General features: G+C 42.2%; 55 protein-coding genes and 2 tRNA genes (1 of these 57 running past the window's edge). 26 read left to right on the plus strand and 31 right to left on the minus strand.

What is annotated here, in order from left to right:
* The first annotated feature begins 361 nt into the window (after positions 1 to 361).
* Positions 362 to 1,081 carry a transposase gene (locus F9817_RS12595; RefSeq protein WP_237476243.1) on the plus strand — a complete coding sequence of 240 codons (720 nt, stop codon included), beginning with the start codon at positions 362 to 364 and terminating at the stop codon, positions 1,079 to 1,081.
* Between the two features lie 270 nt (positions 1,082 to 1,351).
* Here the strand turns inward: F9817_RS12595 and F9817_RS12600 are convergent, their stop codons facing one another.
* From F9817_RS12600 to F9817_RS12640, 9 genes are all read right to left on the minus strand, one after another.
* Entirely contained in the window at positions 1,352 to 1,984 is a 633-nt protein-coding gene (locus F9817_RS12600; protein WP_161156048.1) for a flavin reductase family protein, read from the minus strand.
* A gap of 251 nt (positions 1,985 to 2,235) precedes the next feature.
* A complete protein-coding gene (locus F9817_RS12605; protein ID WP_161156050.1) occupies positions 2,236 to 3,117 on the minus strand; it encodes an arginase family protein in 882 nt (293 codons plus the stop codon).
* Positions 3,118 to 3,264: 147 nt separating this feature from the next.
* Positions 3,265 to 4,188 (minus strand): helix-turn-helix domain-containing protein, encoded by a 924-nt coding sequence (locus tag F9817_RS12610; protein WP_161156052.1) that lies wholly within the window; start codon positions 4,186 to 4,188, stop codon positions 3,265 to 3,267.
* A gap of 193 nt (positions 4,189 to 4,381) precedes the next feature.
* On the minus strand, positions 4,382 to 6,001 hold the full coding sequence (locus F9817_RS12615) for a gamma-glutamyltransferase family protein (protein ID WP_161156054.1): 1,620 nt from the start codon (positions 5,999 to 6,001) through the stop codon (positions 4,382 to 4,384).
* Positions 6,002 to 6,016: 15 nt separating this feature from the next.
* Entirely contained in the window at positions 6,017 to 6,895 is an 879-nt protein-coding gene (locus F9817_RS12620; RefSeq protein ID WP_161156056.1) for an ABC transporter permease, read from the minus strand.
* Positions 6,895 to 7,848, minus strand: coding sequence for an ABC transporter permease (locus F9817_RS12625; RefSeq protein WP_161156058.1), 954 nt, complete (start codon positions 7,846 to 7,848; stop codon positions 6,895 to 6,897). Before F9817_RS12625 ends, F9817_RS12620 begins: the two co-directional genes overlap by 1 nt.
* 71 nt (positions 7,849 to 7,919) lie before the next feature.
* Positions 7,920 to 9,425 carry an ABC transporter substrate-binding protein gene (locus F9817_RS12630; protein ID WP_202436448.1) on the minus strand — a complete coding sequence of 502 codons (1,506 nt, stop codon included), beginning with the start codon at positions 9,423 to 9,425 and terminating at the stop codon, positions 7,920 to 7,922.
* Positions 9,426 to 9,461: 36 nt separating this feature from the next.
* Complete coding sequence (locus F9817_RS12635) at positions 9,462 to 10,526, minus strand: ABC transporter ATP-binding protein (RefSeq protein ID WP_161156060.1); 1,065 nt, start codon at positions 10,524 to 10,526, stop codon at positions 9,462 to 9,464.
* A complete protein-coding gene (locus F9817_RS12640; protein WP_161156062.1) occupies positions 10,516 to 11,562 on the minus strand; it encodes an ABC transporter ATP-binding protein in 1,047 nt (348 codons plus the stop codon). The genes F9817_RS12635 and F9817_RS12640 overlap by 11 nt, the downstream gene beginning before the upstream one ends.
* Before the next feature lie 154 nt (positions 11,563 to 11,716).
* On the opposite strand from F9817_RS12640, the gene F9817_RS12645 reads away from it, so the two are divergent.
* The 7 genes from F9817_RS12645 (at position 11,717) to F9817_RS12675 (ending at position 18,029) form a co-directional block, all read left to right on the plus strand.
* Positions 11,717 to 12,385, plus strand: a complete 669-nt coding sequence (locus F9817_RS12645) for a GntR family transcriptional regulator (RefSeq protein ID WP_161156064.1) — start codon at positions 11,717 to 11,719, stop codon at positions 12,383 to 12,385.
* Positions 12,386 to 12,425: 40 nt separating this feature from the next.
* Positions 12,426 to 12,986 carry a chromate transporter gene (locus tag F9817_RS12650; RefSeq protein WP_161156066.1) on the plus strand — a complete coding sequence of 187 codons (561 nt, stop codon included), beginning with the start codon at positions 12,426 to 12,428 and terminating at the stop codon, positions 12,984 to 12,986.
* A gap of 3 nt (positions 12,987 to 12,989) precedes the next feature.
* On the plus strand, positions 12,990 to 13,514 hold the full coding sequence (locus F9817_RS12655) for a chromate transporter (RefSeq protein ID WP_161156068.1): 525 nt from the start codon (positions 12,990 to 12,992) through the stop codon (positions 13,512 to 13,514).
* A 229-nt stretch (positions 13,515 to 13,743) separates the two neighbouring features.
* Entirely contained in the window at positions 13,744 to 14,940 is a 1,197-nt protein-coding gene (locus F9817_RS12660) for an MFS transporter (protein ID WP_237476244.1), read from the plus strand.
* 183 nt (positions 14,941 to 15,123) lie between these two features.
* The gene (locus tag F9817_RS12665; RefSeq protein WP_161156070.1) at positions 15,124 to 15,993 is read left to right on the plus strand and encodes an aldo/keto reductase; all 870 of its coding nucleotides are present in this window, start codon (positions 15,124 to 15,126) and stop codon (positions 15,991 to 15,993) included.
* Between the two features lie 309 nt (positions 15,994 to 16,302).
* Positions 16,303 to 17,214 carry an AraC family transcriptional regulator gene (locus tag F9817_RS12670; protein WP_161156072.1) on the plus strand — a complete coding sequence of 304 codons (912 nt, stop codon included), beginning with the start codon at positions 16,303 to 16,305 and terminating at the stop codon, positions 17,212 to 17,214.
* Between the two features lie 278 nt (positions 17,215 to 17,492).
* Entirely contained in the window at positions 17,493 to 18,029 is a 537-nt protein-coding gene (locus tag F9817_RS12675; protein WP_161156074.1) for a cupin domain-containing protein, read from the plus strand.
* A 62-nt stretch (positions 18,030 to 18,091) separates the two neighbouring features.
* Here the strand turns inward: F9817_RS12675 and F9817_RS12680 are convergent, their stop codons facing one another.
* Entirely contained in the window at positions 18,092 to 19,069 is a 978-nt protein-coding gene (locus tag F9817_RS12680; protein ID WP_161156075.1) for a Gfo/Idh/MocA family protein, read from the minus strand.
* Between the two features lie 167 nt (positions 19,070 to 19,236).
* Between F9817_RS12680 and F9817_RS12685 the strand changes: the two genes are divergently transcribed.
* On the plus strand, positions 19,237 to 19,995 hold the full coding sequence (locus F9817_RS12685) for a DeoR/GlpR family DNA-binding transcription regulator (protein WP_161156077.1): 759 nt from the start codon (positions 19,237 to 19,239) through the stop codon (positions 19,993 to 19,995).
* A 168-nt stretch (positions 19,996 to 20,163) separates the two neighbouring features.
* Here the strand turns inward: F9817_RS12685 and F9817_RS12690 are convergent.
* Positions 20,164 to 20,240: transfer RNA gene (locus F9817_RS12690), tRNA-Val, on the minus strand.
* 22 nt (positions 20,241 to 20,262) lie between these two features.
* Positions 20,263 to 20,339, minus strand: a tRNA-Val gene (locus F9817_RS12695).
* A gap of 294 nt (positions 20,340 to 20,633) precedes the next feature.
* Between F9817_RS12695 and F9817_RS24400 the strand changes: the two genes are divergently transcribed.
* Positions 20,634 to 21,710 carry a GGDEF domain-containing protein gene (locus F9817_RS24400; RefSeq protein ID WP_345789733.1) on the plus strand — a complete coding sequence of 359 codons (1,077 nt, stop codon included), beginning with the start codon at positions 20,634 to 20,636 and terminating at the stop codon, positions 21,708 to 21,710.
* Between the two features lie 23 nt (positions 21,711 to 21,733).
* Here the strand turns inward: F9817_RS24400 and F9817_RS12705 are convergent, their stop codons facing one another.
* A complete protein-coding gene (locus F9817_RS12705; RefSeq protein ID WP_161156082.1) occupies positions 21,734 to 22,414 on the minus strand; it encodes a DUF2726 domain-containing protein in 681 nt (226 codons plus the stop codon).
* A gap of 240 nt (positions 22,415 to 22,654) precedes the next feature.
* On the minus strand, positions 22,655 to 23,626 hold the full coding sequence (locus tag F9817_RS12710) for a chemotaxis protein CheV (protein ID WP_202436449.1): 972 nt from the start codon (positions 23,624 to 23,626) through the stop codon (positions 22,655 to 22,657).
* A gap of 614 nt (positions 23,627 to 24,240) precedes the next feature.
* On the opposite strand from F9817_RS12710, the gene F9817_RS12715 reads away from it, so the two are divergent.
* The 5 genes from F9817_RS12715 (at position 24,241) to F9817_RS12735 (ending at position 29,417) form a co-directional block, all read left to right on the plus strand.
* Positions 24,241 to 24,474 (plus strand): hypothetical protein, encoded by a 234-nt coding sequence (locus tag F9817_RS12715; protein ID WP_161156154.1) that lies wholly within the window; start codon positions 24,241 to 24,243, stop codon positions 24,472 to 24,474.
* A 292-nt stretch (positions 24,475 to 24,766) separates the two neighbouring features.
* On the plus strand, positions 24,767 to 26,161 hold the full coding sequence (locus tag F9817_RS12720; protein ID WP_161156156.1) for a TolC family protein: 1,395 nt from the start codon (positions 24,767 to 24,769) through the stop codon (positions 26,159 to 26,161).
* Positions 26,162 to 26,171: 10 nt separating this feature from the next.
* On the plus strand, positions 26,172 to 27,152 hold the full coding sequence (locus tag F9817_RS12725) for an HlyD family secretion protein (RefSeq protein WP_161156086.1): 981 nt from the start codon (positions 26,172 to 26,174) through the stop codon (positions 27,150 to 27,152).
* Entirely contained in the window at positions 27,152 to 28,303 is a 1,152-nt protein-coding gene (locus F9817_RS12730) for an ABC transporter permease (protein WP_161156088.1), read from the plus strand. The genes F9817_RS12725 and F9817_RS12730 overlap by 1 nt, the downstream gene beginning before the upstream one ends.
* A complete protein-coding gene (locus tag F9817_RS12735; protein WP_237476245.1) occupies positions 28,296 to 29,417 on the plus strand; it encodes an ABC transporter permease in 1,122 nt (373 codons plus the stop codon). Before F9817_RS12730 ends, F9817_RS12735 begins: the two co-directional genes overlap by 8 nt.
* A gap of 20 nt (positions 29,418 to 29,437) precedes the next feature.
* On the opposite strand, the gene F9817_RS12740 is transcribed toward F9817_RS12735, so the two are convergent.
* Positions 29,438 to 29,812 (minus strand): ATP-binding protein, encoded by a 375-nt coding sequence (locus F9817_RS12740; protein WP_161156092.1) that lies wholly within the window; start codon positions 29,810 to 29,812, stop codon positions 29,438 to 29,440.
* A 258-nt stretch (positions 29,813 to 30,070) separates the two neighbouring features.
* On the opposite strand from F9817_RS12740, the gene metA reads away from it, so the two are divergent.
* On the plus strand, positions 30,071 to 31,015 hold the full coding sequence (metA, locus tag F9817_RS12745; protein WP_161156094.1) for a homoserine O-acetyltransferase MetA: 945 nt from the start codon (positions 30,071 to 30,073) through the stop codon (positions 31,013 to 31,015).
* 169 nt (positions 31,016 to 31,184) lie between these two features.
* Positions 31,185 to 31,796, plus strand: coding sequence for a tetratricopeptide repeat protein (locus tag F9817_RS12750; protein ID WP_161156096.1), 612 nt, complete (start codon positions 31,185 to 31,187; stop codon positions 31,794 to 31,796).
* Here the strand turns inward: F9817_RS12750 and F9817_RS12755 are convergent.
* From F9817_RS12755 to F9817_RS12765, 3 genes are all read right to left on the minus strand, one after another.
* Complete coding sequence (locus F9817_RS12755) at positions 31,793 to 32,014, minus strand: hypothetical protein (RefSeq protein WP_161156098.1); 222 nt, start codon at positions 32,012 to 32,014, stop codon at positions 31,793 to 31,795. The two genes, F9817_RS12750 and F9817_RS12755, sit on opposite strands and share 4 nt — an antisense overlap.
* An 89-nt stretch (positions 32,015 to 32,103) precedes the next feature.
* Positions 32,104 to 33,216: a 23S rRNA (adenine(1618)-N(6))-methyltransferase RlmF gene (gene rlmF, locus F9817_RS12760; protein ID WP_427916709.1), complete on the minus strand. Its 1,113-nt coding sequence runs from the start codon at positions 33,214 to 33,216 to the stop codon at positions 32,104 to 32,106.
* A 2-nt stretch (positions 33,217 to 33,218) separates the two neighbouring features.
* Positions 33,219 to 33,725 carry a M48 metallopeptidase family protein gene (locus F9817_RS12765; RefSeq protein WP_161156100.1) on the minus strand — a complete coding sequence of 169 codons (507 nt, stop codon included), beginning with the start codon at positions 33,723 to 33,725 and terminating at the stop codon, positions 33,219 to 33,221.
* 128 nt (positions 33,726 to 33,853) lie between these two features.
* On the opposite strand from F9817_RS12765, the gene F9817_RS12770 reads away from it, so the two are divergent.
* On the plus strand, positions 33,854 to 34,081 hold the full coding sequence (locus tag F9817_RS12770) for a glutaredoxin family protein (protein ID WP_161156102.1): 228 nt from the start codon (positions 33,854 to 33,856) through the stop codon (positions 34,079 to 34,081).
* Between the two features lie 41 nt (positions 34,082 to 34,122).
* Here the strand turns inward: F9817_RS12770 and F9817_RS12775 are convergent, their stop codons facing one another.
* Positions 34,123 to 34,992 carry a LysR family transcriptional regulator gene (locus tag F9817_RS12775; RefSeq protein ID WP_161156104.1) on the minus strand — a complete coding sequence of 290 codons (870 nt, stop codon included), beginning with the start codon at positions 34,990 to 34,992 and terminating at the stop codon, positions 34,123 to 34,125.
* 101 nt (positions 34,993 to 35,093) lie between these two features.
* Between F9817_RS12775 and F9817_RS12780 the strand changes: the two genes are divergently transcribed.
* The 4 genes from F9817_RS12780 (at position 35,094) to F9817_RS12795 (ending at position 38,107) form a co-directional block, all read left to right on the plus strand.
* Entirely contained in the window at positions 35,094 to 36,308 is a 1,215-nt protein-coding gene (locus F9817_RS12780; protein WP_161156106.1) for an MFS transporter, read from the plus strand.
* A gap of 81 nt (positions 36,309 to 36,389) precedes the next feature.
* On the plus strand, positions 36,390 to 36,962 hold the full coding sequence (locus F9817_RS12785) for a DUF1415 domain-containing protein (protein ID WP_161156108.1): 573 nt from the start codon (positions 36,390 to 36,392) through the stop codon (positions 36,960 to 36,962).
* A gap of 80 nt (positions 36,963 to 37,042) precedes the next feature.
* Positions 37,043 to 37,393: a DUF2750 domain-containing protein gene (locus F9817_RS12790; RefSeq protein WP_161156110.1), complete on the plus strand. Its 351-nt coding sequence runs from the start codon at positions 37,043 to 37,045 to the stop codon at positions 37,391 to 37,393.
* A 138-nt stretch (positions 37,394 to 37,531) separates the two neighbouring features.
* The gene (locus F9817_RS12795) at positions 37,532 to 38,107 is read left to right on the plus strand and encodes a nucleoside triphosphate pyrophosphohydrolase family protein (protein ID WP_161156112.1); all 576 of its coding nucleotides are present in this window, start codon (positions 37,532 to 37,534) and stop codon (positions 38,105 to 38,107) included.
* A gap of 517 nt (positions 38,108 to 38,624) precedes the next feature.
* Here the strand turns inward: F9817_RS12795 and F9817_RS12800 are convergent.
* The 7 genes from F9817_RS12800 to F9817_RS12830 form a co-directional block, all read right to left on the minus strand.
* Positions 38,625 to 39,188 (minus strand): hypothetical protein, encoded by a 564-nt coding sequence (locus F9817_RS12800; protein WP_161156113.1) that lies wholly within the window; start codon positions 39,186 to 39,188, stop codon positions 38,625 to 38,627.
* Between the two features lie 30 nt (positions 39,189 to 39,218).
* Positions 39,219 to 39,701 carry a hypothetical protein gene (locus F9817_RS12805; protein WP_161156115.1) on the minus strand — a complete coding sequence of 161 codons (483 nt, stop codon included), beginning with the start codon at positions 39,699 to 39,701 and terminating at the stop codon, positions 39,219 to 39,221.
* The gene (locus F9817_RS12810) at positions 39,694 to 39,882 is read right to left on the minus strand and encodes a hypothetical protein (RefSeq protein ID WP_161156117.1); all 189 of its coding nucleotides are present in this window, start codon (positions 39,880 to 39,882) and stop codon (positions 39,694 to 39,696) included. The genes F9817_RS12805 and F9817_RS12810 overlap by 8 nt, the downstream gene beginning before the upstream one ends.
* Positions 39,883 to 39,970: 88 nt before the next feature.
* A complete protein-coding gene (locus F9817_RS12815; protein WP_161156119.1) occupies positions 39,971 to 40,300 on the minus strand; it encodes a short-chain dehydrogenase in 330 nt (109 codons plus the stop codon).
* A gap of 90 nt (positions 40,301 to 40,390) precedes the next feature.
* The gene (locus F9817_RS12820; RefSeq protein WP_161156121.1) at positions 40,391 to 41,053 is read right to left on the minus strand and encodes a Cap15 family cyclic dinucleotide receptor domain-containing protein; all 663 of its coding nucleotides are present in this window, start codon (positions 41,051 to 41,053) and stop codon (positions 40,391 to 40,393) included.
* Positions 41,053 to 41,928: a nucleotidyltransferase domain-containing protein gene (locus F9817_RS12825; protein WP_161156123.1), complete on the minus strand. Its 876-nt coding sequence runs from the start codon at positions 41,926 to 41,928 to the stop codon at positions 41,053 to 41,055. Before F9817_RS12825 ends, F9817_RS12820 begins: the two co-directional genes overlap by 1 nt.
* Before the next feature lie 299 nt (positions 41,929 to 42,227).
* Entirely contained in the window at positions 42,228 to 43,373 is a 1,146-nt protein-coding gene (locus F9817_RS12830) for a hypothetical protein (protein ID WP_161156125.1), read from the minus strand.
* Between the two features lie 378 nt (positions 43,374 to 43,751).
* On the opposite strand from F9817_RS12830, the gene F9817_RS12835 reads away from it, so the two are divergent.
* From F9817_RS12835 to F9817_RS12850, 4 genes are all read left to right on the plus strand, one after another.
* Positions 43,752 to 44,672, plus strand: a complete 921-nt coding sequence (locus tag F9817_RS12835; protein WP_161156127.1) for an FRG domain-containing protein — start codon at positions 43,752 to 43,754, stop codon at positions 44,670 to 44,672.
* Between the two features lie 1,006 nt (positions 44,673 to 45,678).
* Positions 45,679 to 46,632 (plus strand): type IV toxin-antitoxin system AbiEi family antitoxin, encoded by a 954-nt coding sequence (locus tag F9817_RS12840; RefSeq protein ID WP_237476246.1) that lies wholly within the window; start codon positions 45,679 to 45,681, stop codon positions 46,630 to 46,632.
* 94 nt (positions 46,633 to 46,726) lie between these two features.
* The gene (locus F9817_RS12845; RefSeq protein WP_161156131.1) at positions 46,727 to 46,879 is read left to right on the plus strand and encodes a hypothetical protein; all 153 of its coding nucleotides are present in this window, start codon (positions 46,727 to 46,729) and stop codon (positions 46,877 to 46,879) included.
* 57 nt (positions 46,880 to 46,936) lie between these two features.
* Complete coding sequence (locus F9817_RS12850; RefSeq protein ID WP_013868469.1) at positions 46,937 to 47,158, plus strand: hypothetical protein; 222 nt, start codon at positions 46,937 to 46,939, stop codon at positions 47,156 to 47,158.
* A 285-nt stretch (positions 47,159 to 47,443) separates the two neighbouring features.
* On the opposite strand, the gene F9817_RS12855 is transcribed toward F9817_RS12850, so the two are convergent.
* The 5 genes from F9817_RS12855 to F9817_RS12875 form a co-directional block, all read right to left on the minus strand.
* A complete protein-coding gene (locus F9817_RS12855; protein WP_161156133.1) occupies positions 47,444 to 53,212 on the minus strand; it encodes an ATP-binding protein in 5,769 nt (1,922 codons plus the stop codon).
* Positions 53,213 to 53,589: 377 nt separating this feature from the next.
* Positions 53,590 to 53,988, minus strand: coding sequence for a hypothetical protein (locus F9817_RS12860; RefSeq protein WP_161156135.1), 399 nt, complete (start codon positions 53,986 to 53,988; stop codon positions 53,590 to 53,592).
* Positions 53,988 to 55,892 carry a site-specific integrase gene (locus F9817_RS12865; protein ID WP_161156137.1) on the minus strand — a complete coding sequence of 635 codons (1,905 nt, stop codon included), beginning with the start codon at positions 55,890 to 55,892 and terminating at the stop codon, positions 53,988 to 53,990. The genes F9817_RS12860 and F9817_RS12865 overlap by 1 nt, the downstream gene beginning before the upstream one ends.
* A gap of 3 nt (positions 55,893 to 55,895) precedes the next feature.
* The gene (locus F9817_RS12870) at positions 55,896 to 57,638 is read right to left on the minus strand and encodes a hypothetical protein (protein WP_161156138.1); all 1,743 of its coding nucleotides are present in this window, start codon (positions 57,636 to 57,638) and stop codon (positions 55,896 to 55,898) included.
* Positions 57,635 to 57,671: the 3' end of a tyrosine-type recombinase/integrase gene (locus F9817_RS12875; RefSeq protein ID WP_161156140.1), read on the minus strand. It continues 1,217 nt past the right edge of the window; only the last 37 of its 1,254 coding nucleotides appear in the window; its start codon lies beyond the right edge, outside the window — the gene reads right to left on this strand; its stop codon occupies positions 57,635 to 57,637. The genes F9817_RS12870 and F9817_RS12875 overlap by 4 nt, the downstream gene beginning before the upstream one ends.

Here is a 57,671-nt window from a genome sequence, read left to right on the forward strand (position 1 = left end):
GTTATAAAACGCATCATCACAATCAATTTATATTTCAACTTCATAAAGCATCACTTAGCTTCCAATAAGAAAAAATTAAGACCATTAAATTGGAAAATGAAATTGCCATTTAGTCGCATTTCAATTTTTTATTTTCTGTAACCTTGTATTCATTTGCTTATTCATCTCATGGCTCCCCCCATGATGGGTGACGTTGCTGCGTTTTCTAGAACGGGAGTTTATCTCATGTCCCCTAAAGAAGGACAGGCACTTTAATTGAACTCTTTTTGTTGAAGTGCGTCTCAACTTTTTATAGTGAGAATGTTCAATTGGGGTCAGCATCATCAAGATACAAATACTGTTTATCCATACATGATTTATTATGACTATTGCTCGCAAACAACAAATAGATCTGACGATCACGCCCTACTACCATTGTGTCTCGCGTTGCGTTCGTCGCTCTTTTCTCTGTGGTAAAGATCCCGTTACAAATCAAAGTTATGAGCACCGTCGTCACTGGATTGAGCAACGTATTCATCAATTAGCACATATTTACTGCATCGATATTTGTTCATATTCCGTTATGAGTAATCACTATCATCTAGTCGTGCACATAAATAAAGAAAAGGCCGAAAAGCTATCAGATCTAGAGGTTGTTGAACGTTGGTCCGCAGAGCACAAGATTGATCCATTAATCACTCAGTTCAAACATGGTTTACCCATGGATAAACATGCTCTTAGGGCTTGTATGAAAGTTGTCGAGCTTTGGCGAGAGAGATTATCTTCTCTAAGTTGGATGATGAAAGAATTAAATATGTCCATAGCATTGATGGCAAACCGAGAAGATAAATGCACCGGACATTTTTGGGAAGGTCGATTTAGATCTCATGCGCTCTTAGATGAAACCGCTTTACTCGCAGCAATGGCATATGTGGATTTAAACCCTGTCCGAGCTGGCATAGAAGTAACACCAGAGCAATCAAAGTACACATCTATAAAACTGCGTGTAACGTCGCTAAAAGAGCAAGTACAGACACCTACCGCCTTATGCCCTTTTAAAACATCGCAAAAAGGGAGAGCTAACTCATGCTATTCCATATAACTTACGAGATTACCTTGAGTTAGTTAATTGGATTGCTAAATACCAGACAAAAACAGACTCAGTCACATTAGATAGCAATCTGCCTGATATCTTTTCCCGACTCGATGCCCAAGTGATGGATTTTTTAAACACATCAACTCAGCTTGAGCAAAAAGGCTATTTGTGTATCGGCAGCCAAGAGAAACTATCAAATGCCAAACGATCCATGAATAAAAAGCGCCTACTAGGGCTCGCCGTATAACTCACCTTGCCATCAAAATAGTTTTCTTACTATTTGCTCGGATATTGAGGGCGTACCAGAACAAATTCCGTGGCTTCACTAATACCAAAGTAACTCGTTGGACCACCAGCGCGAGTCACAGGTTGAGCTTTAATCGTTTGGAATACACCATCTTCAATAAAATCAGAATTGATATGAACACCGATAACCTCTCCTAAGACTAACCAATATGGAATCGCTTGTTGCTCAGCATTATTGAGCTGGATGAGCTGAGTCAACTTGCATTCAAATGAAACTGGAGATTCTTCTACTCGAGGGACATTGACCAATTTTGATTCAACTGGAGTCAACCCACTGAATTCAAACTCAGACATTTCTGAAGGAATAGCCGCGCAGCTTTGATTCATTTTTTCCGCCAAATCACGCGTTGTCATATTCCAACAAAACTCGCCTGTTTGTTTAATATTTTCTACCGAATCTTTCCAACCAGCCGAAGAGAACCCAATGATGGGTGGTGTATCGCTAAATGCATTAAAAAAACTGTATGGCGCTAGGTTATCAATACCTTGAGATGAACGAGTAGAAATCCAACCAATCGGGCGCGGTGCAATGATTGATTTGAATGGGTCATGCGCTAAGCCATGGCCCTGTTGTGGTTCATAATAATAGTTAGATGATGGCATAACCGTTCTCCTACGTCGCAATAGTTCAATGTATTTCATAGCGTTTCAACTAATGCAGCAAAAATATCGATAACTCGACTCAAGTTCCCTTTCACTGCTTAGTGATAACAGGATAACAACGAAACAAAAAAGGCAGCAACTTTATCCGTATACTGCCTTTTCTATTTTTAGAACACCTTAAAGTGTCTGTCCCTTTAATGTTTTATGATTTCAACCAACATAAAGGTGCCTGTCCTTAATAAAAAGGAGGTTTATGCGCCGATAAGGGGCAATTTGGCTAACATATTTTTCATTGCGATCGCATCCCAAGGTAGGTGTTCAGCCACGCCAATACCGACGACTTGAGCTTCTTGGCTCACGGCTTGGAGCGCGCTGATCACTTGAGCAATGGTCAATTTACCCGTTGCGATACCTTCGAATGCATCCGGTTCTGCATCAGGCTGAGCGAACAATAGTGCTTTGAATGTCGCAGGATCGATAACGTCTAAATCGAGGTGAATCGCAAGATGTTTAGCCCCCGTTGATTTAAACCAATCAATGACTGCTTGATTACCTTTTTGGGCATATTCCTCTGGAGAAATATTTTTCAAACCAAGACGATCCATTTCACCAGCTTCCCACTCAGTCGGTTCATTTACGCCAAGGTAGCAGACGTTACTGCTTTTGATAGGTTGCTTAACGACTTCAGTAAAGCCTTCATCCCCATTACCGAGTAATTGGCCTAAGACATGTGCGTGTGCATGTTCGAACTGTTCTTTACTCATGATATCTGGGTGAGCGTCTACCCAAAGAACGGCCAATTCACCATCATAGCGTTCGTTCAAATACGCAAATGGGGCAAGATCGACCAAGCAGTCACCGCCGATAATCACAATGCTATCTGGTTGGTGTTTTTCAATTTTAGCGCGTGCATCATGAAGTTGTTCAAGTAACACAGAGCGGCCGACAATACCTTGCTCAATTTGCAGCGCTTCGGAAGTTGGTTCACGAACAGCAATTTCTTCAACTGGGCCATTCGGTGTTGGTGCTAACCAGTTTAATAATTGAGCACCAAAATAGTACGGAGGATTATCACCACCTTGCCATTGAGGAAAAACCAAACGTAATGGTTTTTTTTGTGCTGTATCAGCCATAAAACTTCACTCCTCAATGTTCAGCATCTACTGAACATCCATATTATTAGTTGATTAACGGTTTTAATCCGGAAACCATTATGAGAGCGAGCTATCTATATCCGTTAGTCTGAAACAGACAATCTCTTTGCTTATCGCGCCATGGGTTTAACGTCGCTGTTCAACCAGCTGTTTTGCCGTCACTCCATAGGTTTCTTTAAATAAGCGACTAAAATGAGTCATATTGGAAAAACCATAGCTAAAGGCCGTTTCTGTAATGGTTGAATAACGAGCATTCATTAATGCTTTATAACAGGCGTTAAGTCGTTGTTGCCATAACCAACGCATTGCCGTGGTTCCCTCTTTAGCAAACAAGCGATTCAGCGTACGCGAGGACATGTTATTGTCGTTGGCTATCGTTTCAAGAGAGAGCGAAGCATCGTCCATATTATCAAGAAGATATTTTTGCACTTTATAGAGCTTTTGGTTTGCTCTCTGAGATAACACGGGCTCATTAATGGCTTCGTAGGCTGAATCAAGCATTGTTAGCATCGATGAAATCATCTTATCGCCGATGCCCGTCTCTTGTTCACTCACTTGACAGATGCTATCCATCAACGACACTGACACATTGCCCAATGGCGATTGACGACTCAGCACTTGGTTAATCACCCGATCCGGCTGACTGATATGAGACAAAAAAAGAGTTCGAGGAATCGACATTACAATTTGATCGTCCCCAGTTGGGAAATGGCAGGAGAACGGTAGCGCACTATCGTACACCAAAATATCCCCCGCTCCTTGCTCAAGCGTCTGGCCATTTTGGTTCAAAATTGCGTGCTCGCAAAAAGAAAGAGTAACAAGAATGTTGTCGTTTTCATCAGGTTTGTAATCACAGTATTCTATCGGTGTCGATTTAATACGAGTAATCAGAGAACCACCAAATCGCTTGATTTCTAACGATCCATCAAAGCCATCACTGCTTAAGCGTCGATTATAAGTCGGCGTATAATAGGTTGAATTAATTAAACCTTGCCAATAATCAAAGCGTTCTGAATCAACGATATCATGTGTGGAAAAACGCTTAACCATACACTTCGATCCTCCCAATAGTCGATGTAGCAAATCAATCTAGCCCGTTAATCGTTGCTCCAGTATATACGTTCCAAGAACTAAAGGTACAGTAGTGATAAAGCCCACCTCTCCCTCCGGTGGAGAACAGATATAAAAAATGCCCCAGTAACACTGGAGCATTGAATCAAGCAAAATACGCGTGAGCCACACTTTAAAACGCGATGACTGCGCCATCCGTTCTGGCTTCTGTGCCACCAACAAGAACTGCACTACCAGGGTCTCGTAAAATGGCTTGCCCACGACCGAACCCACCACTATCCGGACTTACTGTCACTTCATGGCCTCGTTCCAACAGCCCATGAATGATATGGGATGGCATTGCCTGTTCCACTTCAACATGATTGCCCTTCATCCACTGCCAGCGAGGGGCATCTAATGCAGATTGAGGATTCAATTTAAAATCAATCAGGTTCATCGCGACTTGCAAATGCCCCTGAGGCTGCATAAAGCCGCCCATGACACCAAATGGACCAATCGCTTGCCCTTGATAGCTAATAAAACCCGGAATGATCGTGTGATAAGTGCGTTTTTTAGGTGCTAAAAAGTTGGCGTGTGATGGATCGAAAGAGAAAGTATGACCACGATTTTGCAATCCGATTCCAGTGCCAGGAACCACAATACCTGAGCCAAAGCCCATGTAGTTACTTTGAATGAAGGAGACCATGTTGCCTTCATTATCGGCTGTTGCCAAATACACCGTACCACTTGATTTAGGGTCGCCATGGCAGTGAGTTTGCGCTTGTTCCGTAATCAATTGGGCACGCTGCTGCGAATATGCGTCACTCAATAGATCTTGCGGATCCACTTGCATCGCATTGATATCGGTAATGTAATGGAGACCATCCGCGAACGCGAGTTTTGTTGCTTCAATCTGCTTGTGCATCATGTCTGCATCATTATGCTTTTGTGCATTAAACTGTTTGAGAATATTTAATCCCATTAAGGCAATCATACCTTGGCCATTAGGTGGAATTTCCCAAATATCATAACCACGGTAATTGGCTTTGACCGGCTCAACCCACTCTACTTTGTGCTCCTGTAAATCCTGTTCACAGATGAACCCGCCTTCCGCTTTGCTTGCCTTCGCAATGGCTTTTGCTATCTCACCGCGATAGAAATCTTCCCCATTGCTTTCACCAATAGCCCGCAATGTATTGGCATGGCCTTGTGAGCGCCAAATCTCACCCAGTTTAGGAGCTCGCCCTTCTGGCGCAAACGTATTAAGCCACTGTTGATAAACGTCGCCGTTTTCTTCATTTCTCAATTGGCTAAATTTTACAAATGCTTTATGCCAATATTTCGCAAGTGTCGGACTTACTGGGTAGCCCTTCTCGGCATATTCAATCGCTGGGGTTAAACACTCAAGCAAAGTTAACTTTCCCCAACGCTCATTTAATGCGACCCAAGCAGAGGGCGTTCCTGGCACAGTCACTGGAGTCCAACCGTAAGTTGGCATTTCCGTTAAGCCTTGCTCCTTTAGTACATCAACATTTATTGATGCTGGAGATAAACCACTGGCATTCAAGCCGTGTAATTTATCTTTGATCCAAACCAACGCATACGCATCCCCACCGATGCCATTCGCTGTGGGCTCGACCACGGTTAATGCCGCAGCAGTGGCAATGGCCGCATCAATTGCATTACCGCCATTTTGCAACATCCGAATCCCAGCTTGGGCTGCAAGTGGCTGCGATGTCGCTACCATGCCATTGGTGCCGTATATCGCATTGCGTTGCGATGCATAAGGGTAATCTGTTGAGTGAATTTTCATAAATAATCCTTTTTACTACTTTGGATCGAGCGCATCACGCAATGCGTCACCAAATAAATTGAATGCCAGTACAACGACAAAGATTGCCATTCCCGGCCAAATAGCCATCCATGGAGCTTGAGTAAGAAAACCCTTTGCAGCATTTAACATACTGCCCCAGCTAGCCGCTGGCGGCTGCTGACCTAATCCAAGAAACGATAGGCTCGACTCTGCAATAATGGCGCTTGCCAAAGACAAAGTGACCTGAATAAAGAGTGGTGCGAGTATGTTAGGCAAAATGTATTTCACTAAGATACCTAAGTGAGACGTGCCCACAGAGAAAGCGGCTTCTACATATTCCAAGTATTTGACCGTCATGACTTGGCCGCGAGTTAAACGGATAAATAACGGCACGTTCGCAATACCGATCGCCAACATAGCATTAGTTAAACTAGCGCCTAACGCTGCTGCTAATGCGATAGCCAGAATTAACGATGGCATCGCCATGATGGCTTCGGTGCAGCGAGAAATTACGCTGTCGACTTTACCGCCACAATAACCGGCAATCATACCCAGTGGCACACCAATAATTAACGCAATAAAGACCGAGAAAAATCCAGCCATTAACGAAGCTCTGGCACCAAAGAGTAAGCGACTATAAATATCACGCCCTATCTCATCAGTGCCTAACCAATAGGTTGCCGATGGGGCTTGGCGAACCGCCATCCAGTTGGTTTTCGTTGGCTCAAAATGCGCAAGCCATGGCGCACAAATCGCCATCACCACAAAGGCCACAATCACAATGAGCCCTATCCAGCCCACGGGGTTCGCACGAAACTTCATCCATGAACGATTGGTAGCCAGTTTTGACCAAAATGTTGGGGTTGGTCTGGTTGTCACTACAGCCGTAGTCATTAGTGAACCTCCCGAATTCGTAACTTAGGATCTAATAAGTAATACGCCGCATCGGCCAAAATATTACTTAAGATAAACATGAGAGCGGAAAACATCACCACACCTTGGACGACAGGGAAATCGCGGTTGTAGACCGAATCAACAATCAATTTACCCAAGCCAGGAATGGTAAATACCTGTTCGGTGAGCACTGCGCCGCCCAAAAGTTCACCAAACTGAATCGTTGCGAGTGTCACAACCGGAATTAGTGCGTTACGTAATGCATGCTTTAAGTAAATCGTTTTACGCTTTACGCCTTTTGCTCGTGCAGTACGAATATAATCAGCTGAAAGCACTTCTAACATCGCCCCTCTCGAATGGCGAAAGAGCGTTGCCGCTAACGCGGTTCCTAACACAAAGGCTGGCATGACCATGGTTTCAAGGTTCTGTGACAAGCTCTCAAGCGGACTCACATAACCAGAAGCGGGTAATAATCCCCAACTGACTGACACCAAAAGAATCATCATAAACCCTAGCCAGAAGTTAGGGATGGACTGTCCCGCTAACGCAAAAATACTCGCACCAATATCCCATTTGGAATTGCGTTTGACCGCCGCAATGACACTCATCGGAATACTGATAACCAGAGCAAACGCCATGGCCAAAAGGCTCAGTTCAATGGTGACAGGCAATTTGGACAACAATAAATCAACCACGGGCTGGCTGGTTTTCATTGAAGTGCCCAAATCCCCAGTCAGTGCGTTACTGATCCAGTAAAAATACTGAGTAATGAAAGGTTCATTCAGATGATACATATCGCGTATGTATGCGAGAGCTTCAGGACTGCGGTCTTCACCAGCCAAAATCAGTGCAGGATCCCCCGGAATTAATTTTTGTAGACCAAAAATAAACAACGAAATCAGCAACAAGGTTGGAATTGCGGTATAGAGGCGCTTGAGTATGAACGAAAGCATAGACATTCCTTGTCTAAGAGGAAAGGAAGTACCTTTCCTCTTAATTTCAAACTAAAACTTACAGATTGAGGTTATTGCACATCACGTAAACGTGGCATGCCATCACCGAATGGAGCAAAGTGTTTAATATCTGACGATACCGCCCACTGCCATTTTGGATGGTATAGGTATAACCAAGGGCGTAACTCAGCAACACGTTTCATTGCTTTGGCATAGTCCGCTTTGCGTTTTTCGACATCTTGTTCCGTGCGAGCAGCATCCAATAATCCCTGAACTTCTTTGTCGTGGAACCCATTTTCATTCAATGGCGCACCTTCGCCGTAAAACGAGTAAATGTTGCCATCTGGATCAACTCGTCCACTCCAGCCTAAAATGTAAGCTTCATAATCGCCTTTGTTCTCAACTTGCAAAGACGTTGCAAACTCCATGGTTTTAAGTTTGACGTTAATGCCCGCTTCTCCAGCCATCGCTTGAATGACCTGACCAATTTGCGTAGCTTCTGAGGTGTTAGCGATCATTAATTCAATGCTCACGCCTTTGTCATAACCCGCTTGTTTAAGCAGTGCTTTGGCCTTAGCCACATCACGGGTCGGCACAGGTAATCCATCCGCATGATAGTCACTTTCGGTACTCACCCATTGGTTATCAACAATATATTGGTTAGCAAACACCACTTGATTAATGACATTACGATCAATGGCATATTCAAACGCTTCACGAACCAGCGGATTTTTAACCGCCATATCTTTATCTTTGTTGACACCGTATCCAAGGTTAAAAATAATGCCGTTGTAACCGATACTGGTTGCTTCAACTAATTTCAGTTTGCTGTTGCTTTTTACTTTGGCAATATCTGTTGGCGCAATACGTTCCGCGATGTCTAACTGTCCAGATTCGAGGTTGGCTAAACGAATAGTAGAATCGGGTAATGGACGAAATGTCACTTTGTCGAAGTGGTAATGTGATGCATCCCAGTAGCCGTCAAATTTGTCTAAGACAATACGGTCTTGAGCAACGCGAGATTCAAATTTATAAGGCCCAGTTCCCACCGGATGTTGAGCAAAATTTTTACCCTCTTTTTTCACAGCTGTTGGTGAAACCATCATACCAGCACGATCGGCTAGTGCTGCAAGCAATGGGATAAACGGTTTTTTCAGATTGATTTTGACCGTGTATTCATCCACCACTTCCACATTTTTAACCACACTCAATTCGCCTTTACGACGTGAGCCTTTCAGGTTCATAGATCGATCAATGTTGAATTTAACCGCTTCGGCATTAAATGGCGTGCCATCCTGAAATTTTACGTTTTGACGCAGTTTCATCACTAGTGCTTTGTTGTGATCCACCCAGCCCCAACTGGTCGCGAGCATTGGAATAATGTTGAGTTGCTGGTCGATATCAACCAACTTATCAAATAGAGAGGTATACACTTCACGGCCCACCATGGTGCTGCTGGTATCTGGGTCAAGCGCATCGGGATCAGAGTTAATACCTATAGTCAGATCCTTTGCGTAGGCACTACTTAGTGGAGCCATCACTGCTAAGAGCAATAGGCTCAAGTTCTTCATTTTCATGCTATATCCTTATATCGATGAGTTGATGTGACTTGCTTACAATTCGGCCGCAAGTTTGGCTTCGGAAAATTGCCGATAAATTTTCTGTCTTAGTTGATAATCATGAGATTCATGTTCTTCGAGCTTCACTGGGATAAACTCCGGTACCTGCTGATATTGAAAACAGGCGACATGATGGTCTGCATTGATCTCGATATCACAACGCGGATGCTCCTGCTCACAGCGAATACCAGTAAATTTGCAGCGAGAACGGAAATAACACCCTTGAGGAAGATTCTTTGGATTAGGCAGTTCACCTTCTAAGGTTTTTAGCTGCTTAAACCCAGGCACAGGATGAGGAATCGATGATAACAACGCTTGCGTATAAGGATGCTTCGGACGATTAAACACCTGTTCTGTTGTACCAATTTCTACGATTTGTCCCAAATACATCACAATGACACGATCGGCCATATGTTCAATGACGGATAAATCGTGCGAAATCAAAATCATAGTGAGACCAAACTTGGCCTTCAGCTCATTCATTAAATTAATGACCTGAGCTTGAACAGACACATCCAATGCTGAAACAGGCTCATCCCCCACAATTAACGTTGGCTTGGTGGCTAAGGCGCGTGCAATTGCGATCCGCTGGCGCTGACCTCCACTGAATTCTTGCGGATAACTATTGGCGTGAAACGTTGATAATCCGACCAATTCGAGCAAATCAAATACCGCTTGCTCTAATGCTTTACCATGCAATGATTGATGTAACTTAAGTGGCTCAGACAGCGTTTTGTACACCGTCATACGCGGGTTTAATGACGCAAACGGGTCTTGGAAAATCATTTGCAGCTCTTTGCGCAAACTCCGCATCTCTTTGCTTTTAAGTGCCAGCAGGCTTTCACCTTTATACAGAACATCGCCAGCACTTGGTTCATGTAACCTGAGTAGCATTCGCCCCAGCGTCGATTTACCACACCCAGATTCACCGACAATCGCTAAGGTTTCCCCTTCATACACGTCGAAACTCACGCCATTCACTGCATGAACAGTCGTACCATCAGAACTAGGAAAGTGTTTCTCTAACTTTTTGGCCGTTAAAATAGATTTAGCAGGCATGAGTTGCCTCCAATGAGCGAGCGTGTTCATCTTCAACAGAAAAATGGCTTTCTAGTGGGGTAAACCAACAGTGGCTTTGATGACCATTTTGATGATCATGCTGGGGTGGCTTTTTCTGGCACTGCTCGTTAGCAAACGGGCAACGCGTATTGAACCGACAACCTTGCGGCATGTTCGTGACAGGAGGTACCATGCCAGATATCGTTTCCAACTCGGCTTTCTTTTCACCAATACGAGGAATGGAATTGAGTAAACCGATAAGATAAGGATGCTGCGGATCGCGAAAAACCTCTTCTACCGGGCCACTTTCGACCACATGGCCGCCATACATCACGACAACATCATCGGCCACTTCGGCCACAACGCCTAAGTCATGCGTAATAAAGAGAATCGACGCATCATGCTCTTGCTGCAACTCTTTGACGAGTTTAAGAATTTGCGCTTGAACGGTCACATCTAGTGCGGTGGTAGGCTCATCGGCAATCAACAATTTAGGGTCATTAATGAGTGCCATCGCGATCATAACGCGTTGACGCATCCCCCCCGATAACTGAAACGGGTATTCATCCAGACGTCCAGCTCCAGAAATTTGTACTTTTTCTAGCGTACTGAGCACCTTTGCTTCGATCTCTTGCTCAGAAAGTTCGGCATGATGAGTGCGAACCGCTTCGGATAATTGCTCACCGATCGTATGAACAGGGTTAAGGGATGTCATTGGTTCTTGAAACACCATCGCAATTTGATTGCCACGTAATGTTTCCATCTGCTCATCACTGTATTCCAGCAGGTTTTGCTGCTGAAACATAATTCGGCCTTGTGCCGACAACCCTTTATTTTTGGCTTTCACTAAAGGATGTTGTAGCCCCATGATCGTCAGTGATGTCACGCTTTTACCGCATCCACTTTCACCAACGAGGCACGTCACCTTCCCTTTTCGTAAGGAAAAGCTCACTCCATCTAAAATATGTGCCTGTCCCTGATGTGTTTGCACACTCAAGTACAGGTCTTGAACATCAAGTAGCGGCTCCTGATCCATGTCGCCTCCTGTAACAATTCCATTGTTATGTGTTAACAAAACAAAAATATCGATATTTTTTAAAATGGTCAACATTTAAATTAATATGTATAAAATTATATTTTTGCGATACTATCCGCTACTTACAATAAGAAAAAGCTATAGGTGACCGATAATGAGTGAGGAAAATACAACACTAACTACCTCAGAAATGATCTATCAAGCCCTCAAAAAAGACATCATTAATGGGATATATCCCAGCGGGGAAAAAATTAAGCTTGAGTCGATCAAAGAACGTTATAACGTGAGCTATAGCCCTTTGCGTGAAGCCTTATCACGCTTAGCAGAAAGCCAATTATTGATTAACTCAGGCCAGCGAGGATTTCGTGTTCCTGAAATGTCTCAAGCTGACTTTGAAGACATCACAAACACGCGAATTAAACTCGAATGCATGGCGTTAGAGATGGCAATTGAGAAAGGTGATTTAAAGTGGGAAAGTGAGATCGTTGCTGCTTATCATTTGCTCTCACAACAAGAAAAAAGAGTCCATGAACAAGGCGATATTTCACCACAAAGCCGCGATGATCTGGATAAAGCCCATGAAGATTTTCATCAAGCCCTGCTCTCTGGTTCGCAATCTAACTGGTTGTTATTTTTTGTGAAAAGCCTTAATGCACAATTTGACCGATATCGCCGCTACAGTGCGACCTTTCAATTTAGTGCCAATACCAGCGTAGAGTATCACCGCCGTCTAAAAGAACTGGTTATCGAACGTAACAAAGAAGAAGCAATGACCGTATTGGCAGAACATATTCGTCATTCCGCCAAAGCGATTGTCGCTTAACCATCATCATGAAAAGAACGTTTAAGGAAAAACACTGACAATGAAAAACTGGATCGATCTGTTCCTCGCCTTTTTCCGGATTGGCATATTCGGATTTGGTGGAGGCCCTACTATGATTCCATTAGTACACGCCGAAGTCGTGAATCGCTATAAGTGGATGGACGACGATGAATTTTCGAACGTGCTGGCAATTGGTAACACCTTACCCGGCCCAATCGCGACTAAAATGGCCGGCTACATCGGTTATAAGGTGGGTGGATATGTGGGCATGTTATTGGCGGTGATCGCCATTATGGTTCCTCTCGTGATTGTGATGATTGCTGGCCTATCATTACTGAATCAATACCGCGATAAACCTTGGGTGGCAGGCATGGCTCATGGCGTCGTCCCTGTTGTAACGTGGATGCTAACCAAACTGACCTGGGATTTTTTCAAAAAAGGCTACAAAGCGATCGGTATCGCTACCTGCATTATGTGTGTAGTAGCCTTTGTCCTCATTGATTTACTTCATATCCACCCAGGACTCGTGATTGCAGCCATCCTATTGGCGGCATTATGCAAACCATCCCCGAGATTAAAACCTTCAGAAACGGAATCATAACCCATGCTTTATCTTGATATTTTTCTCGCCTTTTTTATTCCCAATATTGTGGGTTATGGCGGCGGACCGGCGATAATTCCACTCATTGAAGATCAAGTGGTGGGCCATTATCACTGGATGACAACCGGACAATTTTCTGAAGTGTTAGCATTGGGCAATGCCCTACCAAGCCCAATAGCGACGAAGATGTCTGGTTACATCGGCTACCAAATTGCCGGTGCTCCGGGCGCTGCCATCGCGCTGATTGCAACGGTCGCCCCAACGTTGATCATTATGATTGTCGCTCTCAGTGTCCTGTACAAATTTCGTAATTCACCCAAAGTGAAAGCCATGAGCCAATGGGTACTGCCAGTTGTCACGGTTCTGATGGCCGCCCTTACCTATAAACTGTTTGCCCAAGCCTTCACTGAATTTCCGATCCACTTTGTGATTCTATTTGTTGCATCAGCATTTGCGCTTAACCGCTTTAAAATACACCCAACATTGGTTATTGCTTTTAGCCTAGCCTATGGCGCTATCTTGATGTAACGATAAAAGCCGCAATGTAGCAATGGATTGCGGCTATTTACCTATCTCCTTATTTAACGCCAAATTAAGCCCGCCACTAACCTCTCACATTTTCAATAAAAGCAGGTATGTAGCAACAAGCAATATTTCCGGAATATTGGGCAATCTCCTGTTTGGGTTGACTCTTATAATTGCATTCTCATTGGCACAATCAGCTTCACTCTCGTCACTGCTCGATAAGGATGCCCTTTTGAACAATCAAACAACCCCTTTTTCTTTTATCAGTGCTGCATTGTCGTTAATGGCAACGTACTTTACGGCAGCCACTGCTATTCCGTTATATGGTGTGTATCAAACCGAAGACCACATTAGTTACTTAGGTTTATCCCTTAGTTCTGTGGTGTATTTTCTAGGGGCAGTGATTGCGCTGGTATTACTTGGACGTTTGTCCAATTTTTTAGGGAGAAAAGTTGTATCGATCACCGCACTGCTACTCGCTGCTTTATCGCTTCTTTTCTTCATTAACTTACATTCAACTTACCAACTTATTGGCGGTCGTTTACTACAAGGGCTATCTTGTGGCCTAGCAACAACTGCATTAGCAGCATGGGTCGCCGACCATGCTAAATCAGTACCTAGCTGGGTTGCACCAGCGGTAATCAGTTGTGGGCCAATGACTGGGCTCACCTTCGGTGGATTAGGATCGGGGGTGATATTTGATGCTGGTGTCCTCCCACGTCAATTACCTTTTCTTATCGCGTTTATCATTCTAGTCGTGTGTTTATTAATGAGCATTCGAGCCCAAGAAACAATACACAAACGGCCAGGTGCGATTTCCTCTCTTAAACCAAACTTTAGATTACCCCAAACAGCACGACAGGCATTTCCTATTGCAGCGTGTACCTTTATTTGCACTTGGGCGCTTGGCGGTTTCTTTCAAGCTTTCGGTCCTGCTATGGCGCGAGAGCAACTGCATTCCAATAGCGCAATTGCCGCTGCATGTGTGTTTGCAGCTATCATGGCACCCAGCTCAATTGGGGCCTCTATTGCCAGTAAGATGTCTGCCTCTAAAGCGCAACGGTATGGCATGTTGCTATTTACGCTTTGCGTTATTGCCATTTTGTTTTCACTACACCAAGGGTCGTTACTACCATTTTTAATTGCCAGTGTGCTGGCAGGTATTACACAAGGGTTAGTCTTATCTGGCAGTATCCAGACCATGATTCAAGGATTATTAGCGGAAGAACGGGCAAATGTACTCTCGGTAATTTACACCACTTCATACATAGGTGCTGCTGTTCCTACTTACATCGCGGGACGCTTCTCGCAACACTATCATTTATTACAAGTAGCATGTGGATATGGGGTTCTTGCTTTATTTGGTTCAATCACCGTACTGATCACATGGTACCGTACCAAAAAACCAAAGACGCAAGTAATGACCTAATATAATAATGCCTTTGCTCTTTTGAATTTTTAAAATATGGAATTTTAGGCAAACAATGCCGAGTATCAGGCAAACTAAATAATAAGCTACCGTGGCATAATTTCTCTCTCGTTGAGATCATGAACATGATGATGTTCACTCAGTGAGTACATTTAAATAATCAGCAGAGTGGAGATATTCTCGATGGAATATACAACATTAAATAACAACCTTAAAATGCCGATGGCTGGATTTGGCGTTTTTCAAGTCACCGATAAAGAAGAGTGCAAACAATCGGTTCTGAGTGCGATTCGTGCTGGATACCGTCTTATCGATACTGCTGCTGTTTATGGAAATGAAGACGCGGTTGGCGATGCCGTACGCGAAGCGATTGCCGAAGGAGTTTGCACCCGTGACGAGTTATTTATCACCTCAAAACTGTGGGTGCAAGATATGGCCAATTACGATATGGCCAAAGCAGGGATTGAATCATCCCTTCAAAAAGCAGGCTTGGACTACTTTGATTTATATCTACTTCACCAAGCAATGGGCGATTACTTTAGTGCATGGCGTGCACTTGAAGACGCGTATGAGGAAGGCAAATTAAAGTCTATTGGCGTCTCAAATTTCTACGCTCATGTACTCGCTAATTTCTGTGAAACCGTAAAAGTCACACCTATGGTCAATCAGGTGGAATTACACCCATATTTTGCTCAACCTGAAGCAGTTGAAACGATGAAATATTATAACGTTCAACCTGAAGCATGGGCACCGTTGGGGGGCGGACGTCATCAGCCATTTGAAGATAAAATGTTGCTCAGCATTGCTGCACAACATGGTAAGAGTGTTGCTCAAGTTATCTTACGCTGGAATATGCAACGAGGCGTAACAGTGATTCCGAAATCTACGCACAATGAACGCATCAAACAGAATTTTGATATTTGGGATTTCGAATTATCAAGCGCCGAAATGGAACAAATTAATACGTTAGATTTGGGTTATGTGGGAGAAGCCGTAAAACACTTTAATCCGCAATTTGTTCGTGGTTGTTTAGGCGTAAAAATTCACGATTAGAGAAATAAATTAACAAGGACAGGCACCAACTCTTATCGTGCCTGTCCCCGTAACTACCTTCCCGAAAATAATTGCAACCAAAGGCCACTATATTGCCTTTCTACACATAACAGGTATCCACTGCTGATGTTCAAAGGATTGAACTTTATCCAGGCCATGACGGCCTGTTTTTTATGTTTGCATTGGGTAACAGACAACAATAGAAAAATAAAAAACTTGTCGAACATAACAAGGACAGGCAACCATATTTTAGCCAATATGAATTTGATACTATCTTCATAAAAGCTGGTTTTTCTAAGTGGAGTACATATGAACGATTCGCAGCAAACTAAAAATGCCACTCAGCGCTTAGCAAGTCTCATTCAAAAGTGGACAGAGAATACTAATCAGTTTGATACAGGTATTAAAGGTTTACGATTAAGTCACTGGACGTCACCGACACCGCCGACTAGCTATACCCATAAAGCGTCAATTTGCTTGATCGCTAATGGCAAGAAACGTGTGATCTTGGGAGAAGATACGTTTATTTACGATACTAACCATTTTTTGATCTCTTCTGTGGATTTACCCGTCATTGCCAATATTATTGAAGCGTCTGAAGAATCGCCTTACTTAGGCATCATCATGGAGTTAGACCTGCCAGAAATATCGGCGTTAATTACTGAAAGTCAACTCAGCTTTTCCAAACATCAAAAGGCCGAAAAAGGTATCGCTATTGGTGAACTTTCAGATTCCCTACTTGATGCTTTCGTTAGGCTCTTATCACTATTAGATGAAGAAGAAAATATCGCTATTCTAGCTCCAATAATTAAACGTGAAATTTTTTATCGACTGCTTTCCTCAGAACAAGGCAGTCGTCTCAACCAAATAGTGACATTCGGAAGCCATAGCCATCAAATATCCAAAGCTATCAATTGGTTGAAAAAGAATTTTGTCCAACCTCTGAGTGTCAGCGAATTAGCATCCAATTGTGGAATGAGTAAATCAGCTTTTTACACCCACTTTCGCTCGATGACATCGATGACGCCACTCCAGTTCCAAAAGACATTACGCCTTAGTGAAGCAAGACGTTTAATGTTGACGGAAAATCTGGATGCCATGTCCACCACATTTAAAGTTGGCTATGAAAGTCCATCACAGTTTAGCCGTGAATATAGCCGTCAATTTGGTGCGCCACCAGCAAAAGACATCAAAGCATTACGCGCTGAAGATACGTTGTAATAGCGGGGGAATGGATAGATAAAAACGCGACATAAGATATCAATGTCCCTCAATAATGACCTCCAATAGATAAGCCCTCACTGATCTATTGTTATATCTGGTTACATAACTCATCTTTGCCTAAATTAATTAGGCAAAGATATCGGACGATCAGGATAACGCAATTTACATTCCCCACCTTAGATTAGTTAATGTAGCTAAACCTTGTTCCCCTCATTGAATATGGGTGAACATTGATTTAGCACTTCACTGCTATTTTTCACGAATAAGGGAAAACGATGAGACATTTAACTAAGGGACGATGGGCGACCAGTTTATTAACGGTGTCTGTCCTCATTATCACACGTGTCCTCATTATCACAACGCTTACAATCAATAATGCTGTAGCCTCACAGCAAGTGTACCGTGGAGTGAATCAAGCTGAGTTTGATGGGTCTACCCAATACTTTTCCGGTAAAGTGCATGTCAAAATGGCCTTTCCGAGTAACGATATCGCTCACTATTCTGGCGCTTACGTTACCTTTGCCAAAGGAGCGCGCACAGCTTGGCATTCCCATCCAGCAGGTCAACATATGATTGTAACAGCGGGTACCGCAATAACGGTGACTCGAGATAGTACAGTGCTGACATTTCATCCTGGAGAAGCGGTTTGGTGTCCACCGGGGATCGACCATTGGCACGGAGCCACAACAAAAGAGCCCATGACGCACTTTGTAGTGACCGCAGCTAATGCGCAAGGCAAAAATGTTTTTTGGAAAGAACAGGTCGCAGATGACGATTATGCCAAAGCGAACCGGTTGAGTTTAGAGCAATAATTGAAAACAGTGCCCATAGAATAGCCTCATATAAACGAGGCTATTGATACCGATTCTATTAATTAGGCAATCGGTACATCCAATTGCTGCTTACCCGCCTGTAGAATCGTCATAACATCGACTGAGTGTTGCAGTAATCCATAACATTGCTCATATTGGCGAGCCGCAAACATCTGCTCGAACGCTCTAAACTCATACACCATATGGTTATCCACATCATGAAGATTGCATACTACTTTTTCACCGCCAATGTGGAGTTCAAGTGAAGGAACAATATTAGGAGTACCGCGGATCACTAAATATCCTTCTTCCCCCTGAACAGTAAAATGCCCATCACTTGCCGAATCTTTTGCGCCGGCGCATACAGCAATGAAGTCTGGATACGTTAATAACATTACACCTGATGTATCGACACCATTAAATCCACGGTTAAAACTGTACTGGGCATTTTCTGGTTTACCGAAAAGATAACAAGCTAGGTGAATGTTATAGATATTGATATCGTAAAGCGCACCACCAGAGCAAGCAGGATCAAAAGCTGGGTGAACAATTTCCTGAAGATAATTGGCGTAACGGCTTGATAGCTGAGAATAATTCCCTTGCACCAATTTAACCTGCCCTATCTTGGGTAAATAGTCTTTGAATAAAGCTATATTAGGGGAATGAATGTTAGTGACCGCTTCAAATAGAAACAATGACTTTTGTTTGGCAAGTTCATTGAGTGTCACTAACTCTTCTACTGTGTTAGTAAACGGTTTTTCACAAATAACATGCTTATTGGCCTCTAGTGCTGCAAGTGCATATTCAAAATGCATGTTATTGGGTATACCAATGTAAACAAACTCAATATCCTCATTGTTGAGCATTTCCTGATAATCACTATAGAGTTTTGAGATGCCATACTGTGCACACAGTGCTTGTCCTTTCTCAAGACTGGTCTCTCGCACAAATAATGCACAGCAATCAATGTCTTCGATGTGCTCTAACGCATCCAAACACATCTTAACGATGTTTCCCGCCCCTATGATTCCTAACCGCATACACTTACCTTTACTTATAAAAACGTATAAACAGGTGCTAATATCCGTAAAATCACGTATAAGATTAAGTCAAAATCACTTATTAATACTTATAAAATTGAAATAACGTGCATAATCACTTATAAACAATTATGATCCCTGTTAAACGAACATATAAAATTGATCTCATGACCCAAGAAGAACGCCTAATAGAATTGGAATCTTATCTGAGAGAACACGGTAAAGTGACTTTAGAGTTTATCTGTGAACGCTTTGATATTTCTTACGACTCAGCCAGAAGAGACTTAGTAAAGCTTGGCACAATACCAGGAATCCTGCGCATTCGTGGCGGAGCGATACTTAACGAATCGCAAATTCACCGATCATTCTCGCAAAGAAATGAACCCAACCCGACAAAACAAAAGTTAGCGGTACTAGCGGCCTCATTAATTAAACCCAGTGATACGGTTTTTTTGGATGCAGGAACGACCAATATGTTATTGGCTCAACAGCTTGAAACAGAGTCAACCATCATCACTAACTCGCTGGAAAGCGTGAATGCCTTGATGGGTAAAAAACAGATTCGCAAATGTGTGTTAGGCGGAGAATTTGATGAATTTTCTCACACAATATTAGGTAATACGACGGTTGAACAAATTGGTAAGTATCGGGCAAACCTTGCGTTCATTGGAGTCAGTGCTCTTTCTGACGCGGGTATTACGGCTGATAATGAAAATGATGCGACTTTAAAGCGAGCGATGGCTGAGCAATCGGCAAAAGTGATCCTCGTCGCAACCTCGAATAAGTTTAATACCCAACTGCCTTACCAATCATGCCGTTGGCAAGATATCGATTGCTTAATCACAGCAGATACACCGCCCAAGAATATCCTAGAGAAGTTAGAACAGTATGACGTTGAGTTGATATTGTTAAACGAGAATAAATAGCCGCATGGGCTAGGCTATTCCATATTCCAATTCTACTTATGCTCTAATTTTGCCTTAGTAGAGTTAGGATGAAGAACATTACTGACCAGCTTCTTTTGGCACTTTTGGGGTTAATCAATTAGCCAGAAACAACAAAGCCCGCAATAAGCGGGCTTTGTTTTAGAATTTTGGTGCGTCCAAGTGGACTCGAACCACCGACCCCCGCCATGTCAAGGCGATACTCTAACCAACTGAGCTATGGACGCACTATGTAATGTTCCAAACCAATGGTGCGTCCGAGTGGACTCGAACCACCGACCCCCGCCATGTCAAGGCGATACTCTAACCAGCTGAGCTACGGACGCACTGTTTGGGAACGAGAAGGATATTAACGAGTGTTCATCACGGGTGCAAGTCTATTTTTTTACTTTTTGATTCAATTGGCTTTTATAACACCATTTTGCTGTTTTTTTATGCAAATCATTATTTTAGTACTACGTTTTATTTTTTGCGTACTCAATGTGTAATGGTAATGCGAAAGCGAGCTTTCTATCACTTTTTGTGAATCAGGTTCAAAAATAGATTTACTCATCCCCCTAAAAAGGTAATATAGAACTGTACAAACAATAACCATAATATCAATTAACTTGGCTAGCTGCATGGATGCGAAACTTTTTGATAGTTCCCATAATATAAGGTCCTCTGTCCTCTCAGGAATAAGTGTTTCACTCTCGGTTATTTCCGTTTTTCTGGCTGTGTTTTGCATTTTTTATGTGCACGCCTACCTGATGGCAAGTTTGGAGATCATATTCTCCCTGTACGCCTTTTACATTCATCATCGTGCAAAAAAACGCCATTATACAGAGATGGACGTTCATTGTTTTACTTATCTCTTACTGCTTTTGTTTATTGTCAGTAACTTGTTTCTCCCTCCTGAAAATCATGGCTTTATGTGGACCTTGGTATGCCCCCTGTTGATGTATTCTTTGGTGGGTCTTAAACGGGGTTTTATCTCTTCACTGATACTGTTTATTACTCAGACCAGCATCGTTTACTATCGAACTGTTGATTTAGCTGCATTCAATACCACTAATTTAATGGTCAATTTAGCCTCCAGTTATCTGGTGATCTGGCTCATTTCACACACCTACGAGTTTCATCGTCATGAAGTAGAAAGCACTTTGTCCAACCTTGCATCTAGAGATGCGTTGACCAGTGCTCACAATCGATTAGCGTTAACTACCGCATTTGAATATTTTCAAACCCATCGAGATAAAGAAGAGTTGAGTTTTCTGATTGTCGATATCGACTTTTTTAAGGCAGTTAACGATCAATATGGGCACGATATTGGTGATAAGGTATTGATAGAAACCAGTCAATTAATGATGCAAATCGTTGGCGACGATAACCTTTACCGCATTGGCGGTGAAGAGTTTTGTATTACGCTGTTTAATCGCTCGTTAGATGAAGCGCATCTGATCGGCGAAAGAATTCGTAAGCTCATTGCAGCCAATCCTTTTATTTATGATGATCACCATATTCATTTAACGCTGAGTGTGGGCATTTGTGAATACAAAGAAGGGAATCGCATTGAAGACTTACTTCGCATGGCAGATCACGAGCTCTACCGCGCGAAGAAAAGTGGTCGAAATCAAGTTAGGCTATGCCCAACCGCAGAGCAATCCGTTGATGACAATGAGCAAAAGGTTCCAGTTACCGCAACAAGTCATTTATAAAGAGGATGAGCGTTGTCGATAAATTAGTAATCTGATTGTTCAGGGTGTTCATTTTCTTCAAAAACAACGTTATAGTTTTCAGTATAAGTACAGTGAGGCTGACGACTGCAAGTGAAGAAACGTCGCCCTTTAAACTCTCCTTGGGTGGCAATTTTCAGCACCATAGGTGCTCCGCAACGCTTACAAAAGCGCACTTCTTTATCAGGCTCAATCAAATCAATATGAGCGGCGAGAAGCCGACGAAGTCTCCCTACTTGATAACTGAGCTTAATATTGGCGCCAATTAGCGGTAGGCCCGCAGATTTACAGACTTGAATAATTAATTTTTGGCGCTCAATTTTGCCTTTATCCAGTTCTCGTCCGTTATCTAATTCGATGATCACGCGAGGTTCTAGCGTGCGAGAATCACACACTACATAATCAAAATAGCTTTTAGCAATCTGATTATTGGCAATAAACCACTGTTTCTTATTCTTCGTTTTATGTGGAATGATAACGGATGTCATCGACACTTTAGCCAGAACAACACCATGCTGCCCCACCGCTTCCACCAATGCATTAAAAAATGCCCCTTCAGACATGTTTAATAACGAGCCTTTCTTACGATATTGATACTGAGAAGGTTGCTCTTGCTTCAATACATACTTTTGTGTGATATAGAAAAAGACAACTAAGATAACGACCACTATGAAAATGTTAATCATAGTAAGCAAAGCTCCTTAAATAATGGCGTTCATTAGCGTTAAGTATACAAAACGTACTTGGCTCACCATGATGATGGCTTCTAATAGGCGCCGAAAATCGAATAACATCTTGAATGTAATTGGGATAGCGGTGGTTAATCAAGAAAAACTTTACACATTCTCCCAAGTATCTTGACTCAATAACAAAACGGAGCCAAAGGCTCCGTTTTGTTATTGAGTCAATATTAAGCAACGAATGAATTAGAAAACAAACTTATCCATCAGGGTTACCATCTTGCCAATTTCAGGTTTAGTGATGGTATCATTCGCCCCCAACGCAATCGCTTTAGCGCGGTTATCATCACTCATCAAAGATGAGAACATGACGATAGGTGTTTCCTTAAAGGCTTCACCCTCACGTAAACGCTTAACTAAGTGCATACCATCCATCCGCGGCATTTCTACGTCGGTGACCACAGCGTTTACAAATTCGGTAACGGCCACACCTTCACTTTTGGCATGTGCAGCAATATCGTTAAGTTTTTCAAATGCCTCACCGCCATCTTTACAAGCAATGATGTTGTAACCAGACGAACTTAAAGTATCTTGGATCAAACTACGAATAAAGGCGGAATCGTCCACCACCATAATGGTTTTACCATTACGTTTCGCCACCATTTTACGATTAAGGTCAACAGAACGGTCGACCTTAACATCGTATTTTTCCATACTCAGCTCTGGGTTGATGTCCGCTATGATTTTCTCGAAATCGAGGATCATGATCAGTTTGTCTTCTTTACGAACCACGGCCACCACACAATCTTGTTCGCCCGATTCGAGGAACTGACTTGGCGATTCCACATCATTCCATGAAATACGGTGAATGCGACTAATGCTATCGATTAAGAAGCCATTGGTCATGCGGTTGAAGTCCGTCACAATGACATACTTTTTGTTGATGTCTTGGCTTACAGGTACACCTAACCAACCAGCCAAATCAACCAGTGGAGTCAGAATTTCACGCGAGGAAAACACCCCAATCATATGAGGTTGTGCGTTTGGATAATCAGTGGTGTCTGGAACTCGAATAACTTCTCGTACTTTAGCGACGTTAATTCCGTAGTAACAGGTTTTAGTGCGTCCATCCGGAAGTACTTTTTCTAAATGAAACTCAATGATCTCAAGCTCATTGGTACCACTTTCTAAAAGAATAGAACTGCTTTCTTTACTCATAATTGTCACATCGTCCCGAGATGATAGTCGTTGTTACATTGCTGCCCACTTCAGAAAGACGCCGGCGTCCTAGCCTGAATTCGGCTTTTGACCAATACGCTGATTCAAGCGTTATTCTGTTTCTTTTTGCGTACCTGCTTCCAAAAACAGACGTCCTACCCTACCAGATTGTTATCTTGCTGTCTTTGTTATGAGCTATTTAACCGATGAATTTTTATATCTAACTCATTGAATCAGAGACTATATACTCTCTGTGACGGCCAGTTTTAGCAATTCTTTAATAAAATAATTCACTTATTTCGTTTTTGTTCGTACCAAATAACGGCTCAACGATTACAAATCACTAGCACAAATGTAGATGGTGTTTCGATTGGCGTCTAGTGATAGGCGCATCAATTGAGTTTAGATTCTCTAATTCACCTATTTTGTAGTACTCATACCAATATGCAATAACGCACACTTTAATGCACAAAGTATGTTATTTAGTCGCAAAGATCACAAAGATTTTTCTGCACTCTGGTGGGGCTTTTCTATAATTAAATAAGCAGGAATAGCGTAATGAACGCTCACTTAAATAAGTGCTAGCGTTCAGTCAATCGAAAAGGAGGACAATGATGAAGCGAGATGATCTGGGAATCTGCCTTAGTCGCCATATGCTTGTAAGTCATATGCAATCGACATTTACCTGTGTACGTGCGTACGAGGTTGATTCGGATGCCCATGACGATGTGCGAGTGATGATGGCTTTTCCTCAGATGTCAGGAAAAGATGTTCTACTTAGCATGCAAGGCGACCACGAACTTGAATGGCGAGCAGAACACTACTGCCCTTGTCACCATCACTACTAGACAAGGCAAGTCACTCATCATTAAGAGGCTTGCTAACTGGATAAGACAACATCGAAACAAAGTCACAATTTGCCTTTGTTGCGAACGCTCTTAACCCGTTGGCAAGCCTATTATAGCCAAACCGCGTCACTCCCTTGATTCATAGATTTTCGTCAGACTTCGATCTTCTTTGCGTTTTTTCCGTCTCAACATGGTCAGACTATGTGGCATACCATTGTTAAATACATTGATGAACGACAATAGGAATCCGATGATCAAATTTTTGCATATTCCACTTTATCCATTGTCCCTCATGGTCCAACTGGCACTCTTTGCTCCATTCGCTATATCGGCCCCTATTTCCTTTGATCAAGCTTGGCAGATTCTCCAGCAAGATAACAATTCTCTCGCCGCAGAGAGAGCGAATGTTGAACGTTATACCCACTTAAAAGATGCCACATGGGCAATGAACTTGCCGCAAGTAACAGTGGGGGCGCAATACACTCGCTTAAACGATGCCGTCACCTTAGATCTCCCCCTTCCTTCTGCTTTACAGCAAATCATTGCCAGCTTAAATGCCAATCTAGCAGGCTCTAGCGGACTATCAGCAGAGTTGAGTCAGAAAGATGTGGTCACGTCATCAATTCGGGCAATTTGGCCTATTTTTACTGGTGGACAAATCAGTGCTGCGCAAGATGCCGCCCAAGGTAAAGCTGATGAAGCCCAAGGGAATTTAAAAATGGAAGTTCTGGCTCGCTATGAAGATTTAGCTAAATACTATTTCAGTGTCGTGCTGGCTCGTGAAGTTTTAAATACCAGACAAGCGGTCGTGATCGGCTTAACAAAGCATAGAGACAATGCAGCCAAACTCGAACAACAAGGGCAAATTGCACACGTTGAAAGGTTGCAAGCGGATGCCTCTCTCGATAAAGCCATTGTCGAGCAAAAAAAAGCACAAAAGAGCCTCGATATTGCTCAAAGTGCTCTGACTAAAATTCTAGGCCAATCCACTTTAGTGGAACCTGGCGATCCACTGTTTATCAATACGGATTTACCTCCAATGGCGGCGTTTACCGAGCAAACATTGACCACCTACCCTGGACTTGCCATTCTCGATGCGAAACAAAACCAGGCGCAAAATTTAAAAAAAGCTCAGTATGGTAAATATTCTCCGCAGGTTTATCTGTACGGAAATTACAATCTCTACGAGGACGATTCGGTTGTCAGTGATTTAAACCCTGATTGGATGGTTGGGATTGGTGTGAGTATTCCGTTAATGGAAAATACTGGGCGTAGCGATCAAGTGAAAGCAGCAGCCAGTGCGATTACTCAAATTCGCTATTTAAAAGCTCAAGCTAAAGAAGATTTAAGCGTGTTAGTCCAACGCACATATCAACAAGCCGAGCAGGCCCTTGAAGAAGTACAAGGTTTACAATCCAGTTTAACACTGGCGAAAGAAAACCTTCGGTTAAGAGAAAAAGCATTCAATCAGGGATTGTCGACTTCCGTGGATGTCGTTGATGCTGAATTGAATCAAGCGAGCATTCAAACTCAGCAATCTGTGGCAAGTTTCAATTATCTCATTGCGCTGACAAAGCTACTGGCATTGAGTAGCGAAATGACGACATTCCAACATTATCGTCACTCCGCTGTATTTTTAACTCACGGCCAAGCATCGACGCAAATGCCGTCGGTTAAGCGTCCATAAAGGGGTACCTATGAAAGCAATAAAAACATCGGTGGTGGCACTGTTCGCACTGGCTCTGGTTGGCTGGATTCTCTATGCCTTTTACATTGCCTATCAACCACAGCCTATCAAGCTGCAAGGTCAGATTGAGTCACAGCAGTACAGTATCTCTTCTAAAGTCGCAGGCCGTATTGATCAAGTGTTTGTGCGCAAGGGAGATACGATCAGTAAAGGCGATCTCGTATTTACCCTTCATAGCCCAGAAATTGAAGCAAAACTCGAACAAGCGATAGCTGGGCAAAAGGCGGCTGGAGCGATGGAAGAAGAAGCCAAAAATGGTGCGCGTACCCAACAAATTCAAGCGGCCAAAGACAAGTGGCTAAAAGCCAAAGCGGCAGCCGAACTGGCTGAAAAAACCTACCTGCGAGTTAACAACCTATATAAAGATGGCGTGGTCGCTGAACAGAAACGTGATGAAGCACAAACGCAATGGCAAGCTGCTAAATATACCGAAAGTGCCGCCATGCAAATGTTTAAACTCGCCCAAGAAGGGGCTCGTCAAGAAACGATACAAGCAGCCACAGAAAAAGCGAAAGCCGCCGCTGGTGCCGTAGCCGAAGTCGAAGCCTATGCGGCTGATACTAAAATCAGCAGTTGGTTTAATGGCGAAGTGTCTCAAGTCTTGTTACACAGTGGAGAACTCGCGCCACAAGGGTTCCCTGTGGTCACGGTTATCGACACGCAAGACACATGGGCGGTATTCAATGTCCGCGAAGATCTATTAGGCCATTTTCAAAAAGGGGCAATCATTAAAGCCTACGTACCTGCGTTAAAACAGGATGTGACGTTTAAAGTCACCCATCTTGCCGTAATGGGCGACTTCGCGACATGGCGTTCAACAGATTCGGCACAAGGCTTTGATCTACGTACATTCGAAGTGGAAGCCCGCCCTATAACACAAACGCCAGATTTGCGCATGGGCATGAGTGTAGCTGTGGAGCTCGCCCCTTAATGTTCTCGGTTCAATGGCGATTATTAAAGCGCGATCCATGGCTGCAAACATGCTTGCTTTGGGTCCCTATTTTTCTGGCAATTATTCTATGGTGGATATTTTCTGCAGCTATCGTACGCTCATTGCCAGTGGGGGTGGTAGACCTATCCCACAGTGAATTATCACGAAGTTTTACCCGTGATTTAAATGCAACGTCGACCTTATCTGTGATTCGGGTATACCCTTCTCAAGCGCAAGCCAAGGCCGATTTAATTCAAAGCCATATTTACGCCTACACGGTGATTCCTTATGGTTTTGATCGTGATGTTCAACTTCATCGTCAACCTCAAATCACCACGTTCTATAACAGCCAATATATCCTGACTGGTAAGTTGGTCAATTCTGCTATTGCCTTGGTGCAAAATACCTTTAACGCGAAACTAAGCGTTGCCAACCAACTTGGTTCAGGACAACAAACGTTCACTAGTGCATTAGGAAAAGCCGTTCCAATCCAAACTCAAATGACGGCTCTATTTAATCTCAATATGAACTATGCCCAGTTTCTTGTTTCGGGCATTATTCCTGCGTTATGGCAAATTGTTATCGTGGCCAGTACGATTTTAATCCTATCGACTTGGCATCGAAACTCAGGATTATCCCTGTGGCTTGGCAACACTCCCTACACCAACCTGTTGAGAACATTAACGCCTTACTGTTTATTGTTTGCTTTGCAAGGTGCAGGCTACTTATGGTTTTTTTATTCGTTTCTTGATTGGCCTCAGCATGGGCAACTCACGGTATTACTGATTGCTCAGTGGCTGACCATCTTAGCCTGTGTCATTGTGGGTGTGATGATTTATTTCTTAACTCTGGATGCAGCCAGGAGTCTGAGTTTCGCCGCCGCATACACAGCGCCAAGCTTTGCCTTTATGGGCATTACCTTTCCGGCAACAAATATGGGATCGCTGGCAACGTTCTGGCGTGATTTGCTCCCCATCAGTCACTATATCAATGTGCAAATCAATCAAACCAATTATGGTTTAGGTATCATTGAGTCACTGAAACCCATGGGGTATATGGTGATCTATCTCGTGCCGCTCCTGATCGGATTAGGTTTGATTCACTGGAGAACACAGCAAAATACAGCGCATGGGAGCCAACGACATGATTAAACCTCTATGGTGGGAAATACGCGCTTTATTCACCAACTCTGTTGTTTTACTTACTGTTTTTGGTGGTGTGTTTTTTTACTCGTTTCTCTACCCCCTTCCCTATCAGCATCAGACCCCTCGGGAACAGAAAATAGCCGTGGTAAATTTGGATAAAAGCCAAGCAAGCTATCAGCTCGAACGCATGATAGATGCCACGCCACAACTGCATATTGTACAGCGTTTAAATGCGCTAAAAGAGGCGCAACAGAGCTTCTTAGATCACAATATTGCTGGCTACTTAGTAATACCGGAACACTTTTATCGTGATTTAGTGCTCGGCACCCAACCCACGCTCGCATTTGCAGGCGATGCTTCTTACTTTCTTGTTTATGGTACCGTGGTTGAAGGTTTAACAACGGCAGCAGGCACTTTGTCTGCCAAAGCTAAAATTACTCGCTTACTTAGCAGCGGCGAGTCTATAGAAAGTGCCACACGTGAATACGCTCCCTCAAAGATCAATTTGAAACCGACGTTTAACACCCGTATGGGATATGTCGATTATGTTGTTCCGGCTGTTTTTGTGCTCATTTTACAGCAGACGATGATTATGGCTTCAGGCCTAATCGGTGGTACACAAAAGCATCAACACGGTTATTGGAATCAATTGTCTGTCGGAAAAGTAATGGTTGTTAGGTTAGTCGTGTTAGTCGCCGTGTACTACGTACTTAGCATGTATTATTTTGGCGGCAGTTTTTCATTTCACGGCATCAATCGTGTTGCTTCAACTAGCGCATTAGTCACTCTGTTACTGCCGTTTTTAATCACTAGCTGTTTGATCGGAATCTTTTTAGGTGCCTGGACGCCACATCGAGAATACGTCACATTAGTCGTGCTGGTCAGTTCAATGCCATTAGTCTTTTCTGCAGGATTCATTTGGCCACTGGAAAGCATGCCTAAGGCGCTCGTTTGGCTTGCAGACTGTTTTCCAAGTACCCCCGCCATTCAAGGGTTCCTCGCCCTCAATCAAATGGGAGCGACATGGCAGCAAATCGCACCACAATGGACTCTGCTTTGGGGACAGGCACTGATTTGGGCAGGGTTAGCGTATTGGCAGTTCAAACGCCGTGGACGTTGAGCGCACGCGCAGACACATTACTATTCTTGCCAACGTTTTTGCATTTGGGCTAGAGTCTCTTCTGGCACATTGTGTACATTGCCAAATTGACCACGACACACTTTGACCACTAACTTAGCTTTGTAACGTTTCGCTAATTTTCGGTAAGCATCCATTTCCCAACGCCGCACAAACGTATTACTCACCACGATACTTTTTCCTTGCTTGAGCCAATATTCACTCTGATTTTGACACCAACGATGAGCATCGCTCAGCTTATTAGGGTCAAAATGATATTGCCCATCATCATCGACAAAATACATATCGGCTTCGAGATGAATTCCCTCGATCTTTTGCGCCAAAGTTGACTTACCAGAGCCCGGTAAGCCACGAATCAAAGTCACGGTTAAAGACATAAATCACTTATTGAAAAATTGCAGTTATGTATATCTGCATCTTGAGGTTATTTGGGTATAGTACAATCACATCGCTAGAGAATGAACCATTCCTTTTGTGATTGGACTTTATCTAGACCCGTTGATTACGCCTTAATCATCCAGCTTGGATCCCTCGCTAATTTCTGTAATATCGCATTTGGGACTCGACATATCTACTGAGTTAGGTTATAAGTCTAGAAGTATAGACGTCCATAATTATCGCTTAGGGAGAAAGCCGTGCCTATTAAGATACCTGATCAACTGCCAGCAAGAGATGTTCTACGCCATGAAAACATCTTTGTGATGCCAGAGTCGCGTGCATCGACTCAGGAAATCCGTCCGCTTAAGGTTTTGATCTTAAATCTTATGCCGAAGAAGATAGAGACGGAGACCCAGTTCTTGCGCCTGCTGTCCAACTCACCCTTGCAAGTGGATATTGAGCTGTTAAGAATTGATAATCGCCGTAGTAAAAACACGCCAGAAGAACACCTAAATGCCTTCTATCGCCAGTTTGAAATGATCGAAAAACGTAATTTCGATGGTTTGATCATTACTGGTGCACCTTTAGGTTTGGTTCAATTTGAAGATGTTGTGTATTGGGACCATCTGAAAAAGATCATGGAATGGGCTAAGAGCCATGTAACCTCAACACTGTTTGTATGTTGGGCTGCTCAAGCCGCACTAAAACTCATCTACAACCTGCCAAAGCGTACTCGTGAAGATAAATTGTCTGGTGTTTACCAGCATGAAATTCGTCGTCAATTTCACCCATTATTACGTGGTTTTGATGACACATTCTTAGCACCTCATTCCCGCTACGCAGATTTTGATACCGAATACTTAGCGCAAAATACTGATCTGGATATCCTTGCGACTTCAGAGCAAGCAGGTGTGTATCTCGCAGCCACAAAAGACAAACGTAATGTCTTTGTTACTGGCCACCCAGAGTATGATGCTGACACCTTGCACAATGAATACATGCGCGATGTTAAAGAAGGGCTAGAACCGGTAATGCCGGTAAACTACTACCCAGATAACAACCCTGAAAATCCACCACGTGCAAGCTGGCGCAGTCATGGTCACCTGCTCTTTGCAAACTGGCTAAACTACTGTGTTTACCAACAAACACCGTACGATTTGGAAAACTTCAGCGAAGATAAATTTAATAAAGACGAAGACTAATAGTCAGTCTCATCGCAGGATAATCACTTTCTAGAGTCACGTTTACGTGGCTCTTTTTTCATCAGTTCCCTAGTATTTGCCAACTGAGTCGCATCATCACTTTTAAAGCATTCCTCTTTTTAGCGGTACTTTTTACTCTCAATTCGAGTCACCACCGCCGAGAGCAGCAATGAAGCAAATCTTGATAGCAATAACATGCCTCATACTTTTGGGGTGCGTCAGTCAATCGCCACAACACACATCTTCGACGCCGAACTCTATTGCTGATGCGCGTATAGCCTTGGGCTTAGCTTACTTAAAGCAAGGTGACACCGTTAAAGCCAAGTTCAATCTCGACAAAGCACAACGAGCAGCGCCCACTTATATTGAAACCGATATTGCTCTTTCATACTACTTCACCCAAGTGAAAGAATTTGCTAAGGCTGATCAAAGATATCAACAAGCCATCAAACGTCACCCTCACCATGGCGGATTGCTGCATAATTACGCCACGTTTTTATGCCAAAGGCATCACTACAATAAAGCGCAACACTATTTTTCTTTGGCTATTCAACAACCTGATTATCCTAATATAGCGGCAAGTTACGAAAACTCGGCAATGTGTTACTGGCAAAACAAACAATACCAACCTGCACTGACCATGATTGAATTAGCGAAAAATCATGCACCACAACGTAGTAGCATATGGCAATTACACATCCAGTTTCTCCGCGCCATGGGTAAACCTATCGAGGCTAATCAGTTAGAGAACCAATACCGAATAATGCACAATATGAATTAACGAATATTTGTAGGACGTCCATTTTTACCACCTTTACGCTCACGATAGCGAGTACGACGGTGACGATGCACTTTCAACACTCGATGTGCTTTCTTATATTCGCGGTATAACAATCGAATAAAGAGAATAAGCCCTACAAGGAGAAGTACAGAAAACACGGATAAAAATGGCACACATAACCAGTCGGGCTGGCAAGGAACATAGAGAGGAAAATCCATAGCGACCTCCTTCATACTGAGGTGTGGTGCGGACTATCAAGCTAACCTTAACGTCACCAAGGTTAGCCTTAATTTTCGCTACGATAGCATTATCTAGTGATCCATTCCTTGCGCTGAGCGTGATTTTGAAAACTCCATGCAATAAAACGGCTTATTTTTTGACCTTGAGCCATTTCTACAATTTGCACTTCACTCACGCCCACTTTTTCGAGTTGTTTTTTCATCCAACGTACATTGTCTTTTTTTGAAATCAGGCTACTAAACCACAAAACCTGTTGCGCAAATTGTGCACTCTCTACCGCCATATTTTTCAAAAATGCAGCTTCTCCACCAGGACACCATAGCTCGGCTTTTTGCCCGCCAAAATTCAGAGCAGAAGAAACATGCTCTTTGCCCGACGATTGCGCTGGTGTTTTAACTCCGCGTTTGTGCTGATTTTTCTTCAAATTGCTGCGCTTTCTCTCCGTACCTTTCATCGCTTCAGCTAATGAGCTATGGAAGGGAGGATTACAGGTTGTGACCGTGTAACGCTCATTAGGCTCAATCACACCTTTAAAGATTGAACGGCTATTTTTCTGTAGTCGACATTCAATGTGGCCGCGTAATGGCGCGTTAGCTCTAACGAGCTCGCTTGCATGCTTCACTGATATTGGATCGATGTCGCTACCGACGACCTGCCAATCATATTCTACCATTGCAATCATTGGGTAAATACAGTTTGCGCCAATGCCAACATCTAACATAGTCACAGGTGTCGTTTTCGCAATGGGACAGTCCAAAAACAGTAACTCAGCTAAGCGGTGAATGTAATCAGCTCGTCCAGGAATAGGCGGACACAAGAAGCCGTGTGGAATATCCCAATGCTGGATTCCATAATAATGATGCAGCAACGCCTTATTAAGTAGCTTCACCGCTTCAGGATCAGAGAAGGAGATAGTGTCTTGCCCAAGAGGATTCTTTTTAATATGTGTTTTTAATTTAGGCTCAACTTGGCTCAGCACCTTGAAATCGTAGGATCCATGATGGCGATTTCGTTTATGTAGCCCAGCTTTACTTTTAACCACTTTAACCTGCATCGCCGTATTACTGCCGTTTTTTCCCGCTTTTGCGGCGCTTTTTTTAATGATACTTTTAGCCGATGTGGTGCGTTTTGATTGTGCCGTCGAGTGCTTTGGGGCGTTAACAGAGGTTGGTTTCACCATCTTTACTTCTCTTTTAAATCTTGAACCATCATAAATAATCGCGCATCCAGTTCGAGCTGGTGATAATTAGGCTCCATATGGCAACACAATTGATAAAACGCCTTATTGTGTTCTTTCTCTTTTAGATGCGCCAGTTCATGTACCACCAGCATTCTTAATAAAGGTTCTGGCGCTTGTTTAAACACTTGAGCAATACGTATTTCATTTTTCGCTTTCACTTTATTGCCATGTACGCGTGACACATAAGTGTGCAAACCCAATGCGTGATTGATCAGATGAATTTTACTGTCGTATATCACCTTACTCAGCGGTGCCGTTTTCTTCATAAACTGATTTTTTATCGCAACAGTGTATTGAAATAACGCCTTTTCACTTTGAATATCATGACGCTGCGGATATCGCTGCTCAAACCATGGCAGTAGCTTTTTATTTTCGAGCAACTGCTGTACAGGTTGAATGATATGGTCAGGATAGCACTGAATGTATTTCATGACCTCAGGTTGGCTCATTTGTTTACACCTTGCCTGTAAAAAGGGCGCTAAGTGTACCTTAAAGCAGATGGGGATTCATCCAAGTTCGTTGCAAGCGCTAGAATAGATAGGTACACTCCTCTGCCCTGCGATATTGGAGAAAAATAATGAAACGTGTCGTTCTTTATGTAAAAGATAAATGCCCACATTGTAAAGATGCGCAACGCTATTTGGATAGCAAACAGATCCAATACCGCTTGTGTAACGCTAAAATGCAGCGTGGCCGAAAAGAGCTCGATGCGATTGGAGCACGTAGCTTGCCCGTGCTTAAAATCGGCGATCAATTGATGATTGGTTGGAGCCCAAAAAACTTTGAGCGTATGTATAAGGGCTAACCTTTTTTATAACGCGCTATTCCATGCTGCTCACTGCGTGTTTAAACGTACTGTTTAATAAATTCGATAAACGTTCGATCAGCATGGGATAAATACCCTTCTTTGCGCCAAGCCATCGCCAAATCAAGCCAAACGGGTGGGTTAAATGGCACAGCTGTAATATCAGGCTCAACATCTGTCGCTAACTCAAGTAATGCGGTAATGGCATACTGCTGTTTGACTATACTCAAAATCATCGGTAATAAGTTCGTTTCAAAAGAAAACTCGACTTCATAGTGGTTCTCTTTACACACCTTATCAATAAAATCACGATGAAAATATCCTGGCTTAAACATCACCAGCTCGTGAGCAAAGAAAGTATCAAAATCAATGTGTTTTTTTTGCGCTAATGGGTGCTGATTACTTACCGCTGCCACCATTTGGGAGGACAAAATGGCGTCCACTTCCAATTCAGCAGGAACATCTTGATTCAAAATAACGCCGATATCGAGCTCTCCACTCAATAGCATCTTACGTATCGATTGCGCTCCCGCTTCAACCACCGTCATTTTTAAATTTGGGAACTGCTTTTTAAATTCCATGATGATTTGCGGGAAAAAATACGATCCCATCATGCCGGGAGTGCCAAGCCTTACCTCCCCTTTTACAACCCCTTTTAATTCATCCATCGCCAACTGAGCATCATCGATTTGGCGTAAGATACGCAGTGCATGGGTCAGTAATACTTCCCCTTCGTGCGTTAAGCTCACCTTGCGTTCATCACGCTTAAACAGAGTCACACCGAGCAACTGTTCAAACTTTTTAATTGAAATACTCAATGCTGGCTGAGCAATATGTAACTGTTGCGCAGCTTGAGTAAAACTGCCATTTTCCGCTACTGCGACAAAATGTTTTAGATGTCGGGTTTCCATTTACTATATTGATTCGATCTAGTTGTCATTGAGATAATATATTTTATTTATCTATCGACGACTGCTAATTTGATCACGTTGTAATTGATAAAGTGGTTATCATGATTTCTCTCCAAAGCAGCCAATATAAAAAAGTCACCTTTGCTCTCGCGTTTGGTTCTTTCCTCGTCTTTTCTAACTTATACCTATTTCAGCCGATGCTGCCTTATATGGCCCAGCATTTTTCGCTATCAGAAACCAAAACAAACTGGCTGTTTGCGGCATCAACGTTGGCACTGTCTGTAAGTCTCGTGCCTTGGGCAATCCGCTCTGAATCGGTTGGTCGCAAGCAAGTGATGCTTATTGGCTTATTTGCTATGCCATTAATCAGCGTCACTATGCTCATAACCCAAGAGTTTTGGTTATTAGTCGCTGCTCGGGCAGGAATGGGCATCGCGTTAGCCGCTTTTGCCTCTGTCGCTGTCGCTTATATGGTAGAAGAGTTGGAAGCAACTGCATTTAGCAAAGCGATTGGCAGTTATATCGCGGCAAACTCCCTTGGGGGAATATCGGGGCGGATACTTGGAGGGGTACTGACCGATTGGATCGGATGGCAAGACGCGGTAGTGGTCATGACATGCATTACCCTAATCGGCTCATTATTGGTGGCTTATCTACTACCAAAACAGCAGCATTTTGTCGCACAGAAAGGTCGCTTTCGCCAACACAACTTAGATATTATTCGCCACCTAAAAACGCCGAAACTCTGGGTTGCAATGCTTATTGGCGGCACTAACTTTGCTCTATTTGTTAATTTATATTCGGTCGCAGGTTTTCGCTTATCCGCACCACCTTATTCATTACCAGTCAGTTTAGCGTCATTGATTTTCCTGTGCTATTTAGGTGGAACCATCAGCTCCCGTTTAACCAGTATCTGGGTGAAACATTACACCCCGATTCAAGGCATGATATTAGGTTCTATGTGTAGCCTGATTGGTATGTGGCTTGGATTAGTGGAAACCATACCAACCATACTTCTAGGGTTGCTGCTCATTAGCTGCGGTGCTTTCTTTACTCATACCTTGGCGTATTCTTGGGTCAGCCGTCACGCAACTCAGGCAAAAGCAACGGCCACCGCACTCTATTTGGTTCATTACTATGTAGGGGGAAGTTTGGGCGGATTTTACCTGCTCAGTTGTTGGCAACACGGTGGTTGGGAATACGTTGTGGCCGGAGCCATGGTGATTTATGTGGTGATGTTTGCGTTATGCTGGAAGCTCAAGCGAATAGCAAGTCAGTCAACCGAGCAGCCATCGTTTATATCAATCCCCAAATAGCCTAGTAATGCAGGATTCAGAACGTCATTAATTGAGTTTGTGCTATGCTTGCAGCACTTTTATAACAAGCAATGACACATTATGAGCTCAACGACAAATATTCAGACCATCACAACACAAGTGAATCAATGGTTAGATGATGTAGTGATCGGTCTAAACTTATGCCCGTTTGCCGCTAAGCCCCAAAAAAACAAACAAATTAAGATTTTTGTTAGTCAAGCAACGCAAGAAGAAGCCTTACTTGAAGATATTCTCTCTCAATTTATGGAGCTTGATTCAACAAAACCAGCCACATTAGAAACAACCTTGCTCGTGGTTCCGAATATGTTGCAAGACTTTGTCGATTATAATTTTTTCATCGATTGGGTCGATGCCTTAATACGCCAACAGGAGTGGGAAGGCATTTATCAAGTTGCGACATTTCATCCAGACTACTGTTTTGCTGGCTCTGATCCACAAGATGACGAAAACCTCACCAATCGTTCACCATACCCAATCTTTCATTTGATTCGCGAAGAAAGTATGGAGAAAGTTTTGCGCCATTTCCCAAATCCAGAAGAAATTCCGGATAATAATATCGCCCGAGTGTCGGCATTGAACGTTGAACAGCGCAAACAATTATTCCCGTACCTATTTCGTGATAACACTGAATAAGTAGAACACACATAAATTCGTCATGGGATTTCACTATTGAAGATGCTACCCTACGCGCAGCATTTCTATGAGAGAACAACATGAGCAAATTAACTTCAGATATCCAAGCAAACCTAGAGCTTTTCATTAAAGAGTCACAAGAAAACGCTAAAGTTTGGGGTCTACGTAACGACGAAGGCTGGCTTTCATGCGAATCAACCGAATTCGAAGAAAGTGAAGTCATGCCTTTCTGGTCTACAAAAGAAGATGCAGAACAGCACAACGTTGAAGAGTGGGCTGATTTCGAAGTGCTAGAGATTCCACTCGACATCTTTGTTGAAGACTGGTTAATCACCCTAGCGGAAGATGGTGTGCTAATTGGTACTAACTGGAATGCTCAATTAGAAGGTAAAGAAGTCGAACCTTCAGAGCTTGCGAAACAGTACCTATAATCATCGCGCTTACACGAATTTTTACTATCCAAGACGCACATTCTGCGTCTTGTTTTATTTTTTATTGACCTATCGCGGATGATGATAAAGCAGGGCTTTGTTAGAATAAGCGATACTTTCTATTTTCGGACAATATCAATGCAACTCACTAAGTTAACGCAAGAAATCTTTGACCACCTTTACCGTGATATCACAGAGTTTCGCTCAACTTTCGATTTACCAGTATCTCAACCGGATACTCTTGATGAGCAGCAAGATGCCCTGCACTCTTCTTTGATCATTGAAGAGATGACTGAATTAGCTGAAGCACCAGATAAAACTGAACAAGCTGACGCTATTGTAGACAGTGTTTATGTGTTGATGGGCCGTTTAGTTCATCTTGGCCACAACCGTGTTGCTGACAACCTAGCGATTAGCTACCTCGTTGACATTCTATTAAACGTTGCTGTCAACCGCGGTATTGATTTCTTACCATGTTGGGATGAAGTGCACAGCTCCAATATGAGTAAAGTGTGCCGTAATGAAAGCGAATACGCAGAAACGGAAGCCTTCTATGCGAAACAAGGCATCAAACTGATGGCCGTTGAAAAAGGCAACTACATCATCGCTAAATGTGCAGAAGATTTCGTATCAGAAAGTAAAACAGTGAAAAAAGGCAAAGTGCTTAAATCTGTTTACTACCGTCCTGCCGACTTAGCACCACTAACTAAGTAATACGAACGAAATATCATAAAGGCTGCTTCAAGCAGCCTTTTTTATACCCACAATCAAATTCTTATATTGGACTGTCCAAATCATCTTGTATCCAATGATACACCGAGAGGAAAAACCAGTAGGTCTGTAACGCCACAATGCAATATATTGTCTATGCACAAATTTCAGGCAAAAAAATTACATGTAACTAAAAGTTAGATTAGAAAGTTAGGAAACCCTGTGTCTACAAGACTTACACGCCGATAATCTAACTTTTATCGAAATAATCTAACTTTTTGCTCATTTTTAATCATAAATAATGAATGTCGTTAATCATAAACTTAGATCAAATCAAAGCTAATGACATCTAAATTTTAAGGTCATGATAAAGGTAAGTAAATTCTATCATCACAGCCAGTGACCTATATCAGCCAGTGACCTATGCCCGGAAGTCGTTTCTGGACAAAAACGATTTAGGGAATTACGGAAAATTGTTTCTAGCTGATTAGTAGAAGTATCTTGAGACCTTAGTCTCTTGTTAAGTTGATATTCCACCCAACACCAACAAGCCATGAAGTAACGGACCAAAACTAAACAACGATGGTAACAAGTAGAGTTTAAAGCCATCGTTTACAAAAAATGTTTTGATAAATGATACTGCCACCAACCAAGCATACGTTATTGGATTTAAAGTTATGGATAGAGCACGACTCCATGTCCCCTTAGAAGTCATCCATATACCTAACGAGGCTGTTGGGTTAAAAAGTGATTTGATGTTCACAGTCCCAACAGGATGATCGATACCAGTTTGTTCTCTGATTTCATCTTTCGCTTTTTTCAATAACCGAAAATCTCGTGAAAGTGTGTTTTTATAACTTTGAAAAAAATCTCCTATTCCAAAAATGATTAAAATAAGAGCGCAAAAAATACCGATAGCAATTAGCAACCAAGGCAAGAGCTCTGGTCGATTAATAGAGCCTGAAAGTGAAGCTATCCCACGCCCTATAGTTCCCTCTTGTGGAGAAAAGGCTAGTGTTACAGTGGCTATATAAAGAAGTCCTGATGCATAAATACCCATTAGTAGCTTGCTATTTTGATTCACTATTTCCTCCATCAACGTCCTGTTATGTAGTTATCCACCGAAGGCTAACAACAACCAATTTGAAACCGTAGACTTCGCACTAGAGATAGCTGAAGCCCATGCTTCTGGGGAGGAAAACAGCCAAACAAGAATTGCAACAATAGCACCAGTGTAGAAGTTACCGAATACTCCACCTACGCCACCATGATGCCACGCTATAATTTTGCTATTTTTACTTTTATCAATAGAGTTTCTAGCGACATTAACCATTTCCTGAGACAGCTTCTTCTTGATTTTTTCTGCCTCTTCATCTGCATTCGCTTGGAACACTTTAGTCAATAATTCATCAGCAGCTTTTTCGTATTTCTTGAGTTCATGAGTCATCAACTTTAAACGCACAAACTCGTCGGCATCATTCCCCTCGCTTATCCATTTTCTCTTTTCGTCTTTATAGATGCAGTAAGCAATCATCCCAGTATAGTCATTCTGATGTTTTACCAATTTTTCATAAACTTGGTTGTACTGTTTACTCACCGAACAATTTCCCTTTATGTTTTAAGTTGTACTCGGTGACAGCCTTTTTTATAAGAGTATTATATTTTTTAGGTGTTACCTTACCAGTTATTGTTACTGCTATTTCAGAGGGAGATTCTCCTCTTTCCAGTCGCGCCTGCACCCTTTGAGCTCTGCTTTTTCCTTTGAAAAAATTAATCATATATCGCCTTAAACCAAATGTAGCCAGCCTATGGGACTGGAAACGCCACTTGTTGACAGTCCCTCTTGAAGGCGTTTGTTATGTGATTTTATCTGCCAAATAAATAGCTAAGCTCTTCTTCAGAGACGCTATGGACTTCAACCAAAGTTATTCCTTTATGCTGAATGGTGCATATTTTTATCGTTTTGCCATCTTGCCACTCTTCTTTAACATAAACACAAGTAGAATGTCGGCGGGCAGATGGATTGAATCGATTGTCACCATCCATTTGAGTTATTTTCCCATTCTTAAAAATAGTGATCAGTGTTTTGTCATCATCCTCTTTTCGATCAAATATTACTGTCGCAAACTGTTGACTTGAGTTAACTTCAAAATCGATTTGGTCGTATTCGAACTCTGCTAATAAAGAATCTCTCATTGATTACTCCTACTATAAAATATTACAAATCACATAACGACGTGCTCTGGGGCCGAAGCGCAACGTAGGTTTGTCCGTTGCAGCACCTTGTTAGCGTCGATTCTCAACTTCAGTGACAGGGTGTTCACCAAGATTATCTGGAAGCTCTTCGAGAAGCTCATTTGAATGATACTCCAACACTATTTCCCCTTTTGTTAGTCTTTCAGTCCAGTATCTACCTATTAGCTTTAACTGCGGCTTTTCCACTATTTTAAATACTGCTGTTCCATCATGCGGAATACTTCTTTCGCTCAAGCTTAATCTAGGCTTACTAGTATAAGAGTATGCGACGTTTTTGATTTGGCGATCTGGGTCAATTTGAAAACCTTCTGAGTAAGAAGAACTTTCCATTTCACTTGTACGCATAATGCAACTAATGTGGAAGAAAGACTGATTTATAGTGAGCATTACAGGTATCGGTGGAGGTTTTTCTCCTGTATCTGGATTTTTCCAGTCTGAGTGTATAAAGCCCAACCAGCTACCATTCAAGTTTGGGAAAGGAACCAGCCAACCTCTAAATAGTTTAAGCTTCCACCCCCATTTTACGAAAGCTGCAACTATTAAAAGATCAATACTCACGACTTTGGGGACAAGCCCGAAAAAATCTTTAACCTTGGATAGGTCTAACCCGCCAAAATATGCAAGAGAAAACCAAGCAACCGCAGAGATCCCGACCAGCAAATATAAATAGCTCTTAATCGTCACGTTGCGCATTATTTAAAACCAAAATAATTCCAAGCCGCTTTGGCAAACTCACGCCCATCCGCACGAGTCCATTTCTGACCTGAATGAAATAGGAAAAAGCACTCATTTACTTCGAGCCAGCGACCCTCATCTGGTTCATCGCCCTGAAGATTATCCCAAATATGAAAAAGCATACCTTTTAGACGCTCCGTCCATGTTGAGCGTGAAAACACCTCATTTGGACAGTTATATGCCAAACATTCCATGAAAAATGATGGTAACTCACGGAATGTTCCATCTGCTGCCATTGCGTTTTCAATTCGCTTTAGCAGTCGAGCTCCCTTTTTATAGGCATGTCCAGTTGCATTATTCTTGGCTGTTCCTTTTTCCATTTGCTGGACCGGATAGTTGACGATACTACTACCATCCTTTTTGAATATTTTAGTTCCATCCCTAGTTCCTTTATTCATATAATAGCGATAGCTGAAACAAGGAACTACATCAGCATCGACTCGTGAAGAGCTCGAGTTTATCTGTATCGCTGTCGAGCCCGACGAATCCACTTGTCCGGGAAACTTAGCCGTCATAGCCGAAATAAGTTCAGTTCTAAGCTTTGAAGGAGTCCAAACTCCTTCGTATGGCTGGCTTGGAGGATGATTACCTTTTTCTGACTCGTCCCAATATTGGACTTCAGTACATTCAACAGCTATATCCACATCGCTATCTGCACGCACATTTGTATTGTTAGCATAGGAGCCTTTTGCAAATATCTTCAACGAACAATTGTTGAACGGTGTATGCGAACTAATCGCTTCGCGAATCATCCGCTCGGTTCTATCTTGCTTGTCCTTTTCAGTATTACTAGAGGGACCAGTCCATCCAACTAGCTTATCTTCAAGACTCATTCTTCATCCTTTATAAACGCTAACCGTGTCTTTTCAGCAAACATTGTCTATATAATATTTTCATAAAATACAGACTCCATAGCAGCCACATACTGTTCTATTGGTCTTATTCTTCCTTGCACTCACAAATTGGAGAACATGTCTGTATAGTCGCAAATGTTCAACTAAGCTCATAATCTGCTATTAGGAAAAGTAGGTCAAGAAATGACAACAAGAAGTGATCAATAATCGGAGATTAAATGAATTTGGGGCAATACCAACTTAGAATACATCATGTAGCTCATATTCATTTATTCTGTTTATCTATCATCGTGCACCAAGTCACCAATCCGGAACATACCGAAATTTTCAGGTTTAAGAACTTGATGGTGTGGTGTTATGTATATATCGATGGAATTACCTCGATCTAGAACCAGACGTTTTATACCTGTAAATATCTTCTGCTTATTCTTATCGTTATGCTGGCTAACATGTAATGAAATTTTTTCACCTGCCTCAAAAGGAATATTGGAGAAAGAAAAGTTCAGTAGATCTTGGAAGTTTGTTTCTAATTTACCGTCAATGCCCTCACATTTAAAAAATACCTTGTAAGTTCCATCTCCCTCCTCAAAGGAGGTAACATCCGCAACCAAATCATCACAATACAATGAAGCAACGAGTTGAGTTTCTTTCGCATTTTTAAAATTCACTTGGAAGTGGTACATATGTCGAATACACATATCTTCGGTAACGAAATGCATATCCTTTAGCGCATCCACTCGAAACTCCACATGAGGAGTCTCAACAATTTTTTCTTTTGCCTTGGCCTCAAAAACCATAAAGTCTTTGCCATTATTAATTTCTAAGAAAAAATGCTGACAAATTGGGTAACCTGACTTCATTTTGGATAAGAAATCCTTTGAAATAAATAATAAGCCTTGAGCATTACCGTAGGCAAAGAAATCAAATGGGCAATCCAACAAAACATCGTAAATATCATCTTGAAGCAAATAGGCTGTTGAGTCTGAGTTTGGAAATGAAATGTATTCTGGAAATTCTAACCACAGCCCATTGATTTCATAGCGTTCATATTTTTTAAATTTTTCTGATTTTTCTTTAATAGCCTGAATGATGTTCTCTTTAAACTGGCTACGAGCTAAGATTCCTAACTTCTTCAGGAAGGTCGGAAAATCCTGATAATAGACATCAATTTTTTCGAATTCTATAACACGCTTACTAGCTTGAATCGCTGATTGATATCTTTTGAAACTATCCCCTTTACTACTTCTGAAAAAAGGAAATACTTCGGTATGTTCAATACTGAATCCTTCACCACCTATATCAGGCATCTCTCTGTTAACACAAATTCCTGCTCGAATTTTCTCAGGTATTATTTTCACAGGTTCAAGATCTTGTTCTACTGAGTAAAGTTTTGGAATAGAAATCAATTTTTCTAGTTCTGACATTAAACACACCATATATGCAACCTAGCAAACAATCAGCATACGCTTAACTAACCACTTAAAACATGAGTCAGATTCCAAAGAGGTACTCTATGAGAGACAAATTGAATACCGAAATTATAATGCTTTGGCTACATTAGCCTAAATATGACAAATCTCGAAGGCTAGGCTGTGTATGAGTAAATGCTCTGACATCGAAAGGGGCAAAGATGTGCTGGCAGTGTTTCCGCCGACACGTCCTTGGACAAAGACAAGTTGATTACATTTAGCTGTATTATGCTGAGATGGTTTTTCACATATTGTCCATATACTTATAGTTGCCCTCGGTTTTTTCTTGTAATCTGTTATGACACGGTAATCGGTAGTGGTGAACAGTAATCTATGAGTGAGAAGACCATAACCTCTGTTGCAGATATCATCAAACTGGCAAGGTCTGAAACAGCTCACAATCTAAAGCAATGGTGGTTCAGAGGACAGTCAGATGCTGAACATAAATTGCTTCCAGGGTTGTTCCGTCCAGTTAGTGGCAAGTTCTATGACGAGAACAAGCTCATTGATGAGTTTGTTCGAATGCACCCAGAAGCACGAGAAAAGCATGTTGATATTTTAGAATTGCTTACGTATGCGCAGCACTATGGCTTGCCGACAAGACTTCTAGATTGGACCGAAAACGCTTTGGTAGCTCTATACTTTGCATGCAATGGTGAAAAGGATAAAGATGGTAGAGTTTTCTTTTTACCTAACTATATTGAAGAGTTAGATTTTTTTGACTACTACAACTTCGGATTCGGTAAGCGTTTTACTGAAAGTTTAATCGAATACAATGATCCTGATGACTTCAGCCATTTCTTACAATCGCTGATAAACGGTATAGAAGATCGTGTCAAAGAGTTAGTTCTTAAGCAAATTTATATTGGTGGTAAGTCTTTGTTCCAATATGTTACAGGAGAGCCTCATACCAACTATAGTGTGTTCCCTAAAGCAGTTGATCTTCATTATGATTGTCCAGACAGGCCAAACACCATTATTCATGCAGGATTCATGTATACACCTAAAAGGATAAATCGAAGACTTATTACGCAACAAGGCTGTTTTACGTGCCATACGGGAAAGTTTATGTATGGACAATCATATGTAAATACAAATGATTTTTTTGATCATCATTCTAGGTCTTTCATTGTTCCGAAAGAATATAAGCAGACAATTATGCAGGAGTTGAAGTACTGCGGTATATATGAAGCAACACTCTTTCCAGAGCTTGATTATCAGACAAAATATATAAAGAGTATTAGCCTAGGTTGAAATACTTGTGATGACCTCTAACTCTTCTCCATTTGCGGCTTCACGTATCACTTCGCTGAATAGGTCAACCTGCCGTAAGCAATGATACTCAGGTCTTAACCTTGTGCGTTCCCATTAAAATTATTTGGGGAAAAGTCCGTGAGTACTAAGCCGTTTTCTGTAAGGCGTAACTAATAATGGGGCAAAAGTGCGTTTGTGAGAAAGAGCATTAAATTTTGGGGACGAAATGAATTAGAGAGATTATCAACAACCGGTAAGAACGTTTAGATACAGAGAAATGGATAAATTAGAAGATGGAATCCAGAACGACTCTATTAAGAATTTTACAGTTGTAAGTTAGAGATGCCGCTGCCATCTCAATGCCACCTTTTGTTCCTTACGAACTGACTGTGACCAAGTGCTGCGCGGACCCACATACAAAGTATGCCTCATATTTAAAGACCAAGGGGCGTATGCTTGGTCTGATGTAATGATAGATAGTATTGAGTTCATGGGCAACCGTTAAAGTCTCTGTCTGAGCTCTTTGGATTATGAAGAGTTTTAGCCTTCTTTTTCAGTGGTAGTTTATTGCTCAACATCATAAAAATAGGCGTACTGAAAGTTTGAAAGTACGTACTGAAAGTATGATTCATCTCTTTTTTTGAGCACTCGGAATTTCCATAACAAATTGATTTTAAATAACAAATTGATTTTAAATAACAAATGTAAATACTGGTGGTTCTCAAATTACGTGAATTCAAGATGACAAAGGATGACCCAAAAATCAATCTAATATATTGATTATTATAATAAAAATAGCATTTCCCCTATTGCTGTATTCATACTTTCAATAAATGCGTAGTGAATGTATGTTTTTAATCCTACCTATTGATTTTAATGAAATTTCCTCAATAAAACTTACTGCTCTTTTTCATTTTTCTCGAAAGTTTTAAGTTTTTAAGCTATAAAACTCTATAGTTTAACTTTTTTCATGAATCATGAAAGATGTGTGAGGCGTGTATTTACGATGAAACAACTCCATAACGAACCCAATCTTATTGGCTTACCGTCAGAATTCAACGCTGTCTATACGGATGGGAAAATGGGTGGTAGGCCGCAGCTAAAAATGACAATTAATGGTCAACCGATAACGTTTAATATTTTCCATGCTCATATACATCGTAAAGAAAGTATTGAAAGCTATTTGAAACGACGACCAAAAGCTAACGACATACTTTTTTGCAATCATCTCAGTGATTATCTTAGGCAGCTATGCCATGACTCAAACATCAACTATGCCGATGACTCCGGAAACGTAAGAGTAATGACTGGTGACATATGCATATTCATTGGCAATAGACCTCCGATAAAACAAGATAAATCTCACCAGTTTATGACTATCGGTATCATGAAGTGTTTATTTGCTCTTTTCGCTGAAAAGGACCTTATCAATGAGACCTATGCGAATATTGCATCTAAAGCTGACATTTCGGTTGGTATGGTTACAAAGGCAATGAAGTACCTTATTGAAAACAACCATATAGTAAAGAATAAACGCCAAAGAAGGTTTTTACATGAACCTGAGTTGCGTTATGAATGGTTGAAAAATTATGGTCACATTTTAGCTCGCCATCATCAGGTGACGACTTATCCTCCTGTTGACAATTGGGAAGATATCTTATTGCAGCCAGGAGATGTTTGGGGTGGAGAAGTGGCCGCAACTCAGCTTACAAAATATAACCACCCTCACGAGATACTATTGTTTAGCCGACATCAACCGGTCAAGTACTCTATCGGACATAAAGAGTTACCACCTCTTAAAGTAATAAAGCCATTTTGGGGCGAGTCTTTAAAAATTGGTCAACCTGCGTTGGCATTACTAACTATGGCTGAGTTGCTACTATCTAAGGATGCGCGCAATAGAGAAGTGGCTTATCTTATCAATGATAAATACGGAGAGTTCAACACATTACCTTTGTGAACTTTGTTATGTTAGGAAGTTCAAAACTGACTTTCATAAACATAGGAATAGCAAAAATAGAATCATACTGGCAAATTGGTGGATGGGAGGTTTTATGACCGAGAAACAACTCAGAGCTATCTTGTACCGTGCCGCTCGTAACCGACGAAACGGTTTGCATCTTAAAAGTGACGATCACCTTGAGCGTAGTGTTAAGGAATCACGGCAGTGGCGAGAATCCATTGAATTGAAATCATCTAGAACCTAAACCAAATAAATTTAAGCACTACTGATTAATCTTACACTATAAGCAGGGATAAAATGCATGACTGACCCATACTTAAACTTACTGCCGACATTAGAAGAATTCGAACTGCCAGACGTTCCCTGGAAAGTTGTCGACCCATCATCGTTACCGAAAGCTACTCTTTCAGCATTCGATTCATTTATGAGCGGATCTAGCGTTCCTCATAGAGTATTCGTTTATAGTCATGACTACTCGCGTTTCTGTATGCTCGTTCGCCGAGGGGATATAACGTTATCTTAGGGAGCGTGTTAATTCATGCATTATCTGGCAGCTTACGCAAACTATCATGGTTTGGCCGAACGGTTGGGCTGAATTAGTACAAATCAGAGATGGACAAAAGTGACTTAGAGCTGGTGCTTTAAGTCACTCATTTCGCATAAGCTAGATTTTGATTAAACGAAATATAAAACGTTGTTGCTCAAGAGCACAATGTCTCTGCTCTTTTACACCTTGTTAAGACTAACATGGAGCAATGAGGACACCACACAGGCTGCTTATCTAACCCCCAAAGCAAATCTGGAACCGTTATTTTTCTTCAACTGAAAATTCGAACACTTTCTGGTCGTAATTGCTAAAGCTGTTTTCAGATGTAAGTAGAATGGCTTTACATAAGTAACGACTTTGCTTCTCATCTTCATTTGACTTATGCCATTCCTCAATTCTATCCTTGCTTACTGCGGTATAAGACCCACATAAAGAACGAATGCCCACAGGATGAATAGGTTGCCAATAATTGTACCAGAACGATGAAAAACCGACTTTAGAACCATCGACAGAGTAAACAAACAAACCATCGGAAGATGAACCGACAATCTTTTTTCCATCAATAGTACATTTGGGAATGTATAACCCTCGTGATTCGAGATCGGAGTGCCAGTGCCCATACCTCATAAATGGATACGAAGTACCGGCCATTGTAAGAGCTTCTGGCATCTTACTATCGCCAAATTCATAAAACAGCTTCCTATCCAAAAGATTACCAACGGCTAAACAACCAGAACGCTCTTCTATCTGTATATCAGGCGTAAAATCAATTCCAGTGCTCATCTTTACAACTGTCAGATCAATCCAGTTATTGCAATCAAGTTGTATAGGCAATGAAAGTGCTAAAAGGTCATTACTGTCATCTGTTTGTGTAAAGTTGGATAATCCTTCTTTAACATAATTGATTAAATTAGCTTCATTCGGGGAATTATGACTATTCCAAACCGGTAACCATTTAGGTTTTTGAGGGCGAAACTCCATATACGCTGGTTCGATAGGCAGCGTTAGCACTGATAAATGATCAGCATAAGAATCAGGCATACCGTAAAATTGCTTTGCGACTTCTATTGTTCTCAGATATGCAGAACGACCACGATGGCTTGCTTGCGTATAAAATTGCCCGGTAGCTCTTTGTCTATCACTACCTAAAAAGTAATCAATAGCTGTTCCCGAAGAAGGCTGATATTCGAATGTAGTGTTCCATTCTGATTGGTAATGACAGGTAAAGGGTAAACCGGTTCTTCGCTCTTCTTTTTTCAACCATGAATTGTACAGGAGAGGTACATGACTTCCCTGGTAATATTCAAATCGATTGTTTCCATTATCTAGACTAACAAAAGGATAAAATGGATAAGAATATTTCCCGAAATCCTCTGGAGTTGATATTAATTTCGAGAGCATTAGATCAGACAATGTGGACCTTGCTTTGATATATTGGCCCAGATCATTTGGGCAAACATACCCCTTAGACTTTGCAATGAAAAATACACATAACACTTCTATGCACTCAGATTCGAGCTTTCTATTTGCTAAGTCTTCCTTCAACAACTCCTCAACTCTTGGGTGCTGTGCTATTAAAAGCAGTGAAAGCTGGTCTAGTGCCCAAAGCTTAATAGAAGGTACCGGGAGCTTCAGCCTTGAAACTAAAAGTTTAACCAATGCTTCTTCGAGGGAGTCATCCTGACGCCAATCCCAGGCAGGCGCAGTAAGTTTAAGGTTACGAACGTCATCTTCCAGCTTTTCAACCATCGCTAAAGTAAGTGCAAGCGCTTCATCTTTCCTACCACTATGAGAAAGTAAAAAGACTAACTTGTCGTTAGGAATAATTAAGCTGCCAAGATTATCCTTCCAGCTATCTAACTGTGATGTTGTTAGCTTTATGAACTCATCAATCCTTTTAGGGTATTGCTCTGCAACGACTTTAAGCCGACCAATACTATTCTCAGCTCGCTCGTACCAATCAGACCAACCGCCCATTGCCTTGTGAGCTGCAACCAAAAGCCCAAAGGCTTTTGCTTTGCCCTCTAACTTTTTGACACTGAAAAAAAGGAGATCTAACAAGTATCGTTTGTCACTAAAACGATCAGCAAATGTCGATGCTTGTGGCATTAAGTGCTGTAGTAACTCAGTCTCTTTACCCTGATCGCACCAATATTTGTACCAAGTCTTCCAAAATTCACTTGTACTGTATTTATCTTTGAGAGCAGCAGTCAGCTCTTCAAACTTGTCAGGCGGATAATCTGATGGCTGCAACGAAATTTTTTTATCTAGTATATCAGTCGATGAACGCTTATCTTCAGCCATGTCTTGAACTTTAATACCAAGCAAGTTCTCTATTTCATCACTGATATGAATGGCCTGTGAATTTTCTTGCTCAATTTTTTGTCTAAGAATTTGGTAACAGCTTGAGTGCAAACCTGTCAGATATAAATGTTTAGTTATAGGCGAAGACAAGTCACACCTTTCAAGCAATCTTCGAATTGTCTCATCAGCATAGTACCATTCGCCATCACTGAGCTCCTGCTCATAAATGGAAGCCGCTGTTTGAGGGTTTAATCTTGCCAATAACGAAGATATAGAGTGCTTGGAGTGCCTAGTTTCATCCCCGTCTGTAAACTTGGATATATTGAAAACTATAGGTGATATTCGCTCTAGTATTTCCATAGCAGAATCAGGATCAGATAGGTATTCCACAGCTGTCAATACATCAAATATGGTGGGATCTTTGTGATGACCATAACCGAGCACAAAATCCCATGTTTTCCTCAAACACCTTTTAAAAAAGACTAGATTATCGTGTTGGAATGCTATTTGAGTAAGTTCTAGGTAAGCATTAGAGTTCTCAATTGTTTCTTCTAGCTCATTTAACTGCCGTTTATCTTCAAGCTCAATAAGCAGTTCCACTGCATCATCATCTAATAGCTTGAGACCTACCTCTTTATACCATAGCCTTAGCCATTCAACTCTGAAGATGCCAGAGTCAACAGTGTTCTCAAGTTCATCACGCGTGATTTCTAACTTGGTTGTTATCAGGTGACAATCGGCAGCAATTTCAATCCAATCGCGCTTTAAATTTATATCAGCTCGTCGTGTATCCCATTGGACCTCATCCAATATTGGTTCCGAAGGAAACAGTGCACAAACTACATCAAAGTTTAATGTATTTCCTGCTAAAAGCTCAATTGCGATCCAATCTGTAAGCTCATTGAGCAAATCGTAATGGGCTGACACATCTGCTTGATCTGACGTTGCAGTGACTGGCAACCAAGAAAAGTCGCCTTCCGCATTTAACCTAGTACAAAGTGAAGCAAAGAACCAACTATGGTAACTACCGGTCTTTTCCACCTTGAAGGCTGTTGCCGACTGACCATCAAAAAGGTGAGCCTCAACAGTCGCAACACTTTTCTTAGAGAATATATCTAAAAACTGAGATAACTTCTGTGAGGAAAAAGCGCTATATTGTGGTCTACGGGCAATATCTGCACCCTCTATAATGCTTAATCTAATTGCATCGAGTTCGATTTGACCTTTATGATTCGAATTACTGGGTAAATGCTGCCAAGCCCTGAAGAGTAGACCCAGCTCTTTTTTTGTACGGCATGCACGTCTAAAACTAGCCACATATCCATCGGGCCAATTAGAGAAGTTTCCTCCTTCAAAAATCGCATCGTAGTTAAGGCTGTCAGTTAATACTCCTGCTTTTATCAATACAGCAGCTTCAGCTTCGTTATCTTGAGAGTGTCGTGAAGACAAAAGTTTGGTTTTAGACCGATATCGTTCAATAGCCTTCTGCGATAATAACTGTGCTTGTTCAATTGATCCTCTATACCATAACGCAATTGCCAATATCGATAATTTGGTTGGTGAATACTCGTTTTGTCCAGAGATTATTTCATTCAGAGACGGCTGGTCAGCGATAATTAGAGAGTGCGTTTCTAGGTTAGTGGAATCCCATGTCTGGAACTCAGGACCGTTGATCAGCCTGATTTTTAGTGCTCTATGCCGATATGCCTCTGCATACTCAAGATCCTGAAATGCATAAGTTTCTGCCTCAGATAGCAGTCGAATGCATGATCTCACAGGCATTCCAATAATAAGCTTATCAAGTACCCAGTCTCGAGTAACACCCTGTCGTAACTCCGAAGAGTCGCCCCCCCGAGCCAAACTCGACCAGAGCCAATTATCTTTGAGATGTATTGGGGCGCTCAAACTCAACCATTCGCAGACACATGGCAGTAATGCATTTATTCGCTCCTGGTGTTCCTCCTGATTTCGCACAAATACCACTAGACTTTCATGGAAAGGCCTTACGCCGCAAACTCCTTCTGACAGCATGTGTGCAACTGCATCTACACTCGGTGCATATTCGTGATTATCTTTTACAACAGTACCAATTGCCTGTCTCGGCCACGCAAACTGAAAACCACTGCACAGGTGAAGGGCATCCTTTTGTCTATAATTGAGGTTACGCCAAAGCTCGGAATAGTAAGTAGTAATATTGCCATCGGAGCATGGAGGAAGCTTCTCAATTTGCCAAGAAGAAAGTGCTAATCCATGATGAGACAGATACTCAGATGAGTAGATCACATGCAGAGGATAGCCATTTGTAGCTTCTAATAACGCGCCGGCACTTTTCTGAATTTCTTCATCCACATGATCCTCATGACAGTTTAAGAATAATCGACCAGATTCAATATGAAGTTTTAAATACTCGTATATCGAATTTCCAGACATTTCAGGCAACCAGTGCCACTCATTCTTAGGTGAATGAGTAAGCAATGTGTGAGGGAGTAATTCATCGTCAACTGGTTGCGTTCCAACAAGTACCACTAAGTTTTCTGTTGTAGGTAGCAATTGCCTGAAGGTTTCGTCCAATGGCTTTTTGTTGTGGGCATTGTCTCGCCACACATGATCCAACCCATCAATTAATACTAAAAAGGGTTTCCCCTTGTCTTTGTAATAATTTGCGCAGGTTACCAGCGCATCACGCAGGTTTTCAGGATGGGATGTACTTGCATTTGCTTCTTTATGAAAGCTATTGACTTGATGTAGCAGGGATTCAGCAACGATTCTTGGACTTAGCCTATCTTCAGTTGTATCTCCCAACGATAAGAAATAGTGGTGACGTAATAGCGGAATTTCCTGATCTTCCAATTCTTGACACAGAAACGATAGATACGTACTTTTTCCAACACCAGGCTTGCCCGTTAACGTAATGACTTCGCCTTTTGAACGGCTAATTCGAGCAAGTAGATCATTGTGAAAATCTGAATCAGGGAGGCAATAATCCTCAGGTACAGAGAATATTTCAGGTATGAGCTCCGGTCTTTTTGGCGATAAAACTTCTCTAACATGATGAAGATAAATCCAACCATTTTCTGGAGGATTATTCTGAAACATTGCCCATTCACGTGCTCTTGCGACAAGCCGCTCAACGCCTGTATCGTCGGAAAACTTCAAAAGTTCGGCTCGAACACTACGCTTTATCGTAAGGTAGTCTCCTTCACTATGTTGGACAGTCAACTTCGAAAAAAGAAATATAGCGGCTTCGTGGCTTCCTAATTGTCGGATAATCTCTTGTTGTGAGTCATCATCAACCTGATTAAAGTCTATTTTAGAACCACGCAGGCAGGACTCCATAGATCTGTCCGGCCGCTTGTTGGTCAATAGAACAACATCCCCAAGCTTTTCAGCAGGCACAGCATTAATGGCATTGTAGAGCTTTTTAAGAATGGAACGAGATCTAGCTGTTTTACCTGAGATTTTTAACAACCAATCCCACGTAAGGCAGTTTTCATCCTTCTCAGGAGAAGGGGTAAATTTAACTTGCCAAAAATCTTTAATGCCATTTGGTCGTTCACAAACAACATCATCTATGCCTTCAGGTGTTTCATTGCTATCTGTGTCGGCTTCAAATGCCACCCTGGCATACTGAGTAGGGCTATGAAGCCATTCTGCAAGCAGTTTAACTCCCTGCAGCGTTTGATAATCATATCCCGTATAGATAATCGCAGAATTTTTAACTTTCATGTAAAGTGGTACTGCTCATTAATTTTCATTATGTTCAGTAGTCTGCCATCTCATAACAGCTTTCCCAATATTAAATTTCCGCGAATAATGAATTTTTGGTTAGAGTGTTAACACACACACTTTGTCGTAGAAATAGCTAAGTTAATTACGAGCAAGACCGTTATAATCCCCCCCCCCCACCATAGGAAAGGCTTCAAACATCCCGCAAACTAAAGCTCTTACTAGACCTGTGTTATTTATACACACCCCCTCATTTAACATTAGAAAAATTGTCGAAAACCCTTAAGGTGAGGCTAATCATGTGCGCTTTCCAAAACAAAGAAAGGGGCAGAACTGAGTCTAGCTGACTTAATCATCTGTCAGCTTTGCTTTTAATTTTACGCCTTGATGTTCTTCACATTAGTAGACTGTTTCCTTGTTGATGTTTTGTAGCGGTGCAACTCCCACGTTAACTGAGCCACGGACGTTGCCATGACTCTCAATTCATTTCTAAATTGGTCATTCTCGGCTCTCAAACGCTTATTTGACTCTTCCAAGTCATCATATCTCGCCTTATCAACCTGCTTTTTCTTCTTTGGTTCCCCCTTTTTCGCTACTGCGGGGTTCGGGTGGTAGCGAACCTTTTCAGCCTGAACCATTTCCAAGATAGTAAGGTGATTTTTACATGACCCGTTTGCTACACCAGCTCTTTTTTCGACTGCATAGGGGCTAACCTTCTTGCCTTCTTTTTTCAGTGCTTCAAAGGCATTGAGTAACTTGGTTTTTACGTTTGCCATTACAAAGCTCCTAATTCAAATCTTACAAACTCGATGTTGTGGTCACGCATGACCTTCTCGGCGGCACGGATGTCTGTCAGTTCACGAGAAAGCGTGTTCTGATTGTAAAAACCCATGTCTTTCATTTGCTGTAATCTTCCTGCAATTCGTCCGTGACGCTCTTGCCAACGCTGCGCCTCTTCCTGGTTAATGTTTAAGTTCTCACAGTCACGACCAACACAACTTGATGGCTCAAACAAGTGCTCCATTTTGCATTTAAAACCAGCAAAACACCGACCATAACCTGTCGATTTATTCGCCCCTTTTGTTTCCTTGGCAAGCCCTTCAAATTGTTCTTCAGTCATTGCGCGAGGATCACCCTCAAACGTTTTCATAAACCCACCTGATTGCTCTTCAGGGTGGTCTATCATATCGCGCAGATACGTTTTGTGGCTTTCCATTTCAGCCTCTTCCACCGCTTTTTTAACGCTGCCAGGGTTCTCTATTCCTAGCAGGGTTAAGACCTCAGCATGACTGGCATAAATCGCGGTCATTGATAGGCTGATGTGCTTGAACTGATGCTTCAAAGCAGCCAGCGACACCAAGCCATTCCCGACCACAAAATGAGCAAAGGTACGTCTTAATGAGTGAGTGGAAAAGTGCCAATACAATGTACCATCTTCCCGCTCTTTAATAGGGTTATATCGAGCGGGTACGACAGGGTTAAGCAAGCCATATACCTCATCCATTTCATCGGGGTCATAGGTGATATCAAGTTGCTTTGAGTAGTCAGTAAAACAGCTTCCAAGGTTTGATGTATTTAGCACCATATCGCTCAACTGACTATTGATGTTCTCGCCGCTGCCACTGTTACCATCGAATCGAAATCGTGGTGAGCAGTGAATGCTGCCTTTATCGGAGCGATAATCGTCATTTAATGCAGTTAAGACCTCTAGTGCCTTTTTACAGATAGGGCCGCACGCCCATGCATCTTCCCTTGGTAGTTTCTCCAACTTACGAGTCCAAGAACGCAGTGTACATAGCTTGATACCGTCAAGGTCAACTTCTTTGTACGAGGTCGAGTCTATTTGGGTTAACTCACTAATTCGCATGCCCGTAAAGGCGGAAAGCGTCATAAAACAAGCGCCTTCTATCGCCCAAAACTCATCACAGGCTTGGCGCTCTGAAATCCCATACTTTTTGGCATATGCTTCTACATCGGCAAGATCTTTCAGTTTTTTATGGGCAGCCGTGACATCTTCTATCAAGCGTCCCATCAGTTGCTCATAAATAACTGGGATTACCGTCGGGTAATGCCCTTCGCCAGCAGTTGAATACTGCTTGGCGATTTGGTTGAGGCTTTTTCCTTCCGGAATACCCAGTGAAAAGTGGCGCTGCTCTGGAAAGTGTTTGTTGAGTTGTGTAAGGGTGCTCAGTGCCGTTAATTTTCTTGATACAGTGCTTTCACTGTGCTTTTTCTGTTCATGGAGCAGTTGACTAAAAACCAACTCATTACTGAGTAGAGAGAAGGAGTCGACTGAAGTGCCTTTATATATTCTCAGGGCAGAGTTTGAGCGCCTTGCTATGAGCTGACACTGGCTAAATTTGCGAAACGTGTTCCCGTCCATGTGCAGCAGGCTCCCCTTTGCTCCCCAAATCAAAAAATAGATCCGCTGCTTAAGTTCGGTAAGAAGCTTGGGGTTGTGCTCTCTGGGGTTAAAATTAATTTGGTAATTCGATTTTTTTTCGTTAGTGAGATTAAAAAATGCATTGAAATCCCACACATCATCACCGAAATAGGAGACGGGATTGCCTTCCTTATCCACGCTCACCACGGTACCGTCATTAGGCATGGGAAACGGATTCGACGTTAGCGGTAGAGAATACTTTTCAAACTTTTCGAAATCATGGCTGACGCTGTACATAGCTTATCCCCTGAATATGTCCATAACTGAATTTTCATCCCACAACGGGTGACATTCGCGTTCTAGTTGCTTCATGGCGGCTTTTAGGTGAGCCTTCTTGAAACGTGCCTTGAGCTTATTTAGATTGACTTTCACTTCGCCAAAGTTTGCGATGAAGTGCTCGACATTTTGATGCACTACCATGGCTTCATTCAGTCGCTGCTCAAAGGACAGTAGACGCCATATGTCGTGCGGGTTATCCACGACACCAAAATTCGGACAGCTAAAGCATTTCACGACAAAGCCGCAGCCTAATTGGGATTTTTCTTCATCAGAAAGGACACCACTTCTGTCTACGGTTTTTTGAAATTCTTTTTTCTGAGGAGTGTCGGCTCCTTTACAAAAACCACCGTTCTGGTTCTCAACCACACGATGCTCAGTATCGGCTTCTTTTAAGGCTTTCCATTCCTCATGTGAAACCACCTCACCAATCGCTTCTTTGGCTTGTGCCACCGCGACAACCGTTCCGCCATTGGGGTTTTCACCTAAGTTGTGCAAAGCCGTTAAGCCAAGTGCCAATTGGTTTCTGGCATCACCTTCAGAGACTTTGCCGTACTTGGCGTTATCATAAGTCTCAGATGCATTACGGGTGCTTTGTGCTGCCTTACTTCGTCCTAGTTTTTGCTCTGCGTACTGCTTAATCGAAGACTTAAGTAAGTTGCAGTTCAAACGAAAATCAGGGTTCTTTTCTATTAAAGCTTGAATACCTTTGGAGTGTTTAACCAGATAGTCCTGAGCATAATTTAGGAGACTATCTCCACTTGGAGCACTACCGTTCATCTTCAGGAAGAGGTAATGCTTATCTGAACCCAAAAAAGTAGAATGCGCCTTAGATAACGCAAGGTGTGATTCAAAAAAGCTCTTACAGGATGCTCTTGGAGTAAATGAGCGAAGTTCAACCGTATTTCCGCGAGTCTTAAACCCTTCAATGCTGATGCGACCAGCTCCTGACTTCTGGCACACCCATTCATCTTCCAGAAACATACTCAAGGTTTCAGTTCGACCTGTACCGAGATAGTAGATGGTCAGAAACACCGCATTACTGACCAACCTGTCAAACGCTAACTTTCTTTGGTATTCAGATAGTGACTTGTCCTGATAACGTTCTAACAGTGCTCTGCGGTCAGCGAGTAAGGCGAAGGCGATTGAGCGCAACTGCTTAGGGGGGTAGTTGTCAGAACCTAAAGACGCTGAACTCGTATCAAGGTTTCGTGCGGTTTTAGGGATTGTTCCGAGACCAAACTTTTTGCAGATTGAATTGAGATTTGAACCCAGCCAGCCAAGAGTTTTTGCACTGATAGGCTTGCCGTGAAGCCCTTTCCCTGTACTTGCCATTGATAGGTAGGTCGCATGGATGTACTGAGTACATGTTTCTGGTGAAAACTGAACTTTGGCTTTTCGTTTTCCGCTTTGGGCATTGAATGCATGACGAATGATTTGTCGGATAGTACTAAAGTATCTTGCCTTTGATGATTCACGCCACCCTGACTGCTGGAACTTGGAAATCAGCAGACGAATATGCTCATCAGTGGCATACGCCTTTAGCTCTGCAAAGTCACACATTGAGTTGCAACCACTACCGTCCTTCCAAGTATATTTCCACTTAGTAATTGCCGTTAGTATATTATCAGTGACCATCTCCGTGGTCGGTGTAGAGCGATAAGCACGAGCGTTTTCTTTGTATTCCGTATCAATTACATCGGTCACGATAGCGTTTCATCCTCTAGCAAGTTCATGGTT

This window comes from Vibrio eleionomae, from assembly GCF_009874545.1.
GTDB classification, from domain to species: Bacteria; Pseudomonadota; Gammaproteobacteria; order Enterobacterales; family Vibrionaceae; genus Vibrio; species Vibrio nitrifigilis.

Bases quoted from the DNA above. Each gene is read 5' to 3' on its own strand.
- F9817_RS12595 (WP_237476243.1), top strand. From the start codon at position 362: ATGACTATTGCTCGCAAACAACAAATAGATCTGACGATCACGCCCTAC.
- F9817_RS12600 (WP_161156048.1), bottom strand. From the start codon at position 1,984: ATGCCATCATCTAACTATTATTATGAACCACAACAGGGCCATGGCTTA.
- F9817_RS12605 (WP_161156050.1), bottom strand. From the start codon at position 3,117: ATGGCTGATACAGCACAAAAAAAACCATTACGTTTGGTTTTTCCTCAA.
- F9817_RS12610 (WP_161156052.1), bottom strand. From the start codon at position 4,188: ATGGTTAAGCGTTTTTCCACACATGATATCGTTGATTCAGAACGCTTT.
- F9817_RS12615 (WP_161156054.1), bottom strand. From the start codon at position 6,001: ATGAAAATTCACTCAACAGATTACCCTTATGCATCGCAACGCAATGCG.
- F9817_RS12620 (WP_161156056.1), bottom strand. From the start codon at position 6,895: ATGACTACGGCTGTAGTGACAACCAGACCAACCCCAACATTTTGGTCA.
- F9817_RS12625 (WP_161156058.1), bottom strand. From the start codon at position 7,848: ATGCTTTCGTTCATACTCAAGCGCCTCTATACCGCAATTCCAACCTTG.
- F9817_RS12630 (WP_202436448.1), bottom strand. From the start codon at position 9,425: ATGAAAATGAAGAACTTGAGCCTATTGCTCTTAGCAGTGATGGCTCCA.
- F9817_RS12635 (WP_161156060.1), bottom strand. From the start codon at position 10,526: ATGCCTGCTAAATCTATTTTAACGGCCAAAAAGTTAGAGAAACACTTT.
- F9817_RS12640 (WP_161156062.1), bottom strand. From the start codon at position 11,562: ATGGATCAGGAGCCGCTACTTGATGTTCAAGACCTGTACTTGAGTGTG.
- F9817_RS12645 (WP_161156064.1), top strand. From the start codon at position 11,717: ATGAGTGAGGAAAATACAACACTAACTACCTCAGAAATGATCTATCAA.
- F9817_RS12650 (WP_161156066.1), top strand. From the start codon at position 12,426: ATGAAAAACTGGATCGATCTGTTCCTCGCCTTTTTCCGGATTGGCATA.
- F9817_RS12655 (WP_161156068.1), top strand. From the start codon at position 12,990: ATGCTTTATCTTGATATTTTTCTCGCCTTTTTTATTCCCAATATTGTG.
- F9817_RS12665 (WP_161156070.1), top strand. From the start codon at position 15,124: ATGGAATATACAACATTAAATAACAACCTTAAAATGCCGATGGCTGGA.
- F9817_RS12670 (WP_161156072.1), top strand. From the start codon at position 16,303: ATGAACGATTCGCAGCAAACTAAAAATGCCACTCAGCGCTTAGCAAGT.
- F9817_RS12675 (WP_161156074.1), top strand. From the start codon at position 17,493: ATGAGACATTTAACTAAGGGACGATGGGCGACCAGTTTATTAACGGTG.
- F9817_RS12680 (WP_161156075.1), bottom strand. From the start codon at position 19,069: ATGCGGTTAGGAATCATAGGGGCGGGAAACATCGTTAAGATGTGTTTG.
- F9817_RS12685 (WP_161156077.1), top strand. From the start codon at position 19,237: ATGACCCAAGAAGAACGCCTAATAGAATTGGAATCTTATCTGAGAGAA.
- F9817_RS24400 (WP_345789733.1), top strand. From the start codon at position 20,634: ATGGATGCGAAACTTTTTGATAGTTCCCATAATATAAGGTCCTCTGTC.
- F9817_RS12705 (WP_161156082.1), bottom strand. From the start codon at position 22,414: ATGATTAACATTTTCATAGTGGTCGTTATCTTAGTTGTCTTTTTCTAT.
- F9817_RS12710 (WP_202436449.1), bottom strand. From the start codon at position 23,626: ATGAGTAAAGAAAGCAGTTCTATTCTTTTAGAAAGTGGTACCAATGAG.
- F9817_RS12715 (WP_161156154.1), top strand. From the start codon at position 24,241: ATGAAGCGAGATGATCTGGGAATCTGCCTTAGTCGCCATATGCTTGTA.
- F9817_RS12720 (WP_161156156.1), top strand. From the start codon at position 24,767: ATGGTCCAACTGGCACTCTTTGCTCCATTCGCTATATCGGCCCCTATT.
- F9817_RS12725 (WP_161156086.1), top strand. From the start codon at position 26,172: ATGAAAGCAATAAAAACATCGGTGGTGGCACTGTTCGCACTGGCTCTG.
- F9817_RS12730 (WP_161156088.1), top strand. From the start codon at position 27,152: ATGTTCTCGGTTCAATGGCGATTATTAAAGCGCGATCCATGGCTGCAA.
- F9817_RS12735 (WP_237476245.1), top strand. From the start codon at position 28,296: ATGATTAAACCTCTATGGTGGGAAATACGCGCTTTATTCACCAACTCT.
- F9817_RS12740 (WP_161156092.1), bottom strand. From the start codon at position 29,812: ATGTCTTTAACCGTGACTTTGATTCGTGGCTTACCGGGCTCTGGTAAG.
- F9817_RS12750 (WP_161156096.1), top strand. From the start codon at position 31,185: ATGAAGCAAATCTTGATAGCAATAACATGCCTCATACTTTTGGGGTGC.
- F9817_RS12755 (WP_161156098.1), bottom strand. From the start codon at position 32,014: ATGGATTTTCCTCTCTATGTTCCTTGCCAGCCCGACTGGTTATGTGTG.
- rlmF (WP_427916709.1), bottom strand. From the start codon at position 33,216: ATGGTGAAACCAACCTCTGTTAACGCCCCAAAGCACTCGACGGCACAA.
- F9817_RS12765 (WP_161156100.1), bottom strand. From the start codon at position 33,725: ATGAGCCAACCTGAGGTCATGAAATACATTCAGTGCTATCCTGACCAT.
- F9817_RS12770 (WP_161156102.1), top strand. From the start codon at position 33,854: ATGAAACGTGTCGTTCTTTATGTAAAAGATAAATGCCCACATTGTAAA.
- F9817_RS12775 (WP_161156104.1), bottom strand. From the start codon at position 34,992: ATGGAAACCCGACATCTAAAACATTTTGTCGCAGTAGCGGAAAATGGC.
- F9817_RS12780 (WP_161156106.1), top strand. From the start codon at position 35,094: ATGATTTCTCTCCAAAGCAGCCAATATAAAAAAGTCACCTTTGCTCTC.
- F9817_RS12785 (WP_161156108.1), top strand. From the start codon at position 36,390: ATGAGCTCAACGACAAATATTCAGACCATCACAACACAAGTGAATCAA.
- F9817_RS12790 (WP_161156110.1), top strand. From the start codon at position 37,043: ATGAGCAAATTAACTTCAGATATCCAAGCAAACCTAGAGCTTTTCATT.
- F9817_RS12795 (WP_161156112.1), top strand. From the start codon at position 37,532: ATGCAACTCACTAAGTTAACGCAAGAAATCTTTGACCACCTTTACCGT.
- F9817_RS12810 (WP_161156117.1), bottom strand. From the start codon at position 39,882: ATGATTAATTTTTTCAAAGGAAAAAGCAGAGCTCAAAGGGTGCAGGCG.
- F9817_RS12815 (WP_161156119.1), bottom strand. From the start codon at position 40,300: ATGAGAGATTCTTTATTAGCAGAGTTCGAATACGACCAAATCGATTTT.
- F9817_RS12820 (WP_161156121.1), bottom strand. From the start codon at position 41,053: ATGCGCAACGTGACGATTAAGAGCTATTTATATTTGCTGGTCGGGATC.
- F9817_RS12825 (WP_161156123.1), bottom strand. From the start codon at position 41,928: ATGAGTCTTGAAGATAAGCTAGTTGGATGGACTGGTCCCTCTAGTAAT.
- F9817_RS12830 (WP_161156125.1), bottom strand. From the start codon at position 43,373: ATGTCAGAACTAGAAAAATTGATTTCTATTCCAAAACTTTACTCAGTA.
- F9817_RS12835 (WP_161156127.1), top strand. From the start codon at position 43,752: ATGAGTGAGAAGACCATAACCTCTGTTGCAGATATCATCAAACTGGCA.
- F9817_RS12840 (WP_237476246.1), top strand. From the start codon at position 45,679: ATGAAACAACTCCATAACGAACCCAATCTTATTGGCTTACCGTCAGAA.
- F9817_RS12845 (WP_161156131.1), top strand. From the start codon at position 46,727: ATGACCGAGAAACAACTCAGAGCTATCTTGTACCGTGCCGCTCGTAAC.
- F9817_RS12850 (WP_013868469.1), top strand. From the start codon at position 46,937: ATGACTGACCCATACTTAAACTTACTGCCGACATTAGAAGAATTCGAA.
- F9817_RS12855 (WP_161156133.1), bottom strand. From the start codon at position 53,212: ATGAAAGTTAAAAATTCTGCGATTATCTATACGGGATATGATTATCAA.
- F9817_RS12860 (WP_161156135.1), bottom strand. From the start codon at position 53,988: ATGGCAAACGTAAAAACCAAGTTACTCAATGCCTTTGAAGCACTGAAA.
- F9817_RS12865 (WP_161156137.1), bottom strand. From the start codon at position 55,892: ATGTACAGCGTCAGCCATGATTTCGAAAAGTTTGAAAAGTATTCTCTA.